Here is a 53,131-nt window from a genome sequence, read left to right on the forward strand (position 1 = left end):
TTCGCATCAATCAATCACACCACGTTCCCATGGATCGGCCGTCAAAGATTCCAACCCACCCTTCGGAAAGACGGCAATGTTTGCATCGGGGCGACTGGGCCGAATCGTCGCCCACTAACGGTCACGCAATGACCACCTTCCAGATCAGCGGGCCATTTTAAACGCGGAGAGGCGGAGGAGCGGAGATTCGCGGAGAGAGGTCACCGATCAACCTGGTTTGGGTCCGCAGTAACGTTTGACGACGCTGGCCGTCAATCATTTTGGCTTTGCAAAAATTGATGAACATGCCAACGTCCAATTTCATCAAACCCAAATGAGACCAAGCCGGCGATGAACTTCGATCGCTGCACCAATGACCACATCAGTCAAATTCATTTGATTCCATCTCAATCACCACCAGCTCAGCACCCTCTTCCCCCCAATCTCCGCGATACTCCGCTCCTCCGCCTCTCCGCGTTTCAATCTTCTCATCAATCAATCACACCACGTTCCCATGGATCGGACGTCAAAGATCCCAACCCACCCTTCGGAAAGACGGCAATGTTTGCATCGGGGCGACTGGGCCGAATCGTCACCCACTAACGATCACCCAATGACCACCTTCCAAATCAGCGGGCCATTTTAAACGCGGAGAAACGGAGGAGCGGAGCTTCGCGGAGAGAGGTCACCGATCAACCTGGTTTGGATCCGCCGTAACGGTTGACGACGCTGGCCGTCAATCATTTTGGCTTTGCGAAAATTGATGAACATGCCAACGTCCAATTTCATCAAACCCAAATGAGACCAAGCCGGCGAGGAACTTCGATCGCTGCACCAACAATCACGACCGCTACTTCTTTCGGTTCTATCTCAATCTCCAACAGGTTAAAAACACCCTCGTTCCATCCTCCGCGATGCTCCGCTCCTCCGCCTCTCCGCGTTTCAATCTTCTCATCGATCAACCCCGCCCCGTTGCAATTGATCGGCAATCAAAGCTTCCAACCCACCCTTCGGAAAAAACTCGAATCCCATCGTCATTCAAACACTTGCACCAGTGAGACGGGTCAAGACTTTCAGCACCGCCTCGACACTCGACAAGTTGGCAGTTTCGGTTTGGGTGTGATAGGACGACGTCGGCAACTGCAACGTTGTTCCGGAGACATCCCCGCTGGTCGCGTCGATCAACCGTCCGAGCTCGGTTCGGCCGATCGAGATTTGCTTTTCACGCGTCTTGTTCAGCTCGCTCACGTATTCGTCTTTGAAGCGATGTGTCACCTTCAGTTGATCACAGACCCGCTTGAGTTCCCCCGTGACGGCTGGCTCAAACTCCGCCACCGAATCACGATTCCGAAGCACCACTTCTTGTGCGTTCAAGTCTTCTTGGGTTGGAAACGGACTGGTGTCCAACACGACCAAACGTTGCGTCTTCAAATCAAATCGCTGGAACCACTCCGCAACGTATCGATAGCTCCGCCCGCATTCTTCGCCGGCCGTGAAGAACGCTGTGCCGCGAAAACCGCGGCGGATCATCTCAATCAAAATCGCGACGGACACGACGTTGTCGAGCTGGGCTGAGATTTGACCATCTTCTTCCCGCAATCGATCGACGAATGAAATGGGCGTCCCAGGTTGCAAAAAGTCCAGCCCATCGATGTCGAAGATCAAATTCTTGCGACGCGGGCAAATGAAGGATTCCGTGATCGTGCCTTGTCCGAGATAAGATCCCGCGTAGGGCGTGTGAGCTTGCACGCGTTGGCCGCGAAAACGGCCGGCGATCAGTTCCATGAACTGCTCCGAAATCGAATCCCCATTCAGTTCCCCACGGTTCCCGGCAATGAAGGCTGCGTACTGAAACTCACGGGGACCGGTGCAAAGCAACCCGTGTCGATCCACGTGCGCCGAGAGGTAATTGCTCTCTGGATCACTGCCTTGAGCGACCAGCAGCCCGTGATAACGGGTGATCGTGACCGGAAACTCTTCCAACTCGCGTCGCAGCACGCGAAAGAAGGCGTCTTCCACGCCGACGACCGAGGGTTCGCGAATGAGTGCCCGAAGCAGATGCAGGAAACCTTGAAGCGAGTCGTGGGAGCGTTTCATGAGCGGACTGACGGAAGCGGGTGCAGACTCCCGATCGAGAGCCCACAACACCTGGTGGAACGAGTGTTTGGACAATGCGTATATGCCGTTCCAGCCAACCGCACAATGGCACCTTCGAAAGAAAGCTGGCTGCCGGTTTCAACGCGTCTCCCACCAATCCGCGTAGGGTGTATTCCTCACCAGTTGACGGTTGTGATCGGTGTCGTCGTCCCACCAAGTCGGCCCGCGTTCCCCGAGCTGGATCTTCGCCTCGTTGACCGCATCGCGAGCCATCTGCATCGCGTCTTTATCACCCGATGCTTTCGCAGACTTCACGTCCCGTCTCGCTTTCATCAATTCGCGAACGAATTGCTGACGCTCCGTCTCGCTCAAGTTCGGATTGGTGCACCGCCACAATCGTTGCTGGTGAACAAAGTATCGACCTTCAGGTGTCATCGGGTACTTCACAGCCAGCCCCTCACGCACTCGCAACCGCGACGGCTCCGCACTGATCACAAAGACAATCCGCGTTCGTCGTTTCGCTGACGCCAAAATGCTCACGGAGCAATTCCCACCGGCACTTCGACGACTCAGCAAACTCGACCATCTCACGCAGTGCCACCTGACGATCCTCGGATCTCACTCGAGTTGCTTCCTCCAACCGGTCCGCAACACGGTGCTCGAGCTCTTCCACGATCAAACGCCATCGACCTCGCCCAGCGGGAGCGACAATGCCGCGAGACGACAACAATTGAAAACAGTTCTTCAGCGTGACCCGGCCGAGCGGACTGATCGGGGCCAGCTTCGACAACGCCACCTCACCGTTTTCACCAAGCTCATGGACGCCGCGAACCAATGTGTGATGCGCCGTCATGATCTTGCTTGCCTCGATCATCCCGCCAGCAAACATTTTCCGCAGGTCCACATCGGACGGATCATACAGCAGCGTGCAACGCGATCGCTTGCCGTCTCGCCCAGCTCGCCCCATCTCCTGGTAGTACGACTCCAACGAACCCGGCAACTCAGCATGGATGACTTGGCGGAGGTCCTGTTTGTCGATGCCCAACCCAAACGCATTGGTGGCAAACATCACTCTCGGGCATCCATTCATGAACTCTTCTTGGGCATCGGCTCGATCGGCCTTTCGCATTTTGCCGTGGTAGCACAATCCACCGAAGGATTTCGCCAGCTGGTCAGCCGTCTTGGTCGTTCCGCAATAAACAATCGCTGGCTCGGTGCGTTCCAGCATGCCTTCGATCTCGAGAGCACGATGCAACTGCTTCAGCTTGTCCTCCGCCGAGTAGCAACGAACGACTTCGATCCGCAAGTTGGGCCGATCGATTCCGGTTCGAACAATGGTTGGGTCGTTCAAACGCAGCGAGCATCGCACCTCATCCAGCGTTCGTTCGGATGCGGTTGCGGTGAGTGCGGCCAGCGGCGGATTCCCCAATCGCTCGCGGATGGATGGCAAACACAAGTAGTCCGGACGGAAGTCGTGCCCCCATTGGCTGACACAATGAGCCTCATCGACCACCATCAACCCGACTCCCACACCGGCGAGCAATTCGCAGATGTCGGTTTTCTGCAATCGTTCCGGTGTCGTGAGAACGAACTTGACCTCTCCCGCTGAGATCTTCGAACGAGCGGACTGGATTTGTTTCGCCGTCCGGGTGCTGTTGAGCACGACCGTTGGCTGACCAGCCTCCTTCAGATGTTCCGCCTGATCTTTGGCGAGCGAAATCAGCGGGCTGACCACCAACGTCACTCCTTCGCGAAGAATGCCAGGCAGTTGGTAACACAGGCTTTTGCCGGCCCCGGTTGGCATCAACACAATCGTGTCTTTGCCAGCCACAATCGATTCGCAGGCCTCGCGTTGACCATGACGAAAGGATTGAAACCCGAAGCAACGATCGAGTTGAGCGAGGAGATTCATCGTAGAACAGTCATGCAGTTGGCGGCGATTCAAACGCCGACGAGCGGCACGTGGTGGGCCAACTTCGCAAAGCCCGTGCCAACTCCCCGGCAGCCGACGGTTCCTTTTCTTAGATGAACCATGTCGCCACCTGTTCCTCCCGCGAAGCAACGCGTGAACAATAAGTGACGTAGCGGAAGGGCGCGAGCCCTCCGGTTCCTCACCGGGCGGCTTGCGCCACACCGCTAACATCGTCACTCATTGTTCACGCGTTGCTAACCTGTCTGCAGAGCGTTGACGGTCGCGAAAAAGCTGCGGCGAAAAAAATCGTACGACACAGCGCACCACCTGCTGCCTCCTGAAACCGGTTCACCCATGACGGAATCCTCCTCCCGCGACCAACGCATCTTAATTTGCGGAGCCACCGGCTATGTCGGAGGACGCCTGGCCAGACGTTTGCTGGAAGAGGGCTACCAGGTGACTTGCCTCGTCCGAAGCCCCGAAAAACTGACCAAGTTTTCTTGGGGACAGCACGAGCGTCTCACCGTCGTCCAAGGCGAACTGGAAGACACCGAGGCCACCGGGCGAGCTCTCGAGAACATCGATGTGGCATACTACCTCGTGCATTCGATGCAGTCCGCCAAAGGTGAATACGCTCAACGAGACCGCGAACTAGCGACCGGTTTCCGAGACACCGCCCAGGAATCTTCGTGTCGACGAATCATCTACCTCGGTGGGCTGGGCGAGTTGGGTGCGGACCTTTCCGAACACCTCGACAGTCGACACGAAGTCGGAGAAATCCTGCAATCCGGCCGGGTGCCCACCACCGTCTTCCGAGCCGCGATGATCATCGGTTCCGGCTCTGCATCCTTTGAAACGCTGCGTTACTTGGTGGAGCGATTGCCGATCATGGTCACTCCCAAGTGGGTCAAAACCGAAACCCAGCCCGTCGCGATTCGTGATGTCCTTCGCTACCTCGCCGCTTGTTTGGATGTGGAAGAAACGGCTGGCAAAACCTTGGACATTGGCGGCCCCGATGTCATGTCGTATCGCAATGTCATGCAGGTGATGGCGGAGAAACTGAAACTGCGCCGCCGGATCATCTTGCCGGTTCCCGTTTTGACTCCGTACCTCAGCAGCCTCTGGATCGGTTTGGTGACGCCGGTCAGCAGCAGCATCGCCCGACCGCTTTCCGAGGGTCTGAAGAACCGCACCGTTTGCCGGAACGACGATGCGGTGCGATTGATGCCGGGTGAATGCCTGGGAATTGAAGCGGCCATTGAGGCAGCGTTGGGCAAAACTCAGCAAGGCGATATCGAAACACGTTGGTCCACCGCAGGTAAAATCCCGGGCGACCCAGACTGGTCCGGAGGAACAACGTTGACCGACCGCCGCGAAATCTCGGTCCAAGGTTCCGTCGAGCAAACCTTTGCCGAGATTCGATCGATCGGCGGAGCCAATGGTTACTGGGGGGCGGGTTTCCTCTGGCGAATTCGCGGCTGGATGGATCAAGCGATCGGCGGGCCCGGACTCCGACGTGGCCGCCGCCACCCTCGTGATTTGCATTACGGGGAAGCCGTTGACTTCTGGCGAGTCACCAAACTGGTTCCCAACGAACGCCTGACCTTGCGAGCCGAGATGAAGCTGCCCGGCGAAGCAGAACTGGACTTCCAATTGGAACCGTCCTCCGCAGAAACAACGCAGGTGGTCATGACGGCCAGATTCCGCCCCAAGGGCTTGCTGGGCCTGGCCTATTGGTACGCGGTGTTGCCGCTGCACGGCCTCGTCTTCCCGGTCATGCTTCGCGGGATCGCGAAGAGCGTTCAGCGGTAGGCTCCCGTGTTGAACGAGCTCGCTTCGATCGAACGAGTGGTCTGTCAAAGCGAAAAGTCAGGGTTGGTCGTAGTGGACGAGGCCACGAGTCCTTGGATTTGACACCAGTTCAGGACTCGTGGCCTCGTCCACTCCCCTAAAAACAAGTCCTGACAGACCACTAGCCAGCCATCTATGGTTCATTGGTAGACGATTCGCTTTCCGATCTGTCGCCATCAACCAGCGCAGACAAAAGGCAATCCGATGTCCCGTCGAAAAATCATGACTGTCGCAACGATCGCCGTTCTGGTCACCGGCGGAGTGTTCCTGCTGAGCCGAACCACGCGAGCGGGATACGAATCGGCGGAATACAAAGTCATCGAGTCCGACGGCGAGTTTGAAATTCGCGAGTATCCCGATCTGATGCTGGTCGCAACGAAGACCAAGATCGATGCGGAAGGCCGAGACGGCAGCTTCATGAAGCTCTTTCGCTACATCTCGGGAGCCAACGAAGCCGAGCAAAAGATTTCCATGACGACTCCAGTCTTCATGGAAAACGACCAAGCCGATTCCGAAGTCCAGATGGGATTTGTGATGCCGAAGGAAGTCGCGGTCGAAGGCGTTCCCTCACCAACCGGCCCCGACGTCGATGTCCGCAAACGAGCCGGCGGGCGTTTCGCAGTGATCCGATTCCCCGGCAAGTTGGACAAAAAGCTCGCCAAGGAATCTGAAGCCAAACTACGAGCCTGGATGGAAACCAAGGGCCTGACCGCAGCCGTCAACGAAGAAGATGAGTCGAACAAAACCAGCGGAGTCGAAGCCGCCTCCTACGATCCGCCCTTCACTCCCGCGGCTCTGCGTCGCAACGAAGTCCTGATTCGGCTGAAATAGAGCCAACCGGAACGGCCGTGATTGTCGGGCTCGTTGGCTAATAGCGGAACTCCAACATGCCACCGACACCACCACTTTCGCTCATGTAGGGAAGGATTTGCGTGTTGCGATCCGACAACTCCGTCCGGTCAATCGCGGCTGCGGCGGCGTAGGCCATCCACCATCCCAGTGCAACTTGAGACGGATAGTGAGCGTCGTCATTGACACGCGAAAGCGGCCCAAGAAACGAACCCGCATAGAAGCTGGCTTTGAGCAGAGGACGGTCCGTCATCTTGGCCGCGTTGATGAACGGCAAAGCGGACATAAACGCATGCCCGCTCACGCCATTGTTGTCTTGAAATGGGAGCCAACGCGATCCGCGATCAAGTTCGCCGGGGCGTGAACCACCCGTCAACCGTTGAGCCAAGATCAACGGCGGTGCACCAACCAAGAACGAACGCATCGATCGTTCACCCCAACGCCCTGTTGTGACCAACATCGGCGAGTCCTCGAAGTACTCTCCCGCTGCCCAAGCGGTCGCGAAAACCGGAAGCGAATACAGACCGTTGCCGAGCTCTTTGTCTGCGTGCAAGAATTCGGACCAATCATCACTGGTCGCACCTCTGACGCTGGTTTGAAAGTGCCTGTGCAATTGATCGTCCAATTGCGTGTTGGCAACCGCTGCACCAAGGAAGAATCCTCCCGTCAAGAATCGGAATGTCTCGAGGTCGTAGTAGTTTTGGTGATCCAGTTGGATTCGCTGCCACAGCGAGGAACGATCCCACTCGACGGAACGGACGACCTCCGGCGCTGGCGGGAAAACCGTCTCCGTTGAAAACGATGTGTCCAACCAATTCGCCGGATGCGAAACCAAGCGTGTCGGTGGAAGGTCACTCGCGAACAACGGGTCTTCCGCATGACTCGGCCCTGAGCCAAGCACGGTGAAGACCAGGCAAATGCTCGTCAGCAATCGTCGTTGCGACAAGAGGGAAACGAGGGAAAGCTTCACGTGAATATCCGCTTGGAGGAATCGGTTGCCAGCTCCCTACTTACTAACCGTTTAGTTTTTACAGCAACCCGATCCGACTCGCAAAACCGGGATTGCCAAAAAACTAATTCCTTCGTATCTTGTTTTGCATCACCCCACACGGACGTGGTCACTCAACATGCAAAACACCCACTCGATCACTCACCGCCCAACGCCACTTCCACAAAGTGGCTTCACGATCCTTGAGCTGATGATCGTTGTTTCGATCCTGGGTGCATTGGCGGCAATCTTGTTGCCAGCGATGGGGTCCGCACGCGAGGCCGCGCGGCGAGTGCAGTGCACGAATCATTTGCGTGAAATCGGTCTCGCGCTTCACGGCCATCACGCTGCCCAAAAGCAGCTTCCCGTTGGTTGGACGTTTGACCCCAGCACCACGTCTGCGTTTGGTTGGGTCGTGCCACTGCTGCCCTTCATCGACGAAGATGCACTCGCCGTTCAGATCGATATGAAACGGGCGTTGGATGACTCTCGACACGAACTCGCCCGATCCACGTCGCTGCCCTGGATGCTTTGTCCGTCCGACATCACCGAACCCTCCTTCACACTCTTCGAGGGCCATGAAGTCGACTCCATCGAGAGCGACTCGGCCTCGCTGAACAGCGAAGAATCGATTCCTTTGATGCAGTTGCCAACCGCCAATTTCGTGGGCATCTTTGGCACCATCGAAGCGGATGACTCCACCCCAGCACCGGTTGGTGATGGCGCATTTCTTGAGAACCGGGCAACGCGATTTCGCGACTTCCTTCGAGGGACATCCCACACAATCATCGTGGGCGAACGCACGATGGCGCAGGTCCCATCCACTTGGATTGGTGTCAGCCTGGCTGGCGAAGATGCTGCGGCCCGCGTGGTTGGTTCGGCCTTGGAAGGCATCAACAATCCACTGGCAGACGAATGCGATCTTTCCAGTCGTCACCCTGGCGGAGCAAACTTTTTGTGGGGCGACGGCCATGTCACGTTTGTGACCGAGAACGTCGACCTACGCGAATATCACCGCTGGGCCAAACTTCGCGAGTAGCAATTCATTTCGGTTTGCAAGCGAACGTCTTGCCACTTCCAACTCAAAACTTCACGTCACTCTTCCGCGTTCCTCACTGAAATACCCACTGATGCCACGATCGAAAAAGCGAGTTGAGCTGACCAAATGCGAAGCTGAAGTGATGGATGTAGTCTGGGACAAAGGCAGCGTCACCGTCAACGATGTCGTCGACACCATCGATCGCGAACTCGCCTACACAACGGTGCTGACCACGATGAAGATCTTGGAAGACAAAAAGATCGTCCGCCGTGGGAAGAAGATCGGCCGCGCGTTCACCTACACACCCAAAGTCTCGCGAGAGCAAGTCCAGGAAGGCATGGTGAAATCGCTCGCCGACCAGTTGTTTGGTGGATCCATTCGCTCTCTCGTATTGAATCTACTTGAATCCGATGCGGTATCGCCGGATGACATTGAAGCGGTCAAGAAAGCCGCCTCCAAACTCGGGGACTCGTGATGGATCTTCGATTTGCATTGGAAGTCGGAAGCACGTTGTGCTTGCAAATCTCGATTGTCATTGCGATGACTGCCGCGTTGCAGCGCTGGGTCGTGGACGCACGCTGGGGATGTCGACTCTGGACAACTTGCTTTCTTTGCATCATCGGATTGGTTGCCGCGGCACTGTTGCTTCCCCACCGTCGATTGTTTCACTTCCCCGTCACGCTATCGCGTGAATCGATGCTTGAAATTGTGGTCTGGCAAACCCGAATCGCGATCGCATTGTTGAGTGTGTGGACGGTTGGAGCGGTCTGGTCCATCGTGCAGCGGTGCTGGCTATGCATCGGCTTGCTACAGTTTCTAAGACATGAATGCGATCCAATCGATGCCGCAGAACTACTCCAGGCAACCGATATCTCGTCAAACGAGTGCCAACCGCTTTCGATCTGTGTCTCCGACAAAATCCAAGGCCCGTTCTGCTGGCAGTTGCACCGCCCCGTGGTCGTGCTGCCGTCGTTCATGATCAACGATCATCATGCTGGAGACGCGACCCTACGGCACGTTTTGCTTCACGAACTCGAGCACTTGCGTACCCAGCACCCGATGCAGCACTTCCTGCAAGGCATTTGCTCGACGCTCTTTTGGTTCCACCCAATGGTTCGGTCCGCGGCACACAAGGCTGAATTGACACGCGAATTCTTGTGCGACGAAGTTGCAGCCACCACGATCGGAAAGTTCAGCGCCTACCTGAGGACCCTGGCCAAAGTTGCCGAGCAATGCCGTCGCCAGCCCTGCAATGGTGCTCCCAAGGGAACGCTTGCCTTTGGAAACGATGACAGCACTTTGATTCGCCGCAGCAAACGTTTGGTGATGCTGGCGGAGAACAAACCGGCTCGAGCTCATTGGCGGGCGATCATGGCACTCACCACCATCTTGCTCTGCGCAACGCTCGTGCAACAAGTCTGGTTGCCGACCAATGTGATGGCTTCGCAGCGAAGCGACTGGTCCCCGTGGCCAAGCTGGACAGCAAAAGCACTGCATCAATTCAACTTGCAGGTCCGAGACTTCGAGTCCTTTGAAGATCGCGTGCAAATGCACGAATTGTTGACGGAAGAAGACTGAACGAAAGCTGAAACGTCGCGGAAGGACTCCCAGGGTTCTCCTCTCTCTATCCAGCACGCCGACTCAGACGACAGCTCAGATGCTTCCCAAACTCAACTACTAAGCCTTTACGATTTCCACTTGCGGTCCTCGCAATCCAACCAGGACAATCTCCTCGCCTCAACTACTAACCCTTCAGTACAAAGGAGTGCACGGATGCACGAGATCGAAACCACACAAACGCCATTCGCTGACACCGCCAGGATGGGCGCGAAAGCGCCCCCGACGCCGTCGATCACATTGATTTTGCCTGCCTACAATGAAGCGGAAGTGATCGCCGACGCAATCACGGAAGCCGATTCGGCTTTGTCTTCGATCACCAGCCAATACGAAATCATCGTTATCGATGACGGCAGTCATGACGCGACCGCTGAAACGGTTCGGGAGTTCGCAAAGTTCCTTCCCTCATTGCGACTGGTCCAGCACCCACGCAATCAAGGTTACGGTGCGGCCATTCGAACCGGTTTCTCCGAAGCAAAGTGTGACCTGGTTGTCTTCACCGATGCGGATTGTCAATTCGATCTGACCGAACTGGATCGGTTCGTTTTGCTATCGGAACGCTACGACATTGTTTGTGGCTATCGCATCGACCGGAAAGATTCGTCGCTGCGATGTCTCTACTCAAGAGTCTACAACCTGCTGGTTCGAGCGATGTTGAACACCGGGGTGCGCGACGTCGATTGCGCACTCAAAATGTTTCATCGCGACGTCGCCAAGAAGTTGCGTCTCACCGGAGACGGGTTCCTTGTCAATTCGGAGATGCTGACCCAAGCAAAACGTTTCGGTCACAGCGTTGTTGAAGTCGGTGTCTCGCACCGGCCACGCATGCTCGGTGAAAGCACGGTCTCGATCAAGCACATTCCAACGGTACTCGCGTCTTTGGTGCGTTACTGGTGGAACGAAGTCCAGTTCCCGGTCCCGGAGCACGTCGATTGCCAAGAGCCGAAAGCGACATCAGCCAGTTGCTTTGGTCTGAACCCAAAGTGGTTGCAAATTGGACTGTTGTTCCTTGCAGCCATGTTCATGTTCGCCAACCTGGGGTACCCGCTGATTGACCGCGACGAAACCAGGTACGCTGAAATCCCAAGAGAAATGATCGCGACCGGCAACTGGGTTTTGCCCCAACTCAATTTCGAGACCTATTACGACAAGCCGCCGCTTCTGTACTGGCTGTGTGCAATCAGTTTCAAGTTGTTCGGAATCAGCGAGGTTTCCGCCCGTTTGGTTCCCGCCTTTGCCGCGATCTGCACGTTGGCATCCACCATGTTCTTTGGCTCACGACTCTTCGGGCGAACTGTCGGACTGCACGCGGGCGTCGTCCTCTTGCTCTCGGTCGGGTTTGCTTTCACGAGTCGCTACCTGTTGCTCGACGGCGTATTGGCATTGTTTGTCTCGCTGTCACTTTTCGCCGCGTTGGAGGCGATTCGAAATCCCACTTCGACCGGTGCTGCGGGAACTTTGCAACTCAGGTGGTGGATCCTATCGGGCGTTTGCATTGGCTTGGCGTTTCTGACCAAAGGACCGATCGCGATCGTGCTTTGGCTTCCCCCGGTGCTGGCAATGACTTGGGTTTCCGAAGCTCATGCTCGCCCTGCTTGGTGGCACTACGGAGTTCTCGGTGGCGTGGCATCGATGATCGCCGCCCCATGGTTTCTGCTCGTGCACCTGGAAGACACAACTTTTTTGAACGAGTTCTTTTACAGACATAACATCGCCCGGTTCGCTGGCGAGTTCCATCCCAAGCCCATCTGGTATTTCCTACCTGTCCTGCTGATCGCCGGTCACCCGTGGTCGTTCCTGACGATCCCCTACGCAAAATTTTTGATGGCGCGTGACGAACGGTCTCGCCGCCAACGACCTCCAGCCATCGGGTACCTGTTGCTGTGGAGTGGTTGGTGCTTCGCGTTCTTTTCCATGTCGAGCTGCAAACTCCCCACCTATCTTTTGCCAGCTGCTCCGGCACTGGCATTGATGGTCGGGCACTACCTGCACACCGTTCTTGGCGATGCAAGCCATCCGCAAAAGCACTTCTTTGCTCGATTCTGGTCCGCACGTTCGGCAACCGCGTCCACATGCTTTGCTGGCGTCGCATTCGTGGTGTATGCGATGATCTACACGGACGACGCCACCGCCGTGCTGTTCGCTTGGGCCATGCTGTGGGCGGCTCTGCTGATTTCATCATTGGTGCTGATGGCGGATCGACATCAAGCCCGAATCGCTTGGGGAACGTCCGCCGTGTTCGCCTTCCTGTTTGCGGTCATGGTCATGCACCAAATGGTGCCTGCCTACAGCCGATCCCAGACCCTCTTTGGAGAATCCTCGCCATTGGCGAACCAACTTGGTGTCGACGAATCCACACCGATCGCCACCATTGAGCACGAGTTTTCAGAAGTGCCCTTCTATCTCAACCGAGCGAACATCGCTCACTTCGCCCACCTGAGCGATCAAGGCATCAAACGGTTCCTGGTTCGAAACTCGAACTGCATTTTGATTGTTGATTCGCACATCGCCATCGAATCTCTGCGAGATCAACTGCCCGCCAAAATCAAAATCGCTCCGCTCCTTCAACGTGGGCCAGCAGCACTCTACCGCGTTAGCGCCGTCCCGATTGTGGACCAAGTTGCTCAACGAGCAACGCTGGCAAGATGAGGCGTCTTCTGACGAAACTCAAACGCTGGATCCGACTCCGCCCCATTCAACCATGCGTGTTCGGCCCTGGCGATCGATCGGACGTCGCATTGGTGATTTCCATGGCGGAGCAACTGGAAGCACAGCAACGATAATGATCGGGCATCACCATGTGAGCCATTTGGGCGTTCGCCTGGACTGCGAAAGGTTTGGCGTTGTGACGCACTGTGGTTGCGCAAGATTTCATCCCGGGAGGGATTCCAGATGGTAGCCGTCGGTAAGCGATCGCGCCACCGACGGACATGCCCCCACGCCACCACTCTCCATCCCGCCGTGGCCGATGGCCACGGCGGGATGGAGAGTGTTTTTTGGGACGCTCGTTTTCCGGGGGTACGCTGCGACGCAGCAACCCCCGGCTACCATCTGACATCCCTCCCGGGATGAAGCAACCACGCTTGCCAAGACATTTCAGATACCGAAAGACTCCTGCCGACCTGTTGAGGGTGAAGCAGGTACGCAGGAATGATTGGGTTTCCCCGTGTGAGCCGTTTGGGCGTTAGCCCCGGTTGGACGTGGATGCAACCACGCTTGCCAAGTCATTTCAAATGCCGAAAGACTCCTGTCGACCTGTTGAGGGTGAAGCAGGTACGCAGGAATGATTGGGTTTCACCTTGTGAGCCGTTTGGGCGTTAGCCCCGGTTTTGCGTGGGAACCGTGGCTAACGCCAAACGGCTCACATACCCGATGACACCTGCGTACCTGCTTAAAATAAGCCGGCCTTCACCGACATCGGCCTTTCGTTCCATCCACCAACGAGCCAGCACCTTGCTAGACGACTTCGATCTTTTCGGCGATGTGAGCGGATCCGACAGTTCCATTGGCTGTGGAGGGCTGATATTCACATTCGCCCTCGCTGCTCTCCTGTTCATCATCGTTTCGGTTTGGATGTCGTGAGAGCATTTCCTTCTTGCGGAGTCGCATCAGCCCAGGCGGATTCCGATTCCCCCAGATCCGCGTCGGTCAAACACACCTCCGCGTCCAAACCCACGTGATCTCGCCCGCCCCGGTGTCGGCCACCGGAGCAGTGAAGCGGACCGTCGAAAGCCGACTCGTTCCACCTGACTGACGGAAAATCGAACACAAGGCCTGACCCTTGCGAGGCCTTCCTCACCATCGCAAGCGATTTCCAGAAGCCACCAGCAGCAGCCTGCGAGTGTTGCCCATCACTTCCAACGATTACCGTGCCCGCAAGACAATGGAAGTGATGAGTGGCAAGCCATCCAATGACCTTTGGCTGATGATGAACGATTCGAAATTGAATCCATTGACCTTTTCACCGGTGATGTCGCACTCGATCACGCAGGCGTCACCGGCCCGTTACTGCACATTCCCGCCGACACGGTGGAAGCTCTGTAGCAACCTACCCACTGTTAGCTTCGCGAGCGTTGGCGGTCACGGAGGCGGTCACGGAGGCGGATTCGGTTCCGCACGAGATTGAACAGTCGCGGCTCGTCGGCTTCCAGAGTGACCGTGACGGCAAAGTTCTGCATTATGAACGATTCGGGTGCCCAGCGTCTATCGCAGCGAACGATCAGGTAGTAGCTGTCACCGTATTCGGCTTTCGATTTCATGAACTCCCAAGACGATCGTTGCAGCGTGCTCGACGCGAGTACTTTGGAGCTCGGCTGTAAGTTGCATTTGGCAGAACCTTGAAACGCGCCCTGTGGCTTCTCGCCGGTTCTTCCATAGTACGCTCGCTCCTGTTCTTCTAAGGCACGATAGGCGTTCTCTATTTCATCGACCGACTTGCCTCGAATGAGTGCGTATTGCATCCGCACGCCAAGGTACTCTGCCCTTCGACGGCGAACGGGTGGATCGAACGCTAAAGATACGGTGATTCGTTTTTTGCCGTTCGCATCTCTGAATTCGTCAAAAATCGGTACCTCGAAGATGGCGAAGGTGTCGATTGGGATTGCACCTTGGTAGTACATCGTGGGGCGACGATCGCCAGATTGAAGTGCAAAGTCGTCGTCGATCTTCCCGTAGCCACAGACTTTCCGTATGCCTTCTTTGCCATGTCTGGGTGCGATCAGGTCTTGAGCTGGCATTGGCACGGTCGCAGAGGCCGCGAGAATCGAACGAACCAAATTTGCTTGTGGCTCCTCGCCAAGTTCGTCACGCAATTTGTGCCAAACGGCTGCCGCAGTTCTGGCCACGAGCGGTGCGGCCATGCTGGTGCCGTTATCAAATGCAAAAAGCTGTTTGGTTGGTTCGTTGCTCAACGACATGACTGACATGCCACGTTCAACATCGACTTGCTTGGAGCCAGCGAAGCCACGAAAGCTCAGGTTGCCAGCTGAGGCGACAAATTCAGGCTTGATGGCGTCGTTGATTCCTAGACCGATGCGAGTAAGAGGTGCGGGTTGGTGGGGACGCGCGATGCCCAGATTGATGTCGTTTTTTCCCGCTCCCCGAAGAACCTCGGGTGCATCGTGCTCGGCGATGCCGCCCACGGTGATTGGGATAGCTGCCGTTGCGGGTTCGGTCAAGCCACACTCGTCACGAAACAAATATTCGGGATAGGTCGTGAGGATCGCTTCCGCCTCTTCGGGTGAAAAGCCAAAACCAAGGTCGTGATTCCCTGCCGAAATAACCAGCAGCACGTTGAATTCTCGAGCAAGAATGTCGAGACATTCAGCCCAAATACTCTGGCGGTCGCTATTTTGCTTCCAAGCGCTATCACCCCCGAGCGACATGTTGAACACACGGCATCGGTACGGATCTCGGGTGAAGACTTCAATGGCTCGACGCATTTGATGGATGATGAGTTCCTCATCATCGAATCGGTTTTCGTCGTTGAGTACGCGTGCGCTATAGAGGGTAACTGGTGAAGCGAAGGAACCGTCTTCGTAGCAACCAAGAACGCTTCCAAAAACCGCAAGTCCACCCACCATGGTTCCATGTCCGTTTTGATCCGTTGCTGTTTCTGTCGTCGTTAAGATTGACTCAGCGTGGCCGATGTTGTTGGCAATCAGTGGATGATTCGTTGCGATCCCACTATCGACCACGCAGACGCTTGGGCCGTCGACAGGTGGTCGTGGAGTCGCCGGGAAGTCTCTTTCGGTTGCCCGCCTTGCTTGTTGAATATCGAAACTCGGTTGCGTCGGCAGTTCGATCTCGCCAACAATGTCCAGGTCGAGTAGACGACTGAGAGTTGCCCCTTTAACGCTAATCCGCGCGAGGCAGATCAACTGCCCGATAAACGTATCGCAGACACGATCGTTGGGATCGTTACTTGATTGAATCGCAAGCTTAAGTTCCACGGTGGCCGCGCGTGCCAGTTCGACAGACCCGCGATGCCAAAGCTCGACGTCAACTACATAGCATTTATCCGAGTCGATGGCTTCGCCGCTTAATCCAATCGCGTCAGCCAGTCGTTTTGTGATGCGGTCTTCACGATTCCAAAGTCGCATCTGCTCGATTTGGATGTATTCGATAGCGTCAAAACCAGTCGATTTATATGGCTGGCCTGTTTTCGGATTTGTTGCAGGGCCTTGTTCGTAACCGTCAAGGACTTCGCGGAAACTGGTCAGATCCAATTCATCTCGGAAGGCGATAATTGCGTTGTCGGCTTCGATCGAAACCACGGAAATGCCGGCACCTTCGAGCAGTTCCTTCATCTGCAATGGTGGAGCGGATTTCACCAATGGAACGCGAAACACCAGGTGCGGCTGAACTGCCGAGGGTGGTGCGGGGCGGCGATTGAGTTGCCCTTCCATTTCGTCGAGACGTTGACGCACCTCGCTACCGAAGTGCGCTCGACTGCCTCGATCAGGTGGTGGTGCTGGCGGGGCAGGTCGTTTTCTACGATCTGGATTGACCGCCTCCGCCACAAGCTGAAGGTGCGGGTACCGCTGATCGCTTTCTACATGAGGCATGTTATTGAGATCGTCGGGATCGCTTGGCTGTAGTTGTCTCGACTGCTGAATCGCCCATTTGCGTGATGCCGATGCGTTTCTCTTGACGCTCGATTGCAGAGGTTAAAACGGACGGCGTCACCTGACCTCGTTCGTTCATCACCACGTCCTTGATGGCATCCGATGCAAGACGTTCGATATCGGCATGGGACATTCCAACGAGCCGTTTCGAAATTGATTTAATACGCACCGATTTACTAAGCGTCACTTGTCGGAAGTAGCGGCAAAGCAGAGTTTCAATTTCGTCAGGGCTCGGTTTGTCGAACAGAAGTATATCGTCGAACCGACGCCAGAGAGCAGGGTCGATTAGCCCCTGATGATTGGTTGCCGCCAGGGTCAATGTTTCGGAATGAAAGCTATCCAACATTTGCAGAAACGAATTGACGACTCGCTTGAGTTCACCGTGTTCGTCCATCGCGGTGCGTTCTTTTCCAATTGCATCGAATTCGTCAAAGAACAAAAGCACTGGTCGAACTCGAGCGTAATCAAAGACCTTACGCAGATTGGCGGCTGTCTCTCCAAGATACGACGAAACAACAGCGTCGAAACGGACAGTGGCGAGTGGCAAATAGAGTGCGTTGGCAAGTGCGGCAGCGGCTACCGTTTTGCCACAACCAGGAGGTCCGCAAAAGAGCAACTTGCTAGCTGGCTTCATGCCGTGCGAACGCAACAGCTCGGAGCTTCGTCTCTCTCGAATGATCCGGTCCACACCGCGTTGCAACTCGGGCGAAAGGATCAATTCGTCAAGATCCGTAACGGGCTGCGATAGTTCAATCAGATTTGCATTCTTGTCGCTGTCCTTCGGCATATTGCCGTTGTTGGTACTGAGTGTCGCGAAAAACGTTTTTGAAGGGGATTGCCCATTGCCGCGTTCCAGGATCTTCTCCAGTTCATTCGCAAAGACACTGTGATTGAGTCGACGCTCCTCTCTCACCACATCCCACGCAGCATCCCTGAAACCGTTTTCGTCGCCACGAAAGTGGGCGAGAAGAAGTTTCTGAATCGCTTCAGAGCTTTGGCTCATCGTTGGATGGGGAGCGTGGCGTTTCAATTGCATTCTCGGGAGGAATTTCTAGCGTATGTTAGCAGTTTACTGGCATTGGGTCACGATCAGGTTGGCTTGACATTTGCACCAATAATGGACTTCTGTGGATGCCAAAAGTCTCCTTTTTTGCGTCTATCCCGTGAAGCAACGCGATGAGGATGCGCGAGTAATGGCTTCAGCATAACGAGGGTGTTTGACTCGTTTGGTTGTCCCGTCATACGAGTTTCTCGTTTTGGGCGATGATTACTGGCGGGAGCCAGCGGTGGTATTCGCCACAGAGAACGAGAAGTTGCGGGGATGGGAGGGATTTCAATGCGAACCGACGTTGCTTCTTCTCCGTGCCATCGCGATCATCCCCAATGTCGAATGTATGCGGACACGGAGGTTAAAAATGCTAATGAGCATCGATACACGGGCACTGAAGCTGCTTGCCAACTGCGAGAGAGGGCTTCGACGGGGAGAGGCTTTGTGTTCGGTCAGTTAAGTCAAAGGCCCGCTTCATTGCAACGGTGGCCGACTTCGGTGTACCGAGTTTTGGACAGCCACGGCGGAACGATACTCCCAGTCTCGTCTCCTGCTTCCGATTCGCCCACGAGTCTCCATTGAAATCGGGCGGAGAGCGGCGAAGCTTTGTTCGCTGGACTGCGGGCGGATCTGGGCCTGCAGGGGGCGAAAGATTTTTTTCTGCAAATCGGTGTCGGGCAGCGGAGAGAAATGGCGGGGGTCAGGTAGAGGACTTACCCGACCGTCAATCGAGAACAATCATGAACGACACCAAATCGGACCTTCCGCCCGCTGAGACGATGGATCCACCCCCGCAGCCAAAGCCCCTGTTTCATTTCTGGCGTTGCTTCTGGCTGACATTTCTTGTGGTGTCGCTGGGCTATGCTTGGCATTGCTTCTACGTTCCCGCAAACGAGATCGCTTGGGCAAAGGACTACGCCTCCGCGAAGCAGCAAGCAGCCAAGGCTGACAAACCGATTCTTCTCTATTTCACTGCCAACTGGTGTGTTCCCTGCCGGGTCATGAAGCGTCAAGTTTGGGCCGATTCGGAGGTGAAGGAATTGGTCAATGCGGAGTTCGTCCCAGTGGCGATTGACGTGGGCGATCCGGAAAACGCGGAGGTCATGGCGACTTACGCCGTTCAAGGTCCGCCGGTCACCATCGTTTGCGACTCACAAGGGAATGTGTTGGATTGGCGAGCAGGACGAATCAGCCAACCGGTCTTCCTCGAATTGCTTGATTCGTCGCATTCGTAACGCGTGAACAACAAGTGACGATGTTAGCGGTGTGGCGCAAGCCGCCCGGTGAGGAACCGGAGGGCTCGCGTCTTTCCGCCACGTCACTTGTTGTTCACGTGGTCCTTAGCTGAGCGGCGGTTGAAGCAGGTCCCGGCCATCGTTCACGGTTGGCTTTCGCCAAAGTAAGTCGCCAAAACGTTCTCCCACTCAGGGCTCGACGTCTGGCGTAGCAAAATCCGATTGATCGGTTCTCGCAACTCACTGTCACTCGGCAATGCGATCGCATAACTCTGGCGTTCAAACGTGATCGGCAGCACAAAGGCCTCGCCAGGATAGTTCTGATGAGTCTGGTATCTCAGAATGGGAGCGTCGTAGACCACTGCGTCACACTGGCCAGCCACCAAGCGCTGCAGCGCCGTTTCAACATCTGGGTGATTGGCGGAATTGATATGCCGAGCTCGAAGATAGTCCGCTGAAGTCGATCCTTCCACGGTCGCAACCTTCGCCCGAGAAAGATCGGCTGGGCCTTCGATCTGGGAGCGCAGTTCCGTCAATGTCAGCGCGGACGTCACCGCCGCGGTGAATCCAGCGATGATGAACAGCCCTGCAAACATCCAAATCAAACCAATCAAACGCCCCCCCAGGGTACGCGGAACCTTGTCCCCGTAGCCGACCGTGGTCAGAGTCACAGCAGCCCACCACATGCCGGCCGCGATCCCCTTGACCCAACCCTTGTCGAATTGCTCTCGGTTGTGCCTTCGCTCGAACAGGTAAATGCCAACGGCACTGACCAGCATGGCCAGCACCAACCCCGCCAAGATGCGAAAAAAGGTTCTCGACAAGATCGCGTCCAAGATGCCCGACCATCCCGAACCGCGTGGCCGCGATCCAACCGCGATCCCCAATCCCGAGGTATGAAAGGAGTGGGTGAAGTCCATCCGTTTTTCGCGTTCGTAGTTCACCGTGATCGCCGCGACGGCCATGTCCACCTCACCAGATTCGACCGCCTGCAACATCTCCGGCAAAGAAAACCTTCGTAGTTCCACTTCGATCTCGTGGCCTGATTCGATTTCCAACTCAGCCTTGATGTCGCGCAGCAGATCCATGCTGATCCCAACCCACTGGCCGTCCTCATTGAGCATTGCAAACGGTGGCACCTCCCGCGTCGCCACCAATTGATCGGGCACGCTCAGCCGGACTGCGCCGTCATCTTTGTTTTCTCCCAGCGTCCCATCCTGAGCCCAGCAGGAAATCGCCCACAACGAAAGAAGCAGTCCTCCCGTCAAGCTTCGACTTCCAATTGAGTGTTGCATGCTCCATTCTTTCCACTGGGTGACCGAGGACGGCGAGTGACATCATCGAAATTGTACAGGGCCCAAGTCGACGGAGCGTTTGAGATGACAACTCTGCGGCACGCCGCAAAACACTGGTTTGCTACGACTTCAGCAACCGATCGATCATGGCGATCAGTTTTTGACTGTCCAGCGGTTTGGTGGTGTAGTCGGTGCACCCGGCTGCCAAGCACTCGTCGCGATCGCTCTTCATCGCATTCGCGGTCAACGCAATGATCGGCAGCTCACAGCCTCGTCGACGCAGCTCGGCGGCGGCTTCGTAACCATCCATGACCGGCATTTGCATGTCCATCACAATCAGATCAATCTCGGATTTTGGGTGCCCGAAGACTGTGTCGATTGCCTCTTGCCCGTTGGTGGCGGTGGTGACATTCCCACCCGCCTTCTCGATGAAGTGCTGAGCGAGATAGCGGATGTCCCGACGATCATCGACGACCAAGACATTCGCAGAAATCTGGATCTCCTCCTTGACCTTTTCCGCCGAGACATCGATCAACAGATTCGGCACAACCAGCCGTCCAGAAGAAACAGCTTCGATCGTCAGCGTGAATTTGCTGCCTCGTCCATAGGTGCTTTCGACCGCGACGTCCCCACCCAGCGCGTGGGCCAACCGTCGACAGATTGCCAGTCCCAATCCAGTCCCGCCAAAGGAACGCGTCGAAGTGCTGTCCGCCTGCACGAAGGGTTCAAACAGTGACATCTGGTCTTCCGGTTTGATCCCGATGCCCGTGTCAACCACTTGAAAAATCAACCGGCAAGTGCTGGCCGAGGGCCGTTTCGATGAGAATGGATCTTGCGGTTTCCCCACTCCGGCACTGTCGTCGAGGCCTTCATAGCGAACGAGGATTTTGACTTCCCCCGAGTCCGTGAACTTGATTGCGTTGCCGACCAGATTGAGAAGGATCTGTCGGAGCCTCACGGCGTCGGTTTCAATCAAATCGGGGATCGGCCCATCGAACTCGATCTTCAGCGGCAGGTGTTTCTCGGACGCTCGAACATCCATCAAAGATCGCACCTCTGCCAACAAACCGTCTGGTCGCACCCGTTCGGTCTCGAGCTGCATTTTCCCGGAATCAATTTTGGACAAGTCCAAAATGTCGTTGATGATGTTCAGCAGAAAATTGCCGTTGCGACGGATCGTTTCGACCACCTGAATGTTGTCAGGGTCCTTCAAATGATCCTTCAATATGTCAGCGTGCCCCAAAATCGCAGCCATCGGCGTGCGGATTTCATGCGACATGTTCGCGAGGAATTCGCCTCGGGACCGGTTGGCATTCTCGGCCACCACCTTGGCCTGCTTGAGCGACTGCTCAAACGCTTTGCGATCGTCCACGTCAATGACATAGCCGGTGTATCCCACGAACGCACCTTCGGAATCAAAACGCGGCCGACCGACATCAACGGCCCAACGGTAGCTGCCATCGGCCCTTCGCAATCGGAACTCCGAGAAGAAAGGCTTGTGCGCTTTCGCCGCCGTCAAAAATTCTTCCCCGGCACGTTCGTGATCCTCCGGATGGGTCGCATTGGTCCAACCGAGCCCCATGCCTTCCACTCGCGTTTGCCCCGTCGTGTCGTACCAACTCTTTGACAGGAACGTGCACATGTGATTCTCGTCGGTGACCCACAGCATCGCCGGCGAAGCATCCGCGATCTCTCGAAAATAGCGTTCACTTTCGCGGAGCAAGTCCACCGATTGTTGCCGTTGCGTGTTGTTGTAGAAGTGACAAACCACGCCATGACGATTGTCCGGCAAAACTATCCGCTCGATCGACCAATCATAAGCCTCCGTCTCGTTCGTATCGACTCGCTGTTCGACCAACGGGGGCGCAGCGTAGGGCTCGCCGGTGTCGAGGGTGTGCCGGAACAACTTGACCACTTCATCGGCGAATGCCTTCGGCCAGATCACGTTCATCACTTCGGCAAATGGTCTGCCGATCAATGGATCCACATTGATGAACACGCTGCGTGCTCCGGCACTGACGTAGCGCACGCAAAGATCGGCGTCGACAACGTACAATCCCTGCGGGTTCTCGGTGATCAATCGCTGAAACGTTTCGTGCGACTGACGCAATTCCATTTCGGCGGCCTTGCGTTTTGTGATGTCCCACTGCAACCCGGTGTAGCGAAGGGTTTTGCCGGACTTTGACTTGACCGGTTCACCGACGGCCACCAACCATCGCTCGCCATGCTTGGGGTGGCTGATCCGAAACTCACTCCGGAACGGGAGATTCTGCTCGATCGCTGCCGTCCACTGCTGGGCAATTTGCTCACGTTCTGATTCCACGATCGAAGCGAACATCGCCGACTCGCTGGGCTGGACGTCCTTTCCGAATCCATGCAACTGACGGAAGGCGTTGGACCAGTACACATGTGTCTTGCTCCATTCCCAAGCCGCCATCCCGCCCGCTTGAATCGCCATGTCCAATCGGCGGGCTTCGCGACGCAGATTGGTCTGCACTCGATCCTTTTCGAGCAGCAGGTCACGCACCTCAAATTGCCGCATCCGATCACGCAATTTGGCTCGCACGGTGTTGATGAAGACCGCGATCCGGAGCGGTCGATTGATCAACGTGACATGTTCAAGCGAGAGAATCCGCTTCAACAGTTTCGAATCGGGGTCGCCCGCTTGCAGCAGGACCAAGATTGGCACCTCCGACCACTTCGGTTGCTGATCCAGGGAAACCTTCAACTGAGCAATGGCGGCGTCGGTCAGGTGTTCCTGCGCGATCAGAGCAATGCCCGCACCTTCCAAGATGGTCTTGGCGAATGAATCGATCGTTTCACAGCAACAAACCGCGACCTCATTCTCCTTCAGAATCCGGGCGCACAGCTTGGCATCCTGCGGCGTCGGTGCATATGCAACGACGCGTTGGTTGTTGCTGTCTTGTTCCGCGACAGAATCGGCCATTTCGTCTGCGATGACTGCTTTGCGAAGTGACTCCATTAGCTCGAATGACCCTCCCTGTCGATCAAGGAGTCCTTCTCGCCATCGAACTCAGGAACTCCAGTCAGAATCCCGCGGAACATTCTCAGTGGAGGACCAATCTCGACGCCGTGATGGCTGAGTTTGAACTCGCGGATCGTTCGTTCATGTCGCCCGGTACGTTTCTTGATGACCGAAATGGCCTGCCGAATCTCCCCCTGGGCCTCGAAATAGCGAAACAGCACCACCGAATCCGCCAGGTAGCTGGCGTCCACCGGCGTTCCCATTGCTTGCCCCAACATCCCGTGTTGAGCGACGACCACCAATGTCAGGATCCCGCGTTTACCAAGGTACTGAAGCAACTCATGCATTTGGATGATGAGGAATTTCTCGTGCGGCATCGAGTTCAGGTAGCCATTGATGCTGTCAATCGCAACGATTCCAACCCGGCGGCCTTGGTCATCCAGTTGAACAGAGTCCCGAACCAAGCACGCAAATTCGCTGGGTGTGATTTCACCAGGAACCAGATTGACAATTTGAATCAGCCCGTCGTCCACATGCTGTTGCAAAGCGAAACCCAAGCCTTCGGCGCGGACAAACAACGACTGCATGCTTTCCTCAAATTGAAACAGCACGGCTCGCTCGTTCCGTTCCGCCGCCGCCACCGCGAACTGCAACGCCATCGACGATTTGCCAACTCCCGCCGGGCCCAGCAACAGAGCACTCGTGCCGGCGTTCAAACCACCGCCGAGCAACTCATCGAATTCTGCGTTGCCACTATCGATCAAATGCGTGTCAGTGGCCTTGGTCAGTTGATCGCATGTTTCACGCGGAAAGACCTTCAATCCGCCTCGCACAATCCGCAAATCATGTGCGCCACCAAGGAAGCTGCTGCCACGATGTTTCAAGATCCGCAATCGGCGTCGTTCACCGCCGTAGTCCGACAGCAAGTGTTCCAGCCGGATGACTCCGTGGGCGATGCTTTGCAAATGCTGGTCGTCCAGCCCGGAATAGTCGTCCAACAAAAGCACCGTGCACCCGCGGCCTACAAAGAACTGTTTGAGAGCGAGAATTTGTCGGCGATAACGCAGTGAACCTTGCGACAACAAACGCATCTCGGACAGTGAGTCAAAGACGACTCGCGTGGGTTGCAGTTCTTTGACGCGTTCCAAAACCCCATCGACCGTCGTGCTGAGTTCGATCTCGGATGGCTCGAACATTGTGTACTGCAGACGGGAATCCTCGGTCGCCTTGGTATCGATCAACTCGTAGATGTCGATGTTGTCGAGCGACCAGCCATGCGACGCTGCAACGCCCTCCAGCTCTTGTTTGGTTTCCGAGAGTGTCACGTACAGCCCGGTCTCGCCCTTGCGGGCGCCCTCCAACAGAAACTGCAGTGCAAGGGTCGTTTTGCCCGTGCCGGGCATGCCTTCAACAAGGTACAGCCGATCGGCGGTCAGTCCCCCGTGCAAGATGTCATCCAGTGGCGGGTTGCCCGTGCTGATCTTCGTCGGAAGGTTCTGCGTTGTCATGTCGTCCATTGCCTTTGCGTTCGACCGCGTCAGATTTCGGCTGTGTGAATTGGGCGATCGATTCCATCATACGATTCGCGTTGATCGGTCCTGAAGGATCGTCGATGCATTCTGCTTCCAAGCAAGCGAATGTCATTGCGATCGTCGACAACGAGCAAATGGCAACGTACCACATCCAGAATCAAGCTTCATGGTCACTTGAGGTGGGGAACGCGATGAAAAGCGAGTCGCCAGTCAACGCTGTCCGTCGGTGGTTGGCTCCAAGCCATCGGGTTCAAAGCCGATCGTGGGATTGGATGCGGAAAATCGCGTGAAGCTTGTCCGCTGCAATGGGCCCCCGGTATACACGCTGAGCGGCGACCTCGGTAACTCAGTGGATCCCGCCACAGCCCCCGTTTCTTCACAAAGATTTGCTCGCAAGCAACCGTCTCGTTTAGAGATCCATTTCCCGGTCGTGACGACACGTCCGTCTTTGCTGCGGTGAACCGACCTCGCAGCCCAGGCGATGGGTTGGCTCGATTGACAATCCTCCACTGGCGACGACGACCCCTGCAGACCAATCCCATTCATTCTCAAATCAGCGTCCTCACTGATTCGGCTCTGTGGCACGGATCCAGAATGGCCCACGACGAAACCGCGAAAAGTTGACCGCCACCCCCTGCAGAGCTATGCTGATTCGACACCAATCGACTCCGCTCCACGAGCTCAGCAGGTCGGCAGGAGTCTTTCGGCATTTGGACTGTTTCGGTAAGCGTTGTTGCTCCCACGTACAACCGGGGCGAACGCCCAAACGGCTCACATGATGATGCTCGATCATTCCAGCCTCCGTGTCTTAGCGGAGGACGGAAGGCACCTGCGATCCCTGCTGATCAGACCGAGGATCTTTCAATCCATCTGTCGGAAATTCCGAGGCGCGACGATGAACCATGCATCGATTTTAGGACTGCCCCTTGCTGTCTTGCTGGCAACCGCTGGATTGGCGAGTTCTCTACCAGCCGAAACCCAGACCTTTTCAATCTCGCGGGCGACCTACACTTCCACCAAGGCGAGATTCGAATGTGACGTGGAATTGAAGGAGGACGATGACGCAACGCTGTCCCTCACGATTCCCCAGAGCGAACAAGAGGTGGTCGAAGCATCGATCCAGTCAAACGTTCCGATCCTGATCACGACGACTGCAGTCGCGAACTCCGGCTCGAACAAGATCGAAGTGAAGGTCATGGGTCATAGCGGCCGACCAGCCACTGTGACTTACTTGCGTCCTCTTGAACTGTCCGATGCAGTCCGTGTGCGACATGAGATCGACCTCACACCGGGCCAGCCCACTCGCTTGAGTAGCTTTCTAACGATTCAAGACTGGTCAGCGTCCGACGCCTCTTGGTCCAAAGCCGATTTCCTTGTTGATGGTGAAGGACTCTTGTTCGAGTTTCCTGTGACCATGCAACCAAAGCAGCACTTCAGCGCTCCGATTGGAAACTTGCAGGCCTACCAGATTGGCTTGCATGAACTGGGCGATTCCATTGTCGCGATCGATGAGAACTCGGCCTACTCAGTTGGCCACCTCAGCAACCGAGGGAAGCACACGATCCCCGGTGGCACTGTCCAAGTGTTCGCAAAAGACCGTTTGCTTTACACGACCCAAATTGACCGGTCGATCGCCCCGCTTCTCCTCTCCAGCAACGGTGCAATCGAAAAGGGTGGGATGATTCGACTTCAAGCCATCCCCACCAGCCAAGTGGCGGTGGGGTCCGTTTTGGAAACGGAGCGTTGGCATGAAGCGGTCTCGCTGTCAGAGGGTCTCCTGATAGTTCGAACTCATCAGGCCACGGTCGTCACGATCCACAACCGGACGCCCACTCAGATCCAGGCCTACCTTCCCGAGGCCTCGACTCCCGTTCAGATCACCGCGGGCGTGAAACAGGAATTCGCCACGGACACCACGGCCAACACTCCCAACCTCGAGGCGGATCTGGCGGATCTCAATGCTGAGACACTCAAACTTCATGTCGAGCACCTGGGCGATCTCCAAATTCACAGCCAAGACGCTTCGGCTGAAACATTGAGCGCAGCTCGCCAGCAACTCACCCGTATCCAAGCCCACGACTCGAGAATGACAGCCCGAGCCAAATCGAAAGAGGTGATTCAGAAACGACTGGATGAACTGTCCGGCGAATCACCAGACCCGGTTTTGGCTGCCAAACTTTACAGACGGCTGGGAACACTCCAAGAGGAAATTGAGCAGGAGCGTTCGGATCGAGCCGCGAGCGTGCGTAAGTTGTTGGAGGTTTTGTTTCCAACTCATGCTTCACCGGCTCCTCCAGACGCAACGCGTCCCGCTGCCCCACCAAATCGCCCCGACCCGCCGATGGCAACGATCGGAATGGCACCAGGATCGATGGAGAGTCCCGTCGAGGCTGATCCAGAATCGGCGGAGGAACCTTCGGGTGTCACTCCAGTGGATGCTCCCGGCACCACCATTGAGCCTGGCGACTTGCCGGCGCCCGCCGCAAACACATCGAACTGAAATCCTGTGGGAACCAGGTCGCGCCCCGTTGTGCATCGAGCCGCACCAAAGCGTTGCGACCGTTTCAATCCGTGCAGCTTCCCAATTTAGGTCGGGTTGAGCCGGTTTTCTTGAAAATGACGCCCGTCCACGGAGGGTGTCGCCCCCCATCGTGACGATGAAGTCAAAACGATTCTGCCGACAGGACCCTTTTTGCGGGTCCCCTCTGGTTGGCACTTCGGTGAGGAAGATTCAACCGTGATGAATTGGTCAGGGAGGACCTATCTGATGTGGACTGCAAACTCGACGTTTCGAGCGTTCTTGGTCGCGTTGATACTCGGCCAAACCATCCTGTCTCCGCTTGCCACAGCGAAGAATCCATTGGCACGGTTGAAGCGACTGATCACCGAAACCAAATACCACGGGACGGAGCCGCAACTGGGAGAAGACGGCGCGATGGAGTGCCTTGCCGAACACATCGACTGGGTGGAACATCACATCGACACCTACGGTTCGGTCGTTGCCAAACAACCGGACATCTGGGGCGAGGCGAGGTTGACGAAACACCGTGACGAATACGAGCGGATGATGTTTCGAGAAATCGATGCCTTCAATGCAACGATCAACGCTTCGATCTCTCAGACCGACAGTTCGTTCCTGGCCCAAGCGGTTGCGTTGTCAAACGCTGCAGGAGCGACCGTCACCCCAGCTGATGCACCCGCTGGAGGAACGAAGACCGCGGTTGCCAATGCACAGCTGGCAAATGCAAAGAACCTCGAAACTGACTTCACTTCGTTTGGGATCAAAACCGATCCCAAACCGGATACGCCGGGCATCTCACTCGAGCCAACAGTTCTGCTTGATCAGCGGTCGCGTTACCTCAAACATCTGCATGAACTTCGCCGCATCAACGAGGGCGATGACACGAGTGACTCACCGGGCTACTCGCTCAACCTGGTGCGACTGCCCGTGTCGATTCTGCCGGGCAAAATCACTCGCCAAGGATTTGGCGCCGAGATCACCGTGACGGCCCAACCGGTCATCAGCGACGACCTCTTGCCAACCACGTTTCAAAACCTGGTCGTCAACGACGTGGTCGATTTCCTGGGTCTTCCCATGGTTCGCCTGACCGAACGTCTTCAAGACTTCGATTCGAAATTTGAACTCTTACGGGCGTTTGAAGCCAAGGCGAGCCGGGACGCCGCTCAGCAGACGGTATTCGAGCTTGACCAAGTCTTTCACAAGTACAAACCAGCTAGCGATTCCTCCGAGTCAGGATTCACTGCCGAAGCGAGGCCCTATGTTGCGGGATTCCTAGAGAACAACTTGGCAGTCCAGCAGTTGATCCTAGAGATCGATCGCCTTCGAGATGCCCCGGCTCTACCACCCAATGCAGTGGCCGACATTCAACACAACATGGACCAACTCATGGCAACTGGCTCATTCTTCAACGACGACCAGGAAGAAGGGCAAACGCCACATTTCGATGGTTCCTTGGAATCTGGTTCTGGATTGGAGATGACGCCTCAACGAGCGTTGAACTCAAACATTGAAAAATTGATGCAGCAAGGAGAAAATGACGCCGCCAACCTACCAAGCGTCGTTATGGAAGCCTCCAGAAACGCTGATCAGAAAATGAGCCAGCAGCCTCCTGGAGAGGCTGGCACGACCAACCTACCGGAGGCCAGGCGGAAGGAGTTGTTGTCCAGCTTCATCAATTCATTGCAAAGGAAAGAGGTGCACGACGTCAGTCGGTATCTGTGGGCAATGGGCCAATTCGACGACGGGCAATACCTGTATGACTCGGTGCAAAAAGCGTTGGCCGGCCTCGCAGCGAAAGCGGACAACATCCAATCCCCCGCCCCTTCCGGTCGAGCACGGCGTGCAGTCAATCCGCTCAACCCCTCGTCGATCGAACGGGTCATGGGCATCGAAAACATGGTAGTGACCGCCAAATTCTTTGGCGAAGCCTATTACGGCACCTACATTCGCTGGGCGGGCGGAACGAAGACGACGACTGGCCAACCCTGCCAAGAAACCCGGGTCGATTTGCTGGACGCTCGCCGGTTTTTGAACGCGGAAGTTCAAGCGGCCTACGAACTGCTCTGCGATCCCCGCCACTTGCATCTTTACGCGGAACTGGCCTCGCCGAATTCCCAATTGGCCAGCCAAATTCGCAGCGGCCACTTCGACGGTGATGCAGCGGGTGGACTCTCGGTCGAAGGTTATCGCAACTACTTCTTCCAGAAACTGCACGGACACCCATCCCACATCGACCAGTCTGAATTCGCTGGCCATGTGACATCCGACGGGATGCTGATGAGTCCTCCGGTCCAGTTGCAACGGGACATGTCGGACAAGATCGCCTCCGCGAAAACGAGCGTTGAAGCGTTGGCTTGGGCTGTCGTGGTCGAATCCGCTTTGCTCAATGAACGGCTCAATCGCGACGTTCGCAAGTTGGCGAATGCCAAGGAGGTTTACAGCCTGCAGACGGATCAGGAAGAGTGGTTCTTCCTTCCCGACACCGTGATGAAAACTGGCTTGGGACTGGAAGAACTTCAAACGTCGTTTCAATCAGCCAACGAGGTATTCAAAGAATACGTTCGCGTCCGTTGGCCCATCCACGTCTTCGCCGTCGACCCGATCGCCCAAGATCAAAACGTCGCGGATGTTTCCCAGCGTCGGCGCGAGCTTCAATTTGCGATGGCCCTGGGATTCGCCACCGGGCAAATTGGAGCCAACTCGCTGACCCAATTCTCACGCGAGATGGAAACCCAAATTGAAACCGTTTCGCTCAATCGCACGATCGTCGGTTTTGGCCACGGTCGCGACACGTTTGGCTGGCGCTTCTACCCTCGTGTCCAGGCGTTGGAAACACCAGGGACTCTGGGTGCCCTCCGAGAGACGTTCATGGGCGCGTCCCGAGATTACGATTTGAGAAACCGGAAGATCGAACCGGGCCAACGCGAGTGTGTCGCGGTTGTCTTGATGCCGTCGTTTGTTCCCTACGCGGATTTTGACATTCGAACCAATTGGTTCAAACTCACCAACCCAAAGAATTCCGCGTTGACCATGAAGGACAGCCTGAAACTCAGCCGAGCGATCACGGCGATGCGGAACTCACGAGCCAATTGCTCGGAGTGCCAACACCTGTACCGCGAAGGCGAACTGCGCCGCTTGCTCAAACGCGTCGATCAACTCGATCGTGAACTGCCGTTGCAGACTCAGCGTTCGCTGGTGCCGTATGAAAACACGCTGGGCGGGTTCGAGATGTTCAACACCGGGGTCACTGATTTGTCACCGGAACTGATTGGCTGGTACGGCGCTCCGGGGATCAATCTGTCCTCGGAGGCTGGCAACTGTGGTTGCTCGATCGGGTGCATCGAGGGCACCGACAAACTCGAATGCAAAGACGCCAAAACTTGTGCCACGCTGGCGACTTCGCTCGACAACTTGAACAACTCGCTCTCCACGCCAAGCCTCGCCGCTTGCGAGGGCAAAGGAACCACCCTGTTCTTGGTCGGTGACAACTTCAGTGTGCACGACACAAAGGTCCTGGCCGGTGGACTTTGCATCCCGCACGTCCGCCTGATCAGCCGCGAATTGATGCAAGTCACCATCCCGCACTGCGTCAACACGGTGGAACTCTGTGAGAACGGGGAAACGAACACCTACGTTTCCGTTTACATCGCCACGCCCTACGGCGTCACCAATCACTTGCATGTCCCGGTGATGGGCCAGCACAAACCGACGGTCGCGTGCCCGCCCGTTGCTGCCTCTCGCAACTCCATCCGACCGTCCTCCCTGGTCCGTGACGTGGCATCCAATCCGAACCGACGCGATGCCGCAGCAGTGACGACGAACCATCGACCGGATCCCGTCGCCGATCCATTCCGGTTTGCTTCCTCGCGAAACTCGATGCCTGTGCAACAGGCGTCCATGCTGGTTGCCGCGCCGCAGACCGCGGCGGATCCCACCGAAACAATCGCATCCACCTTTTCGCTTCTCAGCTTCTCGACCAATGCGGATGCCACTGCCATGAAGGAGTTGATGACGATCTCCAATCAACTGTCCGAGATGGAGAGCGACATCAGTCAGCTCACGACACTGACGAACGGGGCAGCATCGCTTGCGAACCAGCCTCCTCAAGTCAACGTCCATGTGAACGTCAGCGAAAACGAGTCACGTCGTTGGAAGGAAAATCAAAATGAGTTGGGTGAACTGCCGGGTTTGAAACGCCTGCGGACCGCCGTCCGCGAGCAATGGCGAAACTGCCGAGATCAACTGCCCGGCAACTGATCACATCGATCCCACCCGGCCGGCCGTTCGGCCTTGGAAACCAACCGCTCCCGCGGGGCATCCGTGGGTGCCGGCATGGAGAAAGTGGTAGGGCGCAACGCCGCGACGACTTCCCGCAAGCAGTGCAACTTCTCGCGTGCAATTCATTGCACGCGCAAGCACAAAGTTGCAGCCTCCGTGCCGATCCATGCCGGCTCGTCCAGGCCCCAATGGTGGTGCAATCCATTTGCATCACGCGGTTCGGGGCCATGAAAGGGACGTTTGGCTGGGCGAATCGCGGGAAGATTCGCGAACTGGTACACCAAGGTCCTGGCGGCGATACGCCGGTTGGCACAACTCGTGCAACGGTGACTCTTCCAAGATCACCTCGGGTCTTGCCCAGGCGTTTCACAGACCACCCAACCAGGAACCAAAATGTCACGACTCACCTCCACCCTCTCGCTTGTCACCGCCCTGTTGTCCGGTGGCATCTACGACACGGCATCCGCCAACCCCATCTCCAGCGTCACACGCAACGAAACCCCCATCATCCAGCCGCTCCAATCCAACGACGAAAACCGTCGCATCATGATGGACGCTCGCATCGCGATGGGCATGGAACTGAAACGGAAGTGAGCCGGTTCGAAAACCGCCACAAGCATGGCGTGCAGCGATCAAAGCGATCTCCCAAACACGTCGTCAGATTGGACACCGTTCCAATGAACTGGGTGCAGTCTCTCATTCACCCGTTCGCTATCATTGGGAAGATCGGAGTTCTTTCCGAGCCCTTCCAACGACCTGCGAAAACCTTCAAAAGCACGACATGTCAACCAACCCTGCTCAACAGTTTTATGATCGAATCAGTCACGCCTACGATTTGATTGCCGATGGTGGTGAACATGTTGCTCGCGAAAGAGGCCTGGAGCTACTTGCCCCGCAAGCCGCCGAATCCGTTCTCGAAATCGGGTTTGGGACAGGGCATTCACTGCTCACGATCGCCGAGGCTGTTGGTCCCGAAGGCAACGTGACAGGGATTGATATTTCACCAGGCATGAAAGATGTCGCGGCCAAGCGGATCGACAAAGCTGGCTTGACCGACCGGGTGCAACTGATCGTGGCGGAGGCCCCACCCCTGCCGTTCGAGGATGACACGTTTGACGCGGTCACCATGAGCTTCACCTTGGAATTGTTTGCGGCAGAACAAATCCCGGCGGTCCTCGCGGAATGCCGCCGAGTCTTGAAACCAGGCGGACGATTGGGCGTTGTCAGCATGGCGACCGTGCCAGAGAGCGACCGCGAAAGTGTGCTGGAGAAAACCTATGTTTGGATGCACACCCACTTTCCTCACATCGTGGATTGCCAACCCATTCCACTCGAAACGCTAGTCGAATCCGCCGGCTTTGAAATCGCCAACCAAGAACGCGTGGATCTGTTCACCATGCCGGTCGCAATCGTGGTTGGCGTCAACCGATAAGGACCACGTGAACAACAAGTGCCGTAGCGGAAGGGCGCGAGCCCTCCGGTTCCTCACCGGGCGGCTTGCGCCACACCGCTAACATCGTCACTTGTTGTTCACGCCTTGCTAAGCGGTCGATCGATGGACTGGCGATCATCGAATCGCATGAAATCACAACCCGAATGCGTGAACGAGGAACCACATCGTTTCTCTCGTTCACCGGATGGTTGATTCCCCAGACGACGACCATGCAGAACCCACCTAGCCACGCTCACTTGTCAACCAAACAGTAGGAGACCGAGCCTCAAGGGCAACCAGAATCACTGTGTCCTTCCCTACCAGGAAACACCACGCCACTAAGCGTCGCAATACGTCATAACAGGGGCGTAGAATCTCATTGTTTGCCGGTCCCAATGCGGATAGCTTTCACGAAGACTTTTCAGTCATCGGCGTTCGCCGAAGGTTATCTGACCTAGCAATTGAAAGACATGCACAGGGATGCGGTCGCATCCGTCCAAGTGCCTCTTCATCGGTCAACAATTGCCCGACTGCTATTCTTTGAGCTCATTCAAGCAGGGGACCAGTATGACGTACTTCAAACAACGGCGCGGTTTTACATTGGTGGAACTTCTTGTCGTCATCGCAATCATCGGCGTCCTCGTCGGATTGCTTTTGCCTGCGGTCCAAGCCGCTCGTGAAGCCGCGCGGCGAATGAGTTGCAGCAACAACTTCAAGCAGATGGGTTTGGCGATTCACAACTACCACTCCGCTTTCAATCAGATGCCGACACACGGGGCCGGAACGAATCCTGAGCCACCAGATGCGTGGTACAAGTCGTCCACCACAGGCAACCGCAGACGTTTGAGCGCGTTGGTTCCAATGTTGCCTTACATTGAACAGCAAGGTCTGTGGGAACAGATTTCGAACCCGAGCACGCAACGAACCGATGGCGGAGTTCAGTCGCCGCCCTGGCCAGCGATGGGGCCGACCCCTGATCAGATTCAGTACACGCCCTGGGTCAATGAAATCCCGACTTTTCGCTGCCCAAGCGATCCCGGTCGCGGGTTGCCTGCGTTGGGGCGGACCAACTACGGCGCGTGTTTAGGTGATTCGATTTGGCAGCTTCACTACGGTCCCTACAACAACAATCGTTCAGCCATCACGTCGGGTCGAGCGAGGCAAGCCCGAGCTGCACACCGCGGTTTTTTCATGCCATTGCAAGACTCGAAATTTCGCGACACGCTCGATGGTCTGTCCAACACCGTCGCGATGGGCGAGATGATCACTGCGCTGCAAGACGGTGACAAGCGGGGCAACAGCGTCGCGACCAACGGAGGCAACTCAGGTCCATTCGGCCTCGCCGCCCTGCGTCTCAACCCCAACATTTGCACCGACAACGGCTACGTCGATCCAGCCCGTCCGCAATTCTGGTTGCCGGAGTGGCAGCAACAGAATCGGCGTAATTTTGCTCGTGGTCATCGTTGGGCTGACTATCTGCCACTCATGTCGGGCGTCCTTACGATCTTGCCTCCTAACCGAGAAGCATGTGGTCGGTACAACGCTTTGGGGACAACCTTGGTAGCAACCGTCTCCAGCCGACACCAAGGTGGTGCGCACGTCTTGATGGGCGATGGGGCCGTTCGCTTCATCACGGATTCAATCGAAGCAGGCAATTCAAATGCACAGAATATTTGGCAAAACAATCTGCCCGGCTCGGCAAGTCCCTACGGACTATGGGGCGCCCTCGGAACGCGAGCTTCCAAGGAAACGACGGAAGAGTTTTGATGACTGACCGAGGCGACTTTTCTTCTGCCTATCGAACTTCAGAACGGTGGGCTGACACACCCACATTGAAACAACCAACTCAAACGAGAATCAACCAATGAAATCAATCTTGAAATGTCTCCTGGTGATGCTGGCCGCCTGTGTTCTCTCAGGCTGCGGCGGATCCGACCAAAATGAATTGGCCACCGACGGTGCTACCGCCGACGATCTAGCCAAGTACGAGGCTGAACTGGCCGCGACCAATTCGGACGCGGGCTATGAAGAAACCGTGCCCGCGGAATAGTCGGCTAAATCTCCAGGTCATCGTCTGTGATTGATTCCAGGCGATGCTTCCGGCGGTAGTGCCCGGGAGGAACCCCTGTCAGTTTCTTGAAGAACTTCGCCATGTGTTCGTCATAGTTGAACCCGGTGAGCCTGGCGATCTTCTTCAGTGGCTGTGAGGTGGTCTCGAGCAACTCTTTGATTCTCGCCAGTCGGATCGATGCAATCAGATCCGAGGGCGATTGATCGAGATAGGTTCGCATTCGCCGTTCGAGGGAACGTCTGGACATTGGCACCGCATCCGCCACATCCTGCACCGAAACCCCGCGACAAGCGTTTTCACGAATGAAGCGGTAGGCCTTGGTGAATTCAGCGTCATCCACCGGGATCGAATCGGTTGAACCACGCACGACAATTCTCCGAGCGGGAACCAAGGTGATGTCGGCCAGAACGGCTTCGCCAGCCATCATGGTGTTCAGCATCGCCGCTGCCTCGTAGCCGATTTGATGCGTATTGGGTTCAACGCTTGTCAGCGGTGGAGAACACAAGGGACAGATCACGTCATCGTTGTCGACACCGACCACAGCAATCTCATCGGGGACATGAATTTGGCAGGCGTGGCAGGCATTCAACAACTGTTGCGCTCGAACGTCGTTGCAGGCCAAGACGCCGATGGGCTTTTTAAGAGATTTCAGCCAACGCACCAGACCTTGCTCGTCGAGCATTCCGCTTTGCTCCGCATCGAAGGTGGTTGCGTGAACTGGCCCCGGTGACTCGTAGGCAACCACATCGTGCCCCAAGGAACGCACATACTTCCGCATCTCGGAAAGCCGACGATCGGAATAGTTCGCTCCGCCAAAACCGCAGAATCCAAACTGCGAGTAGCCACGATCTCGCAGATGATCGACGGCAAGCCTCACCACCGAAACAGGGTCGGTATCAAAGCCGGGGAACTTCCCCGCAGATCGCCAGCAACGCAGATCGATGACGGGAATTCCCAAGTCCTCGATGGCATGAACCATCTTCGGAGTCTCAGCTCGAACGAGCACGCCGTCCCCGTGCCACCTGGAAAGCCAAGAGGGTGGATCCGCATTGATTGCCATTTCTTGGTGCCGGAGAGACCAGTCCTCCTGCTCCTGTGCATAGGCAGCAATCCCCCGCAGAAGCCCTCGGCCATAGGCTCGAGATGACTCAACGAGCAGTGCAACAAGCTTGGTATCCGTTGGACCTGTCGCCATGGGTGTCGCACTTGTTCCAGTGAAAGACGCAAAGTGAATGGTGCATCCACCTCAAACGCGGATATCCCGGCACTATACTGCTTGAACGGAACTGTCGCAAACAATCAGTCGCCGCGGGATCGTTCCTGTGACCGAACCGCGAACACCAGCAATCACCCATCGCTCCATCGAGAATCTTTCCTTGTCAGCCCTTGCCAAACTCTTTCGATGCAACAGGTCACGCAGGATACGCAACCGGGTTGGACCATCGCCAATTGAAACACCCCTGCGGCTTGCCTCGTTTGCCTTCGGCTTGCTCACGCTCGGCAGCATCGCAGCCGTACGACTGGATGCCGCTGAGCAGCCGAACATCATCTTCATCTTCGCCGATGATTGGGGCTACGGGGACCTGGGCATACACGGCAGTTCCTTTTGTCAAACCCCGCACCTGGACCAGATGGCAAAGGAAGGAACGGACTTCGCGAACTTCACCGTGAACAGTCCGGTCTGTTCGCCCAGTCGCGTTGCTGTGATGACCGGACAGTTTCCGGCTCGGCACTGTGTGCACCAACACTTTCAAAGTGTGAAAGCGCACATCAATCGCGGGATGCCCGATTGGGTCGATCCACAGGCTCCCATGCTTCCTCGAATGCTGAAGAACGCGGGTTATCACACGGGCCACTTTGGAAAGTGGCACCTGGGCAGCGTTGCTGACTCGCCGACCGAAGACGCTTACGGCTACGACCGCTTCGCGACATTCAATGGCTCGAGAAAGAACGAAATCTCAAAGGGCGGACTGGCGTCGGTGGACCATGCCGAAGCATTCATCCGCGAGTTCAAAGACGCCCCCTTCTTCATCAACCTCTGGCTTCACGAAGCGCACACCCCACACTTGCCTCAGAAACCATTCCTTGAAAAGTTCCAGCACTTGAACGACGCCGAACAGGTTTATGCGTCCATCATCGCCGAAGCGGATGAGGGTGTCGGACGAATCCTCGCGTTGCTGAAGGAAGTCGGCCTTGATGACAAAACGCTTGTGGTTTTCTCCACCGACAACGGTCCGGAGCATTCCACCGATGAAAAAGATCACAAAGGCCAAGGACTGGGAAAGTACTATTCCGTCGGACAAACAGGTGGGCTCAAAGGTGAGAAGCGTTCATTGTTTGCAGGAGGAATCCGAGTCCCGTTCATCGTGCGTTGGCCCGGCGTGGTTCCTGCCGGAAAGACAGACAGGACCTCCGTTCTGACGGCAGTTGATCTGCTGCCAACCTTTTTGGATGCCGCAGGGGTGGCGTTGCCAGAGGGATACCAACCGGATGGTCAAAGCGTGCTCTCCGCTTGGAAGGGACAGTCGTTCGAAAGAACCCAACCCATTTTCTGGGAATGGAGAGGGGGCGACTCACAAGAATACACCTGGCCGTCGATCGGCATTCGAGACGGCCAATGGAAGATGCTCGTCAACCAAGCGAAGAAGATGACGGAACTCTACGATCTGGAAAGTGACTGGGCCGAGCAACGCAATGTCGCGGCGGAGTATCCTGACGTCGTTGATCAGTTGTCCCAAAAACTCGACGCTTGGAAAAACACACTGCCCATCGCTCCCAGCGAAAACAGCCTGTCGAAGGCGCGAAAGAAGTTCCAAAAGTGAATCACATGACAAAGCTGAGTTCTTTCCAACCCTGCATCCTGATTTTGTTGACGCTTTCGATGGCAGCCGGCAATGGCTCTGCCGCCGAACCTACGGCCGACTTCTATGTGTCGCCCGAAGGTCGTGACAACTGGTCCGGCACGCTCGCGGAGCCAAACGACTCCCAAACCGATGGCCCATTCGCCACGCTTCCACGAGCTCGTGACGCAATCCGCACCTCAGGCAGCAACCCTGCAGGCGATGCCTTGGTTCTGATTCGCGGCGGCACGTACCGCCTGACCGAAACCGTCGTCTTTGGGCTTCAGGATTCAGGGACCCCCAATCGCAAAGTCACCTACGCGGCTTGCCCAGGCGAAACGCCGGTGTTCAGTGCCGGCCAAGCAATCACGGGTTGGCAACCAGTCACGACGCCCCCGCCCGGTCTGCCAGAAAAAGCCCTTGGCAAGGTGCAGGTGGCGGATGTCTCCGCCCGGTTCCACACACTCTTCGATGCAGAGGGCATGCTCCCGAGAGCCCGATCTCAAGGGTTCATTCCGTTGAAGGGCGGCAGTCGCAACGAGCTGCATTTTCCAGCGGGTCGCCTGAAGAACTGGACCAATGTCGAAGACATCGAGATCGTTGTTCGTCCGCATCATGCATGGATTGTGAACATCCTGCCGCTGGAATCCGTGAACGAGAAGAAGCAGATCGCCCGAACGTCGATCGACGCGACCTATGCGATGAACCCGCTTCATTTCCTCAAAACAACCCACTCGTGCTGGGTAGAAAATACCCTGGAGGAACTCGACGAGCCAGGCGAATGGGCTCTCAACACCCAAACTGGCAAACTTTATCTTTGGCCGCGAAATGACTCGCCAATTTTGGCCCCACGGCTGAAGGAACTGATCCGCATCGAAGGCAAGATTGACAAAGAAGGCCCGCGAGACATTCCAGTGACGAACCTTTGCTTGCGCGGCCTGACTTTCATGCACGGCGAAAGCGATCGAATCGCCAGTGACGACGCGGGACTGCAGCACGACTGGGACATGCACGACAAAGCCAATGCGCTGGTCCGGTTGCGAGGAACCGAGCACTGCAAAATCGAGCAGTGCCACTTTGCCCACAGTGGAGGCACTGCCATCCGTGTCGATTTACACGGCCAACACAACACGATTGCTGGCAACGTGATCGAGCACATGGGCGGTGCCGGCATTCTGTTGTGCGGTTACGGTCCCGGCACCAAAGATGTCAATCGCGAAAACCTGGTCTTCAACAACTACATTCATCACACCGGTCGAATCCATTCGCACTCGCCCGGGATCATGCTTTGGCAAAGCGGTGAGAATCGTGTCGCGAACAACCTGGTCCACAACACCCCCTACACCGGGATCATCCTCTCCGGTTGCATGACGGACTTCTTCCGACGCCAAGGCAGAGAACTCGGACGGACCATCCGTCGGCATGAAATCGCATCCCTGCCGAAGCAACCCAAACTGCAGGACGTGCTTCCCTACCTGCACACGCACGACAACACCATTGAACTCAACGAGATTCATCACGCGATGGAGATGCTCGGCGACGGCAACGCCATCTACATTCGCGGGGCAGGTTCAGAAAACGTGATCCGCCGCAACTTCGTTCATCACCTCGTTGCCCCGATGATCATGCAAGCTGCCATTCGCACCGACGGCGGGCAACGCGACACGCTGATCGCAGAGAACCTGATCTACAAGTGCACCTCGCAGGGCATCCTGATGAAGTTGAACACACGTGTTGAAAACAACATCGTGGCCGACATCATCGCTCCACCTCGAGGTTACTACCTCTCGGTTCGTGAAGGCCCACTCACAGGGGCAACGATCCAGCGAAACATTTTCTACTCGTCCTCGGAGACTTGCACGTTCATTGATGAACTGCCACCTGGCAAAGGCCGAACGAGCGAGGATCGGCGAGGCAGGGCTTTGGCTCGTTCCAAAGACGCGGACACCGATCACAACATCTACTACTGCGTCAGCGACCCTGCCCTGGGCGAGCAAATGTTGGACAAGCAAAGGCAAGACGGTGTCGACGCGCAGAGCCTGGCCGTTGATCCGTTGTTTGTTGATCCCGCCAACGGCGACTTCCGACTGAGTCCCGATTCCCCGGCACTGCGTCTTGGCTTCGTGCCTTGGGACGTTTCAAAGGCCGGACTTGTAGATAAAGAAACCGTTCCTCAATGAATCCTTCTTAGCGTAGCGGCGCCAACCGCCCGGCACGTCACCGGAGGGCTCGCGCCCTGCCGCTATCAATTGCTTCTCCGACATCAGCACCGAACGACCGTACATGCTCACACCAACCTCACCGAGAAACGCTTCGATGATTCGCTTCCTAGCACTTCTTCTTGCGACCGCGATTGTTTGCGGAACGCTTTGTACTCCCGCGTCCGCTCAACAAGACGAACCAAAAGAAACCAACAACGCCGAAGCGTCCCCCAACATCGTCTTCCTGTTCGCGGACGACCAATCGACCTACTCCGTTGGCTGCTACGGGAACGAAGACGTCCTGACACCCAACATGGATCAACTCGCCCGTGACGGGGTGCTGTTCGACAAGCACTACAACACCACCGCAATCTGCATGGCTAGCCGGGCCAACGTGTTCACAGGAATGTACGAGTACAAAACCGGCTGCAATTTCGAACACGGCAACATGCACCAAGACGTGTGGGCCCAATCGTATCCCGTCCTCCTTCGCGAAGCGGGTTACCTCACCGCCTTTGCCGGCAAGTTCGGATTGGTCGTGGATGGCAAAGGTTTGTGTGAAGACGACTTCGACTTCTGGGGCGGCGGGCCAGGCCAAACGAGCTATGCGACTGCACAGAACGAGTCGATGCGGAAGTATGCCAAGCAGTATCCCCACTCGACACTTTCTTACGCAGCCTTCGGGAAAGACGTCATTCGAGAAGCGGCGAAGCAAGACCAACCGTTCTGTTTGTCGATCAGTTTCAAAGCACCTCACAAGCCGGCGACCCCGGACCCACGGTTCAGTCACGTCTACGCAGGAAAACAGTTCACCAAACCATTGAACTTTGGACGGGAATACAGCGAGCACCTCGCACCACAAAGCAAACTCGGTCGGCAATTCCCACGCTTCACCGAGTGGGACTATGACGATGACTACGACGGAGAAATGGCCAAGTACCATCAACAGGTTTATGCCATCGACGTCGCTCTCGGGATGATTCGCGACGAACTGAAAGCTCAAGGTGTGGCGGACAACACCGTTGTGATCTACACCAGCGACAACGGTTACATCTGCGGCTCACACGGCTACGGTTCCAAGGTGTTGCCGATGGAAGAATCGTCCCGCGTTCCGCTGATGGTCTACGACCCACGCAGTCCGCTCAATGGACAACAAGTCCGCTGCAAGCAATTGACCGGCAACATCGATTTCGCTCCCACCATGCTGGAACTAGCCGGACTTCCAATCCCATCCAACATGGACGGCAAAAGCCTGTTGGGACTGCTGCAAGATCCAGAAGATGGTGGCCACGAACAAATGTCGTTCATCAACGTGTTCGGCCCGCTGCCCACTCACAGCCTGAGTTGCCTGACGAAGCAATACAGATACACGTACTGGTGGTACGGCGACGAGCGGATGGAACCCTCCGAGGAATTGTTTGACACGCAAAACGACCCGTTGGAACTGGTCAACCTAGCCAACGAACCAGCAAGCGTGGACGTGCTGGAGACGATGCGAACCCGATACGACCAAGAGCTCGCGAAGTGGAAATCGCAAGCGGTGGAGTACAACGACTACCAACGACATAGCACGCTGTTCGACCGAAACGTTTCGGTTCAGGACAAGCAACCGTTCATGAGCAAAAAGGCCAAACGAAAGAAGAAATGAAACGACGGTCGTAAACAACGCACCCATGTCATCTCACCCCGGAGACGCCCCACCGTGATCCGCCTTCCTATTCCAGGAACCATCCTGCTCGTTGCCAGCCATTGGTTCCTTTTGCCATCCCTGGCCGATGCCGCTCCTCCCGCCCGAACAGCGGCTGCCACGCGGCTGATGCAAAAGTTTGACAAGAACGAAAACGGAACCTGGGAACAGAGCGAAAATTCGCGTGCCTGGAATCGCTATCGAAAACTCGATTCCAATCTGGACAAGAAACTTTCGATCGACGAACTGAGCCAAGAACAGACGGCGTCTCTGGACACCGGAGGAGAACGCAAACTCGATCTCGTTTACAAAACGGTCGGGCAAAAGGATCTCTTGCTGGACCTTTACTACCCCGCCAAAGGGAACTCCAGTGAACTGCAAACCGACGAACGGCCTGCCGATGAACCTTGCCCCGTGATCGTGTACACGCATGGAGGTGGATGGGCGGCTGGCAGCAAACAGGGCGCCGCCAAGGGTTCGTTCAAAACCGTGTTTGGCCAACTGCTCGATCACGGATTCGCAGTGGCGTCGGTGAACTATCGGCTGTGCAAGCCAAACAGTGGCGTCACGATGCGAGACTGCGTGATCGACTCCAAAGACGCGGTGCGTTATTTGGCCAAGAACGGCGAAACGCTTCGCTTGGATGCCACCAAGTTCTTCGTCATGGGCGATTCCGCGGGCGGGCAGATCGCACAAATGCTGTTGCTGACCTCGCCAGAAACGCTTCCAGGAGACGAAGAGTTGGCGGCAACGCCCTACACCATGCTGGCAGGTGTTTCCTGGTACGGGCCCTGCGACTTTGAGCAGACCAGTTTGTTCAATCACGACGACCGAGCGGACTTCCGCGATCGATTCGGACCTCGCATTCTGGGTTCGAACCCATCGGCGGCAAACAAACTGCAACTCTACCGTGAGATGAGTCCGGTCAACTACCTGAGTTCAGACAGCCGGCCGCTGCTGATGATCCAGGGCGACAAAGACACGACCATCCCGGTCAAGCATGCCCACCACATGAAGCAGAAAGCGGACGCGGTCGAAGCACCGGTGGAAGTCATGATCATTCAAAACGCAGGGCACAACTGGCGAAAGGTCGACGCGGACATCGAACCCTCTCGCGAAGCCATCATCGAGCACACCGTGCAGTTCTTCCTCGAACACCTGCCGTCGTGAAGTGATCGGTAAATCCCACGCAAGCCAACACGCCCTCTTGAACTCTTGATGTCCCGTCCCCTTCTCCCATCGAATGCCCCCATGATTCGAACTGCACTGATGCTTCCGACGATGCTGCTCGCGGCGCTCGCCGGATCGCCGTCCATCGAAGCTGCCGAGCCCAACATCGTGGTCTTTGTCGCTGACGACATGGGCTGGGGCGACTCCGCCACCTACGGCCACGAACTGATTCAAACGCCCAATCTCGATCGTCTGGCGTCTCAAGGCGTGAAGTTCACGCAGTGCTATTCTGCGTGCGGAGTCTGCTCGCCATCCCGGTCCGCGATTTTGACTGGACGGACGCCTTATCGAAACGGCGTTTATCGGCACTTGTCAGGCAATCATGAAGCCCACCTGCGTGCCAGCGAGATCACCTTCCCGGAGCGATTGAAAGAGGTTGGTTACGAAACATGCCACGTCGGAAAATGGCACTTGCTCTCGAGGCAGCAATTCAACAATCCTGAATTCCCGCATCCCGGCGATCATGGATTCGATCATTGGATGTGCACGCAAAACAACGCCAGCCCCAGCCACAAGAACCCCGACAACTTCGTTCGCAACGGCGAACCAGTCGGCAAGCTCGAAGGGTACTCAGCCCAGTTGGTTGCCACCGAAGCAGCACGCTGGCTGAAAGAGATTCACGATCCTGCCAAACCATTCGCCATGACGGTGTGGGTGCACGAACCCCATTCGCCCATCGCAACCGATTCGCGGTTTCAGGACTTGTACAAGGGACACGAAAACAGCAAGTACATGGGGAACATCACCCAGATGGATCACGCCTTGGGAATGGTGATGGACGCACTCGACGCACAAGGTGTGAGCGACAACACGCTGCTGTTCTTCACTTCCGACAATGGGCCCGTCCCTGCGTTTGGCGGATCGTCGGGCGGACTGCGAGGCAACAAACGCAGCGACCACGAAGGAGGCATCCGAGTCCCCGGTGTTGTTCGTTGGCCGGGACACATCCCACCAGGAACCGTCAGTGACGTCCCGGTGGTCGGCACGGACATCTTCGCCACGGTGTTGGACATCACCGGCATCCCACTGCCCGACGACCGCACGATTGACGGTGTCAGCATGCTGCCCGCCTTCGACGGCACCCCGGTTGAAAGGAAGATCCCGCTGTTCTGGCGAACTCATGTTTCACCGCCCGGTGACCGCGTGGCACTTCGCATCGGTGACTGGAAATTGGTCGGCGACGAGACACTGACGAAGTTCCAACTCTACGAAATTCAAAAGGACTGGAAGGAAGAACACGACTTGGCCGCCGCCATGCCAGAGAAAACGGCAGCAATGAAAGACGAACTGATGAAGGTCTGGCGGGGAATTGAATCCGAAGGCCCTGACCAGTGGTGGAAGAACGAACGACAGAAACCGGCGCGAGGTGGAACAGTCAACTACTGAATCATTCGAACCACTTCTGCCCGTTAACACACAAGAACAAACATCCCCATGAAATTCCCACCGACATTACCGCTGTTGATCGCGCTCCTTCTGATGGCGACGCCCGCGATGGCGAAGACCGAACAAGTCGCCATGCCTGGCGCCACCGCGGAGGTTTACAAAACCGCTTCCGGCGACGATCTGTTCATCTACCGTTTTGACCCAGAAGGTCACGCCCCCGCGAAAGACAAGCGACCGGCGGCGGTGTTCTTCTTTGGAGGCGGATGGAACGGCGGCAAGGTGAGTCAATTGGCACCGCAAAGTCGCTACCTGGCCTCTCGCGGTATCGTTGCCTTTGTGGCCGACTATCGCGTCAAGAGCCGCCAGAAAGTCACTCCCGATGCCTGCGTGGAAGACGGCAAGTCAGCCATCCGCTGGGTTCGTCAAAACTCGCAGCGATTGGGTATCGATCCTGAGCAAATCATTGCGGGCGGCGGCTCCGCGGGCGGGCACGTGGCCGCGGCAGCCGGTTTCTGCGAAGGCTTTGAAGCGGAAGGAGAAGATCATTCCGTCTCTTCCAAACCGAACGCGTTGGTCTTGTTCAACCCGGTTTACGACAACGCGAAAGAGGGTGGGTATGGCTACGACCGGATCCAAGAGTGGTTCCCCGCGATCTCGCCCGCTCACAACATCACGCCGGATGATCCGCCGGCGATCGTGTTTCTGGGCACCAAAGACCAACACGTTCCTGTCGCCACCGCAGAAGCCTTTCGCGACAAGATGATCGCGGCGGGCATCCCAACAGAACTCCATTTGTACGAAGGCCAACCGCACGGGTTCTTCAATCCCAAACGAGGCGGTTTCAACGACACGCTGGCCAAGACCGATCAATTCCTGGTGAAACTGGGATACCTCACCGGACCAGTCAACCATCAACGGATCGAGGCACTCAATGTCAAATGACCAACCCGCCATGCGGCACCGTTCGCCAAGTCACCTGGTGCGTCTCGCAATCGTCGCCGGATGCTTTCTGTTGTCGTATCCCGCCACTGCGATGGCCGATCTGTCGGTCGCATCGCCGTTCACCGACAACGCGGTGCTGCAACAAAAGATGCTGGTTCCGGTTTGGGGATCGGCTGATCCTGGGACGGCGATCACGGTGGAGTTTGATGGACAAAAACAGCAGTCCGTCGCCGACGCCGATGGAACCTGGAAAGTTCAACTGAATCCGATGCCTGCCAGTGCAGAACCACAAACACTGCAGGTCTCCAGCTCCACCACCACGGTTTCGTTCACCAATGTTGTCGTTGGCGAAGTCTGGATTTGTTCCGGGCAATCCAACATGCAATTCTCAACCGCAGCGGTTCCTGAAATCCAATCTTTGGCCGCCAGCTCAGAGAACATTCGATGCTTCGAAGTGAAACGAACCGTCGCGATGACCGAGCAAGATCGCTTGGAAGGCAAATGGACGGAGCAGCCGCCCAATAGCGCCGTCGCGTTTTCGTTTGCTCACTTCTTGGAACAAGCCGGCGACGTTCCGGTGGGCATTGTGTTGGCGTGTTGGGGCAGTTCATCGATCGAAGCCTGGATGCCGAGAGAGATGTCCGACACCGTGCCACATTTCAAGACGATGATGGACGAGTTCGATGCGGACACGGACACCCAAGATCGGATCGCTTCCATTCTGAATGGCAAGAAACCCTGGAGCCGAGCCGACGACATCTTCCTGCGTCGCCAATCGAACATTCTCTACAACGCGATGATTCATCCGTTGGTGCCTTACGCTAGCCGAGGGCTGGTGTGGTACCAAGGCGAACGAAACACCCAGTCGATGTTTGGGATGTCAAAGGAGCCCTGGTTTTCACGCCACTCGGGGATCCTGAAATATGGCCCCACCTTGAAGGCCTGGATTGAACGCTACCGAAAGGAGTGGGGCAACGAGGACATGCACTTCCTGGTCGTGATGTTGCCCGGCTATTTCAAACCGCTGCCGACAGGCCCGCAAATGGGCCCCGAACATCCGAGCACTCACTCGTGGGCTTGGATGCGAGAGTCGCAGTTGCAATCACTGGAACTGCCTCACACTTCCGTCGTCAACACCATCGACTTGGGTGATCTCAAAAACATTCATCCCAAGGACAAACTGCCCATCGGCCAGCGACTGGCACTACTGGCGGCTCGCGAGACATTGGGCCAGACCATCGAGGCAGAGGGTCCCAAAATGCAACGCGTCGAAGTGCTGGACGATCGGTTGGTGGTCCACTTCGAACATGCCGGCGGCCTGCGGACTCTCGATGGAAACGCCCCCACCGGATTTTGGTTGTCAGACGATTCACAAAAATGGGTTCCCGCAACCGCTGAACTGCGGGGTCAAACCGTGGTGCTGAGTTCATCTGAACTGACGCACCCGCTCTATGTTCGCTACGCATTCGCGGGCAAACCCAAAGTGAACCTGGTCAACGCGGCCAAGCTTCCCGCTTCCCCCTTCCGCACCGACTCTTTCCAGCCGTGACCTCATCCCGGCCCAAGCAAATGCCTCTCATGAATTCATCTCCGATCCCTCTTTGCGCTGCCGCATTGGTGCTGCTGATTGCCAGCGTCACATCCGTCGCAGCGGAGCGTCCACCCAACGTCGTACTGATTTTTGTTGACGACCTCGGCTACGGGGACCTGAGTTGCTATGGAGCAACGAAACTATCGACACCGAACATTGATCAACTTGCCTCGGAAGGACGTCGGTTCACCGACGCCCACTCCGCATCCGCGGTCTGCACGCCTTCGCGGTACGGGCTGCTCACCGGCCAGTACCCACTTCGCGCGATGGGAGGTCAAGGAGTCTGGGGCCCGCTGCCAACGACCTCCGGTTTGATCATCGACACGAACACGCAGACGATCGGAAAGGTCTTCAAGGACAAAGGCTACGCGACAGCCTGTCTCGGGAAATGGCATCTGGGATTCAAAGAAGAACCGAACGATTGGCAAGTGCCACTGCGGCCGGGACCTCAGGACGTCGGGTTTGATCACTACTTTGGTGTTCCCTTGGTCAACAGCGGCAGCCCCTACGTCTATGTCAACGATGACAGCATCTTCGGATACGATCCAAACGATCCGTTGGTGTACGGAGGCAAACCCGTGTCCCCCACGCCCACGTTTCCTGCAGAAGCGTCCATCAAGAGCCCCAACCGATTCAGCGGTGCTCTCAAGGCTCACGAAATCTACGACGACGAGAAAACAGGCACGCTCCTGACGGAACGCGCGGTGAAGTGGATCAGTGAAAAGAAAGACGATCCGTTCTTTCTGTATTTCGCCACTCCCAACATTCATCACCCATTCACCCCGGCGCCCCGTTTCAAGGGCACCAGCCAGTGCGGCCTCTACGGCGATTTTGTCCATGAGTTGGACTGGATGGTCGGCGAGATAGTGAATTCGCTCGAAGACAATGGCCTGACTGACAACACGCTGGTTCTCTTCACCAGCGACAACGGTGCCATGCTCAACCGAGCAGGACGCGATGCAATCCAAGCCGGGCATCAACCCAATGGCGAATTGTTGGGGTTCAAGTTCGGCGTCTGGGAAGGCGGGCACCGCGTTCCCTTGATCGCGAAATGGCCGGGCAAAATCAAACCGGGAACTCAGTCCGATCAACTGATCAGCCAAGTCGACCTGTTTGCCACGTTTTCGGCGCTGACCGAGCAGGAGATGCCATCGTCGGAGCAGAAAGACAGCATCAACATGTTGCCTGCGTTGCTGGATGAACCCAGCGAACCCTTGCGGACGGAGTTGGTCCTCGCACCACGCCAGCCACGCAACTTGGCCGTTCGCAAAGGCAAGTGGCTGTACATCGGCGCCCGTGGCAGCGGCGGATTCAACGGTTCCAAACCCCAGCATCACGCTTGGGGAGGTCCCGCCGCGGTTCAGTTCTCCGGCCATAAAAACAGCGACATTGAAAACGGTCGCCTCAAGAAGGATGCTCCTCCCGCTCAGCTATACGATTTGGAAAAGGACCGATCCCAGACCACCAATGTGTATCGGGAACATCCCGAGGTCGTGGAAGAAATGAAAACGCTATTGGAGTCCTATCGTCCCAAGAAGGGATCCCAAGGCACGCGGCAAAAGAAACCGTCGCCCAAGAAGAAACCCCAAGCCGCAAAGCAACCTCCGTCCCCCACCGCGTCCGTTTCGCCGGCAGGTCGCGGGACAACAGCGGGAACGACCAAGCCCAACTTCGTCGTCATTTTCGCGGATGATCTCGGTTACGGTGATATCAGTTGCTACGATTCATCGGGCGTGAAGACGCCTCACCTCGATGCACTCGCCGAAGAAGGTTTTCGCAGCACGGACTTTTTCGTCCCTGCCAACGTGTGCAGTCCTTCTCGCGCCGCTCTGCTGACCGGTCGCTACCCGATGCGATGTGGCATGCCCGTGGCCCGCAACGAAAACGTCGCGAAATACCAAGACTACGGTTTTGCCCCGGAGGAACTCACGATCCCCGAACTGCTGCATCCCGCTGGCTATCGTTCGTTGATGGTGGGCAAGTGGCACTTGGGCATGGAAGTGGAAGGTTCGCACCCGCTCGACGCCGGTTTCGATGAATACCTTGGAATCCCCAGCAACTACGAACCACGGCGAGGCAAGAATCACAACACCCTGTATCGCGGCAAAGCGGTGGAGCAAGAAAACGTACCCTGCGAAGTGCTGACGAAACGCTACACCGATGAAGTCATCGAGTTCATCGATCGACAACAAGACGATCCGTTCTTCATCTATGTATCGCATCACATCGTGCACAACCCGTTGCGTCCCAGCAAAGACTTTGTTGGCACATCTGAAAAAGGCAAGTACGGCGACTTCATCAAAGAACTGGATCACAGCACCGGCCGAATCATGCAAGCGATTCGCGATGCCGGGATCGACGAGAACACGTTGGTGGTGTTCACATCCGACAACGGCCCCACGCGAAATGGATCCGCCGGCGGATTGAACGGTGGCAAGTACTGCACGATGGAAGGCGGGCACCGCGTGCCGGGGATCTTCCGTTGGCCAAGCAAGATCGCACCCAACCAAGTTTCGGACGTCACGCTGACCAGCATGGATCTGCTGCCGCTGTTCTGTGGACTCGCCGGAGTTCAGCCACCGGATGATCGCAAGCTGGATGGCAAGAACATCCTGCCGATCCTGATCGGCAAAGACAACCAATCACCGCACCCGTTTCTCTGCTACTACAACGGCACCAATCTGCAAGCCGTCCGAGAAGGCAACTGGAAACTGCATCTTCCCCGCACGACGGACGACCAACCCTTCTGGTCGAAGAAGCCCGACAAAACGAAAGGCTTTGTGACACTCAAAAAGCCACAGCTGTTCAACCTGGATCGCGACGTGAACGAAAAGCAAAACGTCGCGGATCGTCATCCCGAGATTGTCGCCCGCCTGCAAAGCCAAGCCGAACGGATTCGAAACGAACTCGGTGACGTTCACACAACCGGAACCGATCAACGAAACATCAATCTGGTTGCCCCGCAGGAACGCTGAACCGTTGCCCGACTCAGCCGCAACCAAATTCACCTCACTCGAAAAAACACCTTGAAAACCAACATGCAAAAACTCTTTCTCCCTGCTCTCCTCGTGATCCTGGCGAGCTCCGCCCACGCTGATTCGCCCGATGCACCGACTGTCGTTGTCACGCACTCGGCCGTCGAGGGCATTGGTGCCGACCCCGGTGTCATGCGTCGCGACCCCAGCGACATCATCCAAGTCGATGACCTCTTCTACGTGTGGTATTCGAAAGGAAAGATCTCACCGGGATACGACGCCACGATCTGGTACGCGACGTCGAAGGACGGTCACCAGTGGACCGAAAAAGGCATGGCCCTCGCGAAAGGAGAACCCGGCAGTTGGGAAGGAGCCAGCGTCTTCACGCCCAACATCCTGGTCGCTGAAGGACGCTATTGGTTGTTCTACACCGGGACATCCAAGAAGTATGGCAAGGGCTTTCAACCCGATTCAAAAATCGGCATCGCGGTTTCCGATTCACCCGACGGTCCTTGGGAGCGTCTACCAACCAATCCGGCGCTATCCAACAGCGAAAACCGGGGTGACTTCGACAGTCACCTGGTCGATGATGCTTGCTTGATCGTCCGCGACGGGAAGATTTGGTTCTACTACAAAGGCCGCCAACTGGGCAAAGGCCCCGGCCAAACCCAAATGGGGTTGGCGATCGCTGACAAACCAGAGGGCCCCTACGTGCGTCACGAAGCCAACCCGGTGATCCCGGGGAACCACGAAGTCTTGGTGTGGCCTCAAGGCAAAGGCGTCGCCGCGATGATCGGCACGACAGGCCCGAAAGCAATCACGAATTCAATCCTGTATGCCGAAGACGGAATTCACTTCACCAAAACTCACCCATTGAAAAACGGTCCATGGGCAGGCGGCGCCTACCGGCCGGAAGCGTTCACTGAAAGCGGCAAAGGCCAACTCCCGGATTGGGGCGTCGAAATTGGAAGACCAAAAGGCAAGCAACGCGGTGGGCTGCCATTCATTCAACGGTTCGATGTCACGGAGAAAAACTGAGATGAAGAACACAACTTTCACAACTTTCACAACGTTTGCAGGTTTGGTGGTAGCAGCCATGAGTCTCTTTCCTGAATCAGCCACCGCGGTGGACGGGTTCGCCGATGATGTGGCGTTCATGAAAGAACACACCGATGTGGTTCTGCTGCATCACGGTGATGCAGCGGTCGCCGTGGCGCCGGCCTACCAAGGCCGAGTGATGACCAGCACCTTTGATCGCAACACCGGCCCAAGCTTTGGCTGGATCAACCGTCCCGTCATCGAACAAGGTTTCCTTTCGGACGACGAGAGGAAAGGCAAACTCGAAGAGCACATTTACATCTTTGGCGGTGAAGAACGTTTCTGGCTCGGTCCCGAAGGTGGGCAGTATGGACTGTTCTTCGATCCCGGAACCCAATTCGAGTTCTCGGACTGGACAACGCCTCCGGCGATCGACACCGAGACCTACGAGCTGGTCGAGCAAACAGACGTCTCCGCCAAATTCAGTCACTCAGCGAAACTGACTAACCACAGTGGCACGAAATTCAACGTCGGTATCGAGCGCACGATCAAGCTTCTCAGCCCCCAAGAAGCCGCTGACCAATTGCAGGTTGAGTTGGGTGACAATCTTCGCGTCGTGGGTTACGAAACCGACAATCGAATCGCCAACACGGGCGAGAATCCCTGGAAGAGCGAAACGGGTTTGCTCTCGATTTGGATCCTCGGCATGTACAACCCTTCGCCCACAACAACCGTCGTCATTCCCTTTCGCTCCGGTGATGAAGAAGAACTCGGCCCCAAGGTCAACGACGCCTACTTTGGCGAGGTCCCGCCGGACTACCTGCGGGTCGAGGAGCAAGAACTGTTCTTCCGTGGCGATGGAACTCGTCGAGGCAAAATCGGCATCTCCCCAGAACGATCCAAAGGCATTGCCGGCAGTTACGACGCCGCGGGAAAAGTGCTGAACATCGTCACCTACAACGTGCAGGACTCGCCGCACGGGTTCGTCAATTCGATGTGGGAAATGCAAGACAAACCCTACGCCGGCGATGTGATCAATTCCTACAACGACGGATCGCCCGAGCCGAACAAGCCACCACTCGGTCCGTTCTACGAATTGGAAACGTCCTCACCTGCGGCAGCATTGCCACCTGGTGGCACCATGAAGCACGTGCAGCGGACGTTCCACATCCACGGCACCGAAGAGGACCTCGAACCACTCGCTCAAAATCTGTTCGGCGTATCGCTGGAGGAGATCAAAACGGCTTTCTAAGCAGGACGGCAGGGATGATCGGGCATGGAACACTTGTCGCGAAATATTCGCGTGGTTGGTTGATGTCGTCGAGCAGCGTGATGCGAATGCTTGCAGATGGAATTGATTGAACGTGGGCTTGGCCGTTGAGGGTTGCCCGACGAAACAGTTGAGGACAACGGTTCTACTCTGATGCGCCGCGTGTCGCTTATTCATCATCCACCTCTCCCGAAACGAAGCAGGTCGTGCAGTTTTCTGGTGCTGTATCGCTGGCTGGCGTCTGGGTTTCGCCCCGGACGGGGCCGTCGTGGGAGTTGGGGGCGTCCCTCGCTCACGCTTTTTGAAGTTGCGCTTTTGCAATCGGTATTGTTGGCCAACGGCCAACATCAACCCACACGTTTTGAATTGAATTTGGCCGTTGGCCAAAATGGGGCCGTGCTTTACTGCTCCAGGGGCGATGCCCCTGGCTATGTTGAAAAAGGCCGTTGGCCATTGACGGATAAAACGCAACTTCAAAGCTCACGCTTTGGGTTGTGGTTGGTGGTCTTGGCCGACACTGACGGGCAAGAGTGCCTTTTTATACCCCACATCTCGAAACACCAAAGATTAGTGTCCGATCAGAGTGGATTAGTGTTCCGCCAGAGCGGCCAAGGG

35 protein-coding genes are annotated in these 53,131 nt (G+C 56.4%); 25 read left to right on the forward strand and 10 right to left on the reverse strand.

Annotation, left to right across the window (positions count from 1 at the left end):
* Window positions 1-1,017: 1,017 nt before the first annotated feature.
* From RISK_RS00565 to RISK_RS00575, 3 genes are all read right to left on the reverse strand, one after another.
* Window positions 1,018-2,076 (reverse strand): zinc-binding metallopeptidase family protein, encoded by a 1,059-nt coding sequence (locus RISK_RS00565; protein WP_047812346.1) that lies wholly within the window; start codon window positions 2,074-2,076, stop codon window positions 1,018-1,020.
* 138 nt (window positions 2,077-2,214) lie between these two features.
* Window positions 2,215-2,511: a hypothetical protein gene (locus RISK_RS00570; protein ID WP_236695914.1), complete on the reverse strand. Its 297-nt coding sequence runs from the start codon at window positions 2,509-2,511 to the stop codon at window positions 2,215-2,217.
* A 22-nt stretch (window positions 2,512-2,533) separates the two neighbouring features.
* Window positions 2,534-3,988 (reverse strand): RecQ family ATP-dependent DNA helicase, encoded by a 1,455-nt coding sequence (locus RISK_RS00575; protein WP_047812318.1) that lies wholly within the window; start codon window positions 3,986-3,988, stop codon window positions 2,534-2,536.
* A 354-nt stretch (window positions 3,989-4,342) separates the two neighbouring features.
* Here RISK_RS00575 and RISK_RS00580 point away from each other — a divergent pair, with 354 nt between their 5' ends.
* Together RISK_RS00580 and RISK_RS00585 are read left to right on the forward strand one after the other, a co-directional pair.
* Window positions 4,343-5,800 (forward strand): SDR family oxidoreductase, encoded by a 1,458-nt coding sequence (locus tag RISK_RS00580; RefSeq protein WP_047812348.1) that lies wholly within the window; start codon window positions 4,343-4,345, stop codon window positions 5,798-5,800.
* Between the two features lie 243 nt (window positions 5,801-6,043).
* Window positions 6,044-6,670, forward strand: coding sequence for an SOUL family heme-binding protein (locus RISK_RS00585; protein WP_047812319.1), 627 nt, complete (start codon window positions 6,044-6,046; stop codon window positions 6,668-6,670).
* Window positions 6,671-6,707: 37 nt separating this feature from the next.
* On the opposite strand, the gene RISK_RS00590 is transcribed toward RISK_RS00585, so the two are convergent.
* Entirely contained in the window at window positions 6,708-7,658 is a 951-nt protein-coding gene (locus RISK_RS00590; RefSeq protein ID WP_173442598.1) for a phosphatase PAP2 family protein, read from the reverse strand.
* A 157-nt stretch (window positions 7,659-7,815) separates the two neighbouring features.
* Between RISK_RS00590 and RISK_RS00595 the strand changes: the two genes are divergently transcribed.
* The 5 genes from RISK_RS00595 (at window position 7,816) to RISK_RS33325 (ending at window position 14,376) form a co-directional block, all read left to right on the forward strand.
* On the forward strand, window positions 7,816-8,715 hold the full coding sequence (locus RISK_RS00595; RefSeq protein ID WP_083434699.1) for a DUF1559 domain-containing protein: 900 nt from the start codon (window positions 7,816-7,818) through the stop codon (window positions 8,713-8,715).
* 91 nt (window positions 8,716-8,806) lie between these two features.
* Window positions 8,807-9,190: a BlaI/MecI/CopY family transcriptional regulator gene (locus RISK_RS00600; protein WP_047812321.1), complete on the forward strand. Its 384-nt coding sequence runs from the start codon at window positions 8,807-8,809 to the stop codon at window positions 9,188-9,190.
* Window positions 9,190-10,293 carry a M56 family metallopeptidase gene (locus RISK_RS00605; RefSeq protein WP_047812322.1) on the forward strand — a complete coding sequence of 368 codons (1,104 nt, stop codon included), beginning with the start codon at window positions 9,190-9,192 and terminating at the stop codon, window positions 10,291-10,293. Before RISK_RS00600 ends, RISK_RS00605 begins: the two co-directional genes overlap by 1 nt.
* A gap of 195 nt (window positions 10,294-10,488) precedes the next feature.
* The gene (locus RISK_RS00610) at window positions 10,489-12,981 is read left to right on the forward strand and encodes a glycosyltransferase (RefSeq protein ID WP_047812323.1); all 2,493 of its coding nucleotides are present in this window, start codon (window positions 10,489-10,491) and stop codon (window positions 12,979-12,981) included.
* Window positions 12,982-14,250: 1,269 nt separating this feature from the next.
* Entirely contained in the window at window positions 14,251-14,376 is a 126-nt protein-coding gene (locus RISK_RS33325) for a hypothetical protein (RefSeq protein ID WP_261340204.1), read from the forward strand.
* Between the two features lie 14 nt (window positions 14,377-14,390).
* Here RISK_RS33325 and RISK_RS00615 read toward each other — a convergent pair whose 3' ends face one another.
* Window positions 14,391-16,760, reverse strand: coding sequence for a S8 family peptidase (locus RISK_RS00615; protein WP_047812324.1), 2,370 nt, complete (start codon window positions 16,758-16,760; stop codon window positions 14,391-14,393).
* A gap of 139 nt (window positions 16,761-16,899) precedes the next feature.
* Window positions 16,900-17,994 (reverse strand): AAA family ATPase, encoded by a 1,095-nt coding sequence (locus RISK_RS00620; RefSeq protein WP_083434701.1) that lies wholly within the window; start codon window positions 17,992-17,994, stop codon window positions 16,900-16,902.
* Between the two features lie 752 nt (window positions 17,995-18,746).
* Here RISK_RS00620 and RISK_RS00630 point away from each other — a divergent pair.
* Window positions 18,747-19,241: a thioredoxin family protein gene (locus RISK_RS00630; protein ID WP_047812327.1), complete on the forward strand. Its 495-nt coding sequence runs from the start codon at window positions 18,747-18,749 to the stop codon at window positions 19,239-19,241.
* A 143-nt stretch (window positions 19,242-19,384) separates the two neighbouring features.
* Here the strand turns inward: RISK_RS00630 and RISK_RS00635 are convergent, their stop codons facing one another.
* The 3 genes from RISK_RS00635 to RISK_RS00645 all read right to left on the reverse strand — a co-directional run bounded on the left by RISK_RS00635 (window position 19,385) and on the right by RISK_RS00645 (window position 25,030).
* Window positions 19,385-20,536 carry a transporter substrate-binding domain-containing protein gene (locus RISK_RS00635; RefSeq protein ID WP_063838422.1) on the reverse strand — a complete coding sequence of 384 codons (1,152 nt, stop codon included), beginning with the start codon at window positions 20,534-20,536 and terminating at the stop codon, window positions 19,385-19,387.
* 121 nt (window positions 20,537-20,657) lie between these two features.
* Complete coding sequence (locus RISK_RS00640; protein ID WP_047812328.1) at window positions 20,658-23,519, reverse strand: PAS domain S-box protein; 2,862 nt, start codon at window positions 23,517-23,519, stop codon at window positions 20,658-20,660.
* Window positions 23,519-25,030 (reverse strand): ATPase domain-containing protein, encoded by a 1,512-nt coding sequence (locus tag RISK_RS00645; protein ID WP_047812351.1) that lies wholly within the window; start codon window positions 25,028-25,030, stop codon window positions 23,519-23,521. Before RISK_RS00645 ends, RISK_RS00640 begins: the two co-directional genes overlap by 1 nt.
* 919 nt (window positions 25,031-25,949) lie before the next feature.
* Here RISK_RS00645 and RISK_RS00655 point away from each other — a divergent pair.
* The 6 genes from RISK_RS00655 (at window position 25,950) to RISK_RS00685 (ending at window position 35,335) form a co-directional block, all read left to right on the forward strand.
* On the forward strand, window positions 25,950-27,554 hold the full coding sequence (locus RISK_RS00655) for a hypothetical protein (protein WP_047812330.1): 1,605 nt from the start codon (window positions 25,950-25,952) through the stop codon (window positions 27,552-27,554).
* 267 nt (window positions 27,555-27,821) lie between these two features.
* Window positions 27,822-31,832: a hypothetical protein gene (locus RISK_RS00660; RefSeq protein WP_047812331.1), complete on the forward strand. Its 4,011-nt coding sequence runs from the start codon at window positions 27,822-27,824 to the stop codon at window positions 31,830-31,832.
* A 414-nt stretch (window positions 31,833-32,246) separates the two neighbouring features.
* Window positions 32,247-32,447 (forward strand): hypothetical protein, encoded by a 201-nt coding sequence (locus RISK_RS00670; protein WP_047812333.1) that lies wholly within the window; start codon window positions 32,247-32,249, stop codon window positions 32,445-32,447.
* A gap of 187 nt (window positions 32,448-32,634) precedes the next feature.
* On the forward strand, window positions 32,635-33,285 hold the full coding sequence (locus RISK_RS00675) for a methyltransferase domain-containing protein (RefSeq protein ID WP_047812334.1): 651 nt from the start codon (window positions 32,635-32,637) through the stop codon (window positions 33,283-33,285).
* A 567-nt stretch (window positions 33,286-33,852) separates the two neighbouring features.
* Window positions 33,853-35,052, forward strand: a complete 1,200-nt coding sequence (locus tag RISK_RS00680; RefSeq protein ID WP_047812335.1) for a DUF1559 domain-containing protein — start codon at window positions 33,853-33,855, stop codon at window positions 35,050-35,052.
* Window positions 35,053-35,161: 109 nt separating this feature from the next.
* On the forward strand, window positions 35,162-35,335 hold the full coding sequence (locus RISK_RS00685; RefSeq protein WP_236695916.1) for a hypothetical protein: 174 nt from the start codon (window positions 35,162-35,164) through the stop codon (window positions 35,333-35,335).
* A gap of 4 nt (window positions 35,336-35,339) precedes the next feature.
* Here RISK_RS00685 and RISK_RS00690 read toward each other — a convergent pair whose 3' ends face one another.
* Window positions 35,340-36,551 carry an AraC family transcriptional regulator gene (locus RISK_RS00690; RefSeq protein WP_047812337.1) on the reverse strand — a complete coding sequence of 404 codons (1,212 nt, stop codon included), beginning with the start codon at window positions 36,549-36,551 and terminating at the stop codon, window positions 35,340-35,342.
* Between the two features lie 292 nt (window positions 36,552-36,843).
* On the opposite strand from RISK_RS00690, the gene RISK_RS00695 reads away from it, so the two are divergent.
* The 11 genes from RISK_RS00695 to RISK_RS32855 all read left to right on the forward strand — a co-directional run.
* Window positions 36,844-38,178, forward strand: a complete 1,335-nt coding sequence (locus RISK_RS00695; protein WP_047812338.1) for a sulfatase family protein — start codon at window positions 36,844-36,846, stop codon at window positions 38,176-38,178.
* 5 nt (window positions 38,179-38,183) lie between these two features.
* Complete coding sequence (locus RISK_RS00700) at window positions 38,184-40,376, forward strand: right-handed parallel beta-helix repeat-containing protein (RefSeq protein ID WP_047812339.1); 2,193 nt, start codon at window positions 38,184-38,186, stop codon at window positions 40,374-40,376.
* Between the two features lie 136 nt (window positions 40,377-40,512).
* Window positions 40,513-42,045: a sulfatase family protein gene (locus RISK_RS00705; RefSeq protein WP_047812340.1), complete on the forward strand. Its 1,533-nt coding sequence runs from the start codon at window positions 40,513-40,515 to the stop codon at window positions 42,043-42,045.
* Between the two features lie 54 nt (window positions 42,046-42,099).
* Window positions 42,100-43,254, forward strand: a complete 1,155-nt coding sequence (locus RISK_RS00710; protein WP_047812341.1) for an alpha/beta hydrolase — start codon at window positions 42,100-42,102, stop codon at window positions 43,252-43,254.
* A gap of 99 nt (window positions 43,255-43,353) precedes the next feature.
* Window positions 43,354-44,700, forward strand: coding sequence for a sulfatase-like hydrolase/transferase (locus tag RISK_RS00715; RefSeq protein ID WP_047812352.1), 1,347 nt, complete (start codon window positions 43,354-43,356; stop codon window positions 44,698-44,700).
* A gap of 48 nt (window positions 44,701-44,748) precedes the next feature.
* Window positions 44,749-45,642: an alpha/beta hydrolase gene (locus RISK_RS00720; RefSeq protein WP_047812342.1), complete on the forward strand. Its 894-nt coding sequence runs from the start codon at window positions 44,749-44,751 to the stop codon at window positions 45,640-45,642.
* Window positions 45,632-47,191, forward strand: coding sequence for a sialate O-acetylesterase (locus tag RISK_RS00725; protein ID WP_047812343.1), 1,560 nt, complete (start codon window positions 45,632-45,634; stop codon window positions 47,189-47,191). The genes RISK_RS00720 and RISK_RS00725 overlap by 11 nt, the downstream gene beginning before the upstream one ends.
* 20 nt (window positions 47,192-47,211) lie before the next feature.
* Complete coding sequence (locus tag RISK_RS00730) at window positions 47,212-50,208, forward strand: sulfatase-like hydrolase/transferase (protein ID WP_102017491.1); 2,997 nt, start codon at window positions 47,212-47,214, stop codon at window positions 50,206-50,208.
* Between the two features lie 63 nt (window positions 50,209-50,271).
* Window positions 50,272-51,246 (forward strand): family 43 glycosylhydrolase, encoded by a 975-nt coding sequence (locus RISK_RS00735; protein ID WP_047812353.1) that lies wholly within the window; start codon window positions 50,272-50,274, stop codon window positions 51,244-51,246.
* Window position 51,247: 1 nt separating this feature from the next.
* Window positions 51,248-52,498: a DUF6786 family protein gene (locus RISK_RS00740; protein ID WP_047812345.1), complete on the forward strand. Its 1,251-nt coding sequence runs from the start codon at window positions 51,248-51,250 to the stop codon at window positions 52,496-52,498.
* A 132-nt stretch (window positions 52,499-52,630) separates the two neighbouring features.
* Window positions 52,631-53,131: hypothetical protein (locus RISK_RS32855; RefSeq protein WP_236695917.1), on the forward strand; the 501-nt coding region annotated here is incomplete at its 3' end.

The sequence above is a fragment of the Rhodopirellula islandica genome (genome assembly GCF_001027925.1).
Classification (GTDB): domain Bacteria; phylum Planctomycetota; class Planctomycetia; order Pirellulales; family Pirellulaceae; genus Rhodopirellula; species Rhodopirellula islandica.

Coding starts and splice junctions, on each gene's coding strand:
- RISK_RS00655 (WP_047812330.1), top strand. CDS start 25,950: ATGAACCATGCATCGATTTTAGGACTGCCCCTTGCTGTCTTGCTGGCA.
- RISK_RS00740 (WP_047812345.1), top strand. CDS start 51,248: ATGAAGAACACAACTTTCACAACTTTCACAACGTTTGCAGGTTTGGTG.
- RISK_RS00730 (WP_102017491.1), top strand. CDS start 47,212: ATGCCTCTCATGAATTCATCTCCGATCCCTCTTTGCGCTGCCGCATTG.
- RISK_RS00600 (WP_047812321.1), top strand. CDS start 8,807: ATGCCACGATCGAAAAAGCGAGTTGAGCTGACCAAATGCGAAGCTGAA.
- RISK_RS00680 (WP_047812335.1), top strand. CDS start 33,853: ATGACGTACTTCAAACAACGGCGCGGTTTTACATTGGTGGAACTTCTT.
- RISK_RS00610 (WP_047812323.1), top strand. CDS start 10,489: ATGCACGAGATCGAAACCACACAAACGCCATTCGCTGACACCGCCAGG.
- RISK_RS00675 (WP_047812334.1), top strand. CDS start 32,635: ATGTCAACCAACCCTGCTCAACAGTTTTATGATCGAATCAGTCACGCC.
- RISK_RS00635 (WP_063838422.1), bottom strand. CDS start 20,536: ATGCAACACTCAATTGGAAGTCGAAGCTTGACGGGAGGACTGCTTCTT.
- RISK_RS00735 (WP_047812353.1), top strand. CDS start 50,272: ATGCAAAAACTCTTTCTCCCTGCTCTCCTCGTGATCCTGGCGAGCTCC.
- RISK_RS00640 (WP_047812328.1), bottom strand. CDS start 23,519: ATGGAGTCACTTCGCAAAGCAGTCATCGCAGACGAAATGGCCGATTCT.
- RISK_RS00670 (WP_047812333.1), top strand. CDS start 32,247: ATGTCACGACTCACCTCCACCCTCTCGCTTGTCACCGCCCTGTTGTCC.
- RISK_RS00660 (WP_047812331.1), top strand. CDS start 27,822: ATGTGGACTGCAAACTCGACGTTTCGAGCGTTCTTGGTCGCGTTGATA.
- RISK_RS00700 (WP_047812339.1), top strand. CDS start 38,184: ATGACAAAGCTGAGTTCTTTCCAACCCTGCATCCTGATTTTGTTGACG.
- RISK_RS00595 (WP_083434699.1), top strand. CDS start 7,816: ATGCAAAACACCCACTCGATCACTCACCGCCCAACGCCACTTCCACAA.
- RISK_RS00580 (WP_047812348.1), top strand. CDS start 4,343: ATGACGGAATCCTCCTCCCGCGACCAACGCATCTTAATTTGCGGAGCC.
- RISK_RS00645 (WP_047812351.1), bottom strand. CDS start 25,030: ATGACAACGCAGAACCTTCCGACGAAGATCAGCACGGGCAACCCGCCA.
- RISK_RS00605 (WP_047812322.1), top strand. CDS start 9,190: ATGGATCTTCGATTTGCATTGGAAGTCGGAAGCACGTTGTGCTTGCAA.
- RISK_RS00690 (WP_047812337.1), bottom strand. CDS start 36,551: ATGGCGACAGGTCCAACGGATACCAAGCTTGTTGCACTGCTCGTTGAG.
- RISK_RS00575 (WP_047812318.1), bottom strand. CDS start 3,988: ATGAATCTCCTCGCTCAACTCGATCGTTGCTTCGGGTTTCAATCCTTT.
- RISK_RS00715 (WP_047812352.1), top strand. CDS start 43,354: ATGCTTCCGACGATGCTGCTCGCGGCGCTCGCCGGATCGCCGTCCATC.
- RISK_RS00725 (WP_047812343.1), top strand. CDS start 45,632: ATGTCAAATGACCAACCCGCCATGCGGCACCGTTCGCCAAGTCACCTG.
- RISK_RS00570 (WP_236695914.1), bottom strand. CDS start 2,511: ATGACACCTGAAGGTCGATACTTTGTTCACCAGCAACGATTGTGGCGG.
- RISK_RS00705 (WP_047812340.1), top strand. CDS start 40,513: ATGATTCGCTTCCTAGCACTTCTTCTTGCGACCGCGATTGTTTGCGGA.
- RISK_RS00565 (WP_047812346.1), bottom strand. CDS start 2,076: ATGAAACGCTCCCACGACTCGCTTCAAGGTTTCCTGCATCTGCTTCGG.
- RISK_RS00585 (WP_047812319.1), top strand. CDS start 6,044: ATGTCCCGTCGAAAAATCATGACTGTCGCAACGATCGCCGTTCTGGTC.
- RISK_RS00630 (WP_047812327.1), top strand. CDS start 18,747: ATGAACGACACCAAATCGGACCTTCCGCCCGCTGAGACGATGGATCCA.
- RISK_RS00620 (WP_083434701.1), bottom strand. CDS start 17,994: ATGCAATTGAAACGCCACGCTCCCCATCCAACGATGAGCCAAAGCTCT.
- RISK_RS00720 (WP_047812342.1), top strand. CDS start 44,749: ATGAAATTCCCACCGACATTACCGCTGTTGATCGCGCTCCTTCTGATG.